The sequence below is a fragment of the Thioclava pacifica DSM 10166 genome (assembly GCF_000714535.1).
In the GTDB taxonomy this organism is placed as follows: domain Bacteria; phylum Pseudomonadota; class Alphaproteobacteria; order Rhodobacterales; family Rhodobacteraceae; genus Thioclava; species Thioclava pacifica.
The window spans coordinates 1-56,707 of record NZ_AUND01000039.1 but is presented as its reverse complement, the minus strand read 5'-3'; the positions used below and the strand labels follow the sequence as shown (position 1 = coordinate 56,707).

Annotated in this window: 51 protein-coding genes and 3 tRNA genes (1 of these 54 cut by a window edge); 25 read left to right on the top strand and 29 right to left on the bottom strand. The window is 65.2% G+C overall.

All coding sequences use genetic code 11. The features are described 5' to 3' along the window. From TP2_RS15200 to TP2_RS15190, 3 genes are all read right to left on the bottom strand, one after another. Nucleotides 1-747, bottom strand: partial view of an urease accessory protein UreD gene (locus TP2_RS15200; RefSeq protein WP_051692742.1) — the 5' portion only. Its footprint begins 78 nt before the window's first position; the window shows 747 of its 825 coding nt (coding positions 1-747); its start codon is at nt 745-747; its stop codon lies off the left edge, out of view. Between the two features lie 139 nt (nt 748-886). Further along, nucleotides 887-1,348, bottom strand: coding sequence for an Lrp/AsnC family transcriptional regulator (locus TP2_RS15195; RefSeq protein ID WP_038079276.1), 462 nt, complete (start codon nt 1,346-1,348; stop codon nt 887-889). Next, the gene (locus TP2_RS15190) at nt 1,345-1,803 is read right to left on the bottom strand and encodes an Lrp/AsnC family transcriptional regulator (RefSeq protein WP_038079275.1); all 459 of its coding nucleotides are present in this window, start codon (nt 1,801-1,803) and stop codon (nt 1,345-1,347) included. The genes TP2_RS15195 and TP2_RS15190 overlap by 4 nt, the downstream gene beginning before the upstream one ends. A 29-nt stretch (nt 1,804-1,832) precedes the next feature. Here TP2_RS15190 and ilvC point away from each other — a divergent pair, with 29 nt between their 5' ends. Beyond that, entirely contained in the window at nt 1,833-2,951 is a 1,119-nt protein-coding gene (gene ilvC, locus TP2_RS15185; protein WP_338065284.1) for a ketol-acid reductoisomerase, read from the top strand. Nucleotides 2,952-3,032: 81 nt separating this feature from the next. Beyond that, nucleotides 3,033-3,422, top strand: a complete 390-nt coding sequence (locus tag TP2_RS15180) for a hypothetical protein (protein WP_038079273.1) — start codon at nt 3,033-3,035, stop codon at nt 3,420-3,422. 44 nt (nt 3,423-3,466) lie between these two features. Here TP2_RS15180 and glmM read toward each other — a convergent pair whose 3' ends face one another. From glmM to TP2_RS15140, 8 genes are all read right to left on the bottom strand, one after another. Next, complete coding sequence (gene glmM, locus TP2_RS15175; RefSeq protein WP_038079271.1) at nt 3,467-4,810, bottom strand: phosphoglucosamine mutase; 1,344 nt, start codon at nt 4,808-4,810, stop codon at nt 3,467-3,469. After that, nucleotides 4,807-5,826 carry a dihydropteroate synthase gene (folP, locus tag TP2_RS15170; protein WP_038079270.1) on the bottom strand — a complete coding sequence of 340 codons (1,020 nt, stop codon included), beginning with the start codon at nt 5,824-5,826 and terminating at the stop codon, nt 4,807-4,809. Before folP ends, glmM begins: the two co-directional genes overlap by 4 nt. A gap of 40 nt (nt 5,827-5,866) precedes the next feature. Further along, nucleotides 5,867-6,787, bottom strand: coding sequence for a dihydroneopterin aldolase (locus TP2_RS15165; protein WP_038079498.1), 921 nt, complete (start codon nt 6,785-6,787; stop codon nt 5,867-5,869). A 117-nt stretch (nt 6,788-6,904) separates the two neighbouring features. After that, complete coding sequence (locus TP2_RS15160) at nt 6,905-7,594, bottom strand: cell wall hydrolase (protein ID WP_038079269.1); 690 nt, start codon at nt 7,592-7,594, stop codon at nt 6,905-6,907. A 254-nt stretch (nt 7,595-7,848) separates the two neighbouring features. Beyond that, nucleotides 7,849-10,389 carry a putative PEP-binding protein gene (locus TP2_RS15155; protein ID WP_038079268.1) on the bottom strand — a complete coding sequence of 847 codons (2,541 nt, stop codon included), beginning with the start codon at nt 10,387-10,389 and terminating at the stop codon, nt 7,849-7,851. Nucleotides 10,390-10,553: 164 nt separating this feature from the next. Further along, on the bottom strand, nt 10,554-12,770 hold the full coding sequence (gene glyS / locus TP2_RS15150) for a glycine--tRNA ligase subunit beta (protein WP_038079266.1): 2,217 nt from the start codon (nt 12,768-12,770) through the stop codon (nt 10,554-10,556). 1 nt (nt 12,771) lies between these two features. Continuing rightward, nucleotides 12,772-13,248, bottom strand: a complete 477-nt coding sequence (locus TP2_RS15145; RefSeq protein ID WP_038079265.1) for a DUF6446 family protein — start codon at nt 13,246-13,248, stop codon at nt 12,772-12,774. Beyond that, nucleotides 13,245-14,183: a glycine--tRNA ligase subunit alpha gene (locus tag TP2_RS15140; RefSeq protein WP_038079264.1), complete on the bottom strand. Its 939-nt coding sequence runs from the start codon at nt 14,181-14,183 to the stop codon at nt 13,245-13,247. The genes TP2_RS15145 and TP2_RS15140 overlap by 4 nt, the downstream gene beginning before the upstream one ends. Before the next feature lie 202 nt (nt 14,184-14,385). Between TP2_RS15140 and TP2_RS15135 the strand changes: the two genes are divergently transcribed. Then, the gene (locus tag TP2_RS15135) at nt 14,386-16,167 is read left to right on the top strand and encodes a trypsin-like peptidase domain-containing protein (RefSeq protein WP_038079263.1); all 1,782 of its coding nucleotides are present in this window, start codon (nt 14,386-14,388) and stop codon (nt 16,165-16,167) included. Here TP2_RS15135 and TP2_RS15130 read toward each other — a convergent pair whose 3' ends face one another. Continuing rightward, nucleotides 16,168-17,616, bottom strand: a complete 1,449-nt coding sequence (locus TP2_RS15130) for a TrkH family potassium uptake protein (RefSeq protein WP_038079261.1) — start codon at nt 17,614-17,616, stop codon at nt 16,168-16,170. Between the two features lie 174 nt (nt 17,617-17,790). Between TP2_RS15130 and pyc the strand changes: the two genes are divergently transcribed. Next, entirely contained in the window at nt 17,791-21,222 is a 3,432-nt protein-coding gene (pyc, locus tag TP2_RS15125; protein WP_038079260.1) for a pyruvate carboxylase, read from the top strand. A gap of 88 nt (nt 21,223-21,310) precedes the next feature. Here the strand turns inward: pyc and TP2_RS15120 are convergent. Continuing rightward, nucleotides 21,311-21,400: transfer RNA gene (locus TP2_RS15120), tRNA-Ser, on the bottom strand. A 206-nt stretch (nt 21,401-21,606) separates the two neighbouring features. On the opposite strand from TP2_RS15120, the gene TP2_RS15115 reads away from it, so the two are divergent. From TP2_RS15115 to TP2_RS15085, 7 genes are all read left to right on the top strand, one after another. Continuing rightward, nucleotides 21,607-22,620 (top strand): SPOR domain-containing protein, encoded by a 1,014-nt coding sequence (locus tag TP2_RS15115; protein WP_038079259.1) that lies wholly within the window; start codon nt 21,607-21,609, stop codon nt 22,618-22,620. Between the two features lie 16 nt (nt 22,621-22,636). Beyond that, the gene (locus TP2_RS15110) at nt 22,637-23,812 is read left to right on the top strand and encodes a D-alanyl-D-alanine carboxypeptidase family protein (RefSeq protein ID WP_038079258.1); all 1,176 of its coding nucleotides are present in this window, start codon (nt 22,637-22,639) and stop codon (nt 23,810-23,812) included. 7 nt (nt 23,813-23,819) lie between these two features. Beyond that, complete coding sequence (gene tmk / locus TP2_RS15105) at nt 23,820-24,434, top strand: dTMP kinase (RefSeq protein ID WP_038079257.1); 615 nt, start codon at nt 23,820-23,822, stop codon at nt 24,432-24,434. Nucleotides 24,435-24,520: 86 nt separating this feature from the next. Beyond that, nucleotides 24,521-25,645, top strand: a complete 1,125-nt coding sequence (locus TP2_RS15100) for a DNA polymerase III subunit delta' (RefSeq protein WP_038079256.1) — start codon at nt 24,521-24,523, stop codon at nt 25,643-25,645. A gap of 22 nt (nt 25,646-25,667) precedes the next feature. Continuing rightward, the gene (locus TP2_RS15095) at nt 25,668-26,486 is read left to right on the top strand and encodes a TatD family hydrolase (RefSeq protein WP_038079254.1); all 819 of its coding nucleotides are present in this window, start codon (nt 25,668-25,670) and stop codon (nt 26,484-26,486) included. Further along, the gene (locus TP2_RS15090; protein WP_038079252.1) at nt 26,483-27,289 is read left to right on the top strand and encodes an MBL fold metallo-hydrolase; all 807 of its coding nucleotides are present in this window, start codon (nt 26,483-26,485) and stop codon (nt 27,287-27,289) included. Before TP2_RS15095 ends, TP2_RS15090 begins: the two co-directional genes overlap by 4 nt. Further along, nucleotides 27,286-28,233: an AEC family transporter gene (locus TP2_RS15085; RefSeq protein WP_038079250.1), complete on the top strand. Its 948-nt coding sequence runs from the start codon at nt 27,286-27,288 to the stop codon at nt 28,231-28,233. The genes TP2_RS15090 and TP2_RS15085 overlap by 4 nt, the downstream gene beginning before the upstream one ends. A 59-nt stretch (nt 28,234-28,292) precedes the next feature. On the opposite strand, the gene TP2_RS15080 is transcribed toward TP2_RS15085, so the two are convergent. Further along, entirely contained in the window at nt 28,293-29,423 is a 1,131-nt protein-coding gene (locus TP2_RS15080; protein ID WP_038079246.1) for an S-(hydroxymethyl)glutathione dehydrogenase/class III alcohol dehydrogenase, read from the bottom strand. Nucleotides 29,424-29,496: 73 nt separating this feature from the next. Here TP2_RS15080 and TP2_RS15075 point away from each other — a divergent pair, with 73 nt between their 5' ends. The 4 genes from TP2_RS15075 (at nt 29,497) to TP2_RS15060 (ending at nt 32,470) form a co-directional block, all read left to right on the top strand. Continuing rightward, on the top strand, nt 29,497-29,847 hold the full coding sequence (locus TP2_RS15075) for an I78 family peptidase inhibitor (RefSeq protein ID WP_038079245.1): 351 nt from the start codon (nt 29,497-29,499) through the stop codon (nt 29,845-29,847). Nucleotides 29,848-29,855: 8 nt separating this feature from the next. Beyond that, nucleotides 29,856-30,131 (top strand): I78 family peptidase inhibitor, encoded by a 276-nt coding sequence (locus TP2_RS15070; protein ID WP_169739547.1) that lies wholly within the window; start codon nt 29,856-29,858, stop codon nt 30,129-30,131. 272 nt (nt 30,132-30,403) lie between these two features. Then, the gene (locus tag TP2_RS15065) at nt 30,404-30,751 is read left to right on the top strand and encodes a DUF2794 domain-containing protein (protein ID WP_038079497.1); all 348 of its coding nucleotides are present in this window, start codon (nt 30,404-30,406) and stop codon (nt 30,749-30,751) included. A gap of 123 nt (nt 30,752-30,874) precedes the next feature. Beyond that, on the top strand, nt 30,875-32,470 hold the full coding sequence (locus TP2_RS15060; protein WP_038079243.1) for a DUF4139 domain-containing protein: 1,596 nt from the start codon (nt 30,875-30,877) through the stop codon (nt 32,468-32,470). Between the two features lie 6 nt (nt 32,471-32,476). Here the strand turns inward: TP2_RS15060 and TP2_RS18105 are convergent, their stop codons facing one another. Then, the gene (locus tag TP2_RS18105) at nt 32,477-32,992 is read right to left on the bottom strand and encodes a ribbon-helix-helix domain-containing protein (RefSeq protein ID WP_157617147.1); all 516 of its coding nucleotides are present in this window, start codon (nt 32,990-32,992) and stop codon (nt 32,477-32,479) included. A 70-nt stretch (nt 32,993-33,062) separates the two neighbouring features. Further along, nucleotides 33,063-33,713, bottom strand: a complete 651-nt coding sequence (locus TP2_RS15050; RefSeq protein ID WP_038079242.1) for a carbonic anhydrase — start codon at nt 33,711-33,713, stop codon at nt 33,063-33,065. 164 nt (nt 33,714-33,877) lie between these two features. Between TP2_RS15050 and TP2_RS15045 the strand changes: the two genes are divergently transcribed. The 3 genes from TP2_RS15045 to TP2_RS15035 all read left to right on the top strand — a co-directional run bounded on the left by TP2_RS15045 (nt 33,878) and on the right by TP2_RS15035 (nt 36,574). Beyond that, nucleotides 33,878-34,258 (top strand): hypothetical protein, encoded by a 381-nt coding sequence (locus TP2_RS15045; protein ID WP_038079241.1) that lies wholly within the window; start codon nt 33,878-33,880, stop codon nt 34,256-34,258. A gap of 76 nt (nt 34,259-34,334) precedes the next feature. Next, nucleotides 34,335-35,747 carry a leucyl aminopeptidase family protein gene (locus tag TP2_RS15040; RefSeq protein ID WP_051692703.1) on the top strand — a complete coding sequence of 471 codons (1,413 nt, stop codon included), beginning with the start codon at nt 34,335-34,337 and terminating at the stop codon, nt 35,745-35,747. Beyond that, complete coding sequence (locus tag TP2_RS15035) at nt 35,744-36,574, top strand: C40 family peptidase (protein ID WP_038079239.1); 831 nt, start codon at nt 35,744-35,746, stop codon at nt 36,572-36,574. Before TP2_RS15040 ends, TP2_RS15035 begins: the two co-directional genes overlap by 4 nt. Nucleotides 36,575-36,802: 228 nt before the next feature. On the opposite strand, the gene TP2_RS15030 is transcribed toward TP2_RS15035, so the two are convergent. From TP2_RS15030 to TP2_RS15020, 3 genes are all read right to left on the bottom strand, one after another. Continuing rightward, nucleotides 36,803-37,825 (bottom strand): aspartate-semialdehyde dehydrogenase, encoded by a 1,023-nt coding sequence (locus TP2_RS15030; protein ID WP_038079237.1) that lies wholly within the window; start codon nt 37,823-37,825, stop codon nt 36,803-36,805. A 75-nt stretch (nt 37,826-37,900) separates the two neighbouring features. Then, nucleotides 37,901-38,515, bottom strand: coding sequence for a glycosyltransferase family 29 protein (locus tag TP2_RS15025; RefSeq protein ID WP_038079235.1), 615 nt, complete (start codon nt 38,513-38,515; stop codon nt 37,901-37,903). Nucleotides 38,516-38,524: 9 nt separating this feature from the next. Further along, nucleotides 38,525-39,715 (bottom strand): MFS transporter, encoded by a 1,191-nt coding sequence (locus TP2_RS15020; RefSeq protein ID WP_038079233.1) that lies wholly within the window; start codon nt 39,713-39,715, stop codon nt 38,525-38,527. 164 nt (nt 39,716-39,879) lie between these two features. Here TP2_RS15020 and TP2_RS15015 point away from each other — a divergent pair, with 164 nt between their 5' ends. Together TP2_RS15015 and TP2_RS15010 are read left to right on the top strand one after the other, a co-directional pair. After that, nucleotides 39,880-40,221, top strand: a complete 342-nt coding sequence (locus tag TP2_RS15015; protein WP_038079231.1) for a winged helix-turn-helix domain-containing protein — start codon at nt 39,880-39,882, stop codon at nt 40,219-40,221. A 126-nt stretch (nt 40,222-40,347) separates the two neighbouring features. Beyond that, entirely contained in the window at nt 40,348-40,812 is a 465-nt protein-coding gene (locus TP2_RS15010) for a hypothetical protein (protein ID WP_038079228.1), read from the top strand. Nucleotides 40,813-40,969: 157 nt separating this feature from the next. Here the strand turns inward: TP2_RS15010 and TP2_RS15005 are convergent, their stop codons facing one another. The 6 genes from TP2_RS15005 to TP2_RS14980 all read right to left on the bottom strand — a co-directional run bounded on the left by TP2_RS15005 (nt 40,970) and on the right by TP2_RS14980 (nt 47,222). Beyond that, complete coding sequence (locus TP2_RS15005; protein ID WP_038079225.1) at nt 40,970-41,434, bottom strand: Hsp20 family protein; 465 nt, start codon at nt 41,432-41,434, stop codon at nt 40,970-40,972. A 158-nt stretch (nt 41,435-41,592) separates the two neighbouring features. Next, nucleotides 41,593-42,465 carry a trypsin-like serine peptidase gene (locus TP2_RS15000; RefSeq protein WP_038079224.1) on the bottom strand — a complete coding sequence of 291 codons (873 nt, stop codon included), beginning with the start codon at nt 42,463-42,465 and terminating at the stop codon, nt 41,593-41,595. A 10-nt stretch (nt 42,466-42,475) separates the two neighbouring features. Next, nucleotides 42,476-43,261 (bottom strand): trypsin-like serine peptidase, encoded by a 786-nt coding sequence (locus tag TP2_RS14995; RefSeq protein WP_038079223.1) that lies wholly within the window; start codon nt 43,259-43,261, stop codon nt 42,476-42,478. A gap of 69 nt (nt 43,262-43,330) precedes the next feature. Then, nucleotides 43,331-44,608: a glycolate oxidase subunit GlcF gene (glcF, locus tag TP2_RS14990; protein ID WP_038079222.1), complete on the bottom strand. Its 1,278-nt coding sequence runs from the start codon at nt 44,606-44,608 to the stop codon at nt 43,331-43,333. Nucleotide 44,609: 1 nt separating this feature from the next. Then, a complete protein-coding gene (locus TP2_RS14985; protein WP_038079220.1) occupies nt 44,610-45,689 on the bottom strand; it encodes an FAD-binding protein in 1,080 nt (359 codons plus the stop codon). A 99-nt stretch (nt 45,690-45,788) separates the two neighbouring features. Then, nucleotides 45,789-47,222, bottom strand: coding sequence for an FAD-linked oxidase C-terminal domain-containing protein (locus TP2_RS14980; protein WP_038079218.1), 1,434 nt, complete (start codon nt 47,220-47,222; stop codon nt 45,789-45,791). 82 nt (nt 47,223-47,304) lie between these two features. On the opposite strand from TP2_RS14980, the gene TP2_RS14975 reads away from it, so the two are divergent. The 5 genes from TP2_RS14975 to TP2_RS14955 all read left to right on the top strand — a co-directional run bounded on the left by TP2_RS14975 (nt 47,305) and on the right by TP2_RS14955 (nt 51,082). After that, nucleotides 47,305-48,006 (top strand): DUF599 domain-containing protein, encoded by a 702-nt coding sequence (locus TP2_RS14975; protein WP_038079216.1) that lies wholly within the window; start codon nt 47,305-47,307, stop codon nt 48,004-48,006. Between the two features lie 39 nt (nt 48,007-48,045). Then, the gene (gene recJ / locus TP2_RS14970) at nt 48,046-49,788 is read left to right on the top strand and encodes a single-stranded-DNA-specific exonuclease RecJ (protein WP_038079214.1); all 1,743 of its coding nucleotides are present in this window, start codon (nt 48,046-48,048) and stop codon (nt 49,786-49,788) included. Between the two features lie 170 nt (nt 49,789-49,958). Beyond that, nucleotides 49,959-50,033, top strand: a tRNA-Glu gene (locus TP2_RS14965). A 26-nt stretch (nt 50,034-50,059) separates the two neighbouring features. Then, nucleotides 50,060-50,134: transfer RNA gene (locus TP2_RS14960), tRNA-Glu, on the top strand. Between the two features lie 240 nt (nt 50,135-50,374). After that, on the top strand, nt 50,375-51,082 hold the full coding sequence (locus tag TP2_RS14955) for a dimethylsulfonioproprionate lyase family protein (RefSeq protein ID WP_051692700.1): 708 nt from the start codon (nt 50,375-50,377) through the stop codon (nt 51,080-51,082). Between the two features lie 22 nt (nt 51,083-51,104). Here the strand turns inward: TP2_RS14955 and TP2_RS14950 are convergent, their stop codons facing one another. The 4 genes from TP2_RS14950 to TP2_RS18705 all read right to left on the bottom strand — a co-directional run. Then, nucleotides 51,105-52,598: an HlyD family type I secretion periplasmic adaptor subunit gene (locus TP2_RS14950; protein ID WP_051692698.1), complete on the bottom strand. Its 1,494-nt coding sequence runs from the start codon at nt 52,596-52,598 to the stop codon at nt 51,105-51,107. Further along, the gene (locus TP2_RS14945) at nt 52,591-54,297 is read right to left on the bottom strand and encodes a type I secretion system permease/ATPase (protein ID WP_051692696.1); all 1,707 of its coding nucleotides are present in this window, start codon (nt 54,295-54,297) and stop codon (nt 52,591-52,593) included. The genes TP2_RS14950 and TP2_RS14945 overlap by 8 nt, the downstream gene beginning before the upstream one ends. A gap of 22 nt (nt 54,298-54,319) precedes the next feature. After that, nucleotides 54,320-55,108, bottom strand: coding sequence for a SapC family protein (locus TP2_RS14940; protein WP_038079210.1), 789 nt, complete (start codon nt 55,106-55,108; stop codon nt 54,320-54,322). Nucleotides 55,109-55,245: 137 nt separating this feature from the next. Then, nucleotides 55,246-56,707: DUF7507 domain-containing protein (locus TP2_RS18705; RefSeq protein ID WP_038079208.1), on the bottom strand; the 1,462-nt coding region annotated here is incomplete at its 5' end.

Genomic DNA, 56,707 nt, shown 5'->3' with positions numbered 1-56,707 from the left:
CCAGCCCTCCCGCGCCAGCAATCGGATCACGCATTTCCCGTCGAAGCCGGAGGCGGCGCCCTCGACGCCAGGCTCGTTCAGCACGGAGCGGACCGGCTCGACCGCATCCTCGGCGCCGGGCGCACAAAGGACGAGCGTCGCGAAGGCCCGCGCCTCGCCCAGAATCGCGCCGCGCGCGCCTTTCGCGAGAATGTCGGAGTTGAGCAGGAACGGCTCGAAGAAGATCGGCTGCCCGGCCCGTTCGATCCGGCGCATGTCGAAGAAGTCCAGCTCGCGCACCCGCTCGCCCATCGCGATCCGGCCCAGCACGACCGCTTCAAGCATCAGGCAGGAGGCGTCGGCGGCCAGCTCGATCGTGGTTTCGCGGGCGAGTTTCGAATGATCGAAAAGGATGGTTTCCTGCGGCAGCCAATCGAGGTGGCAGCCCGCGCCGACGCGATGGCGCACCGTGACTTCAGCCCGCGCATCCTCGGCGCGATAGGCGCGCTCGGCGGCCTGCGTCGTCGCGACAAGCCGTGCGCCATTGGCCAGATCGGTTTCGTAGGAGAGCCGGTCGCCAGAGGTCAAGCCACCGGATGTATTGAGAAAAACAACCTCCGCCGCACCGGGAACACGCGGCAGGATCGCCTTGGCGGACCCGCTTTGGCGCAGCCCGACCAACCGCGCGCCGTCAAAGCCCGCCCGCGCGGCTCCGCGCGAACGCTGCATCTTCGGCGCAGCCTTGGTCTGGATAGTGGCGTCGAGCATCGGTCCCTCCATCCCGATCCAAAACCTCTCCGTCAGGGCGGTCCATGCCTTCCGACCCCGACACGCCGTCGGATCCGGGCGCCACAGGCCACGCGCCCATTTGGCGCGCATAACGCTCAAATTTTCAACAGCAAATAAATCAGCCCAGCGGACCGGGACGACGCTCTTCGCTGAGCAGGACGTTCGCCTCGACCTGCCCCACGCCGGGCAAGGTCATGATCCGGCGGCGCAAAACCCGCTCGAAGTCAGCCAGATCGCGGGCGGTGACGCGCAGGCGATAGTCGAAGAGGCCGAGCACGTGCTGCACCACCTGCACCTCGGGAATCGCGGTCACGGCACGTTCGAAATCTTCGAGGCTGACCCGGCCTTTCGCGGCGAGTTTCACGCCGAGAAAGACGGTCACACCGAAGCCGAGCGCCTCGGTATCCACGACGACGCGGCGCCCGGCGATCACGCCCGCCTCTTCGAGCCGGCGAATCCGGCGCCATGTCGCAGGCTGCGACAGCTCGAGCTTGCGACCGAGCGCGCCCGCGCTTTGCGTCGAATCGCGGCTGAGCGCGCGCAGGATACGGCGGTCGAGGTCGTCGAGATCGAGGCTCATACCGGCAGTTCCGCGCTGGATTTGATGGTCGAGATCAGCATCAGCGCGTCGAGCTCCGAGATATGCGGCAGCGTCAGGATGCGGTTGCGATAGATCTCCTGGTAATGCGCCATATCGCGGGCGATGACCTGAAGACGCATGTCGGTAGAGCCCAAGAAGCTTTGAATTTCGATGACTTCCGGGACATCGCGAGCGGCGGCGATGAACTCGTCGAAGGCGCGCGGGTTGGTCTTGTCGAGAGTGAAGCGCAAGCTCACCTCGACCTCCCATCCCAGCGCATGCCAGTCGATCACCGCCTGCTCGCCCCGGATCACGCCGCCCTCGCGCAACCGCTCAATCCGCCGCCAGCAGGTGGCCGAGGTCACGCCCGCGCGCTCCGCCAGCTCGGCCGTGGGCAGACCCGGCTCGGCCATCATCTGGCGCAGGATCCGGCGGTCGGTATCATCGAGATGCATGAATTATCCGGTATTTTGATTTATTGAGAATGATTTTTATGATGAAGACAGAAACTTATCAACTTCTGAAACCAATCACGCGCAGATCCCCCTATTCTCGCCTCCAGACAAGAAGGAGGAACGCCATGCGCGTGTATTATGATCGCGATTGCGATGTGAACCTGATCAAGGACAAGAAAGTCGCCATTCTGGGCTACGGCTCGCAGGGCCACGCCCACGCGCTGAACCTGCGCGACTCGGGTGCGAAGAACGTTGTCGTCGCCCTGCGCGATGGCTCGCCCTCGAAAGCAAAAGCCGAAGGCGAAGGCCTGCAGGTGATGGGTATTGCCGAAGCGGCGGCCTGGTGTGACGTGATCATGTTCACCATGCCCGACGAACTTCAGGCCGAGACCTACAAGAAGTACGTCCACGACAACCTGAAAGACGGCTCGGCGATCGCGTTTGCCCACGGCCTGAACGTGCATTTCGGCCTGATCGAGCCGAAGCCCGGCATCGACGTGATCATGATGGCGCCGAAAGGCCCGGGCCACACCGTGCGTGGCGAATACACCAAGGGCGGCGGCGTGCCCTGCCTCTTCGCGGTCCACAATGACGCGACCGGCAAGGCCCAGGACATCGCGCTGAGCTATTGCTCGGCCATCGGTGGCGGCCGCTCGGGCATCATCGAAACCAACTTCCGCCAGGAATGCGAAACCGACCTCTTCGGCGAGCAGGCCGTGCTCTGCGGCGGCCTCGTCGAGCTGATCCGCATGGGCTTCGAAACCCTCGTGGAAGCCGGTTACGAGCCGGAAATGGCCTATTTCGAGTGCCTCCACGAAGTGAAGCTGATCGTCGACCTGATCTATGAGGGCGGCATCGCGAACATGAACTACTCGATCTCGAACACCGCCGAATATGGCGAGTATGTCTCGGGCCCGCGCATCCTCCCCTACGAGGAAACCAAGAAGCGCATGAAGGACGTCCTCACCGACATCCAGACCGGCAAGTTCGTGCGTGACTTCATGCAGGAAAACGCCGTCGGCCAGCCCTTCTTCAAGGCGACCCGTCGCATCAACGACGAGCACGAAATCGAGCAGGTCGGCGAGAAGCTGCGCGCCATGATGCCCTGGATCTCCAAGGGCAAGATGGTCGACAAGTCGCGCAACTGATCTGCGACCAGATGCATCACGGGGGGCGCCTTGCGGGGCGCCCCTTTTCTTGTCACTCTCCCGCGAAGGATCGGAGGCCCCATGCACGACATGCCGCAAAGCGAGTTCGACGCGATTCAGGCGGAGCGCGCGAAATTCTTCACCCCGCGCTGGTTCGGTGACCTCTTCGCGGGTCGGCTGGCCCCGGGCGATACGTTCTGGGTCGGCAATTACGGGCCCGCGATGGTGGTGGTGCCGGCGCTGGTGCTGATCGCGCTCTTTACCGCCATGGCCTCGCCCGGCCATCTCGGCCCGCTATTCGGCGGCACGGCAATTCTTGCCGGGATCTACCGGATCGCCGTGTTGGTTGGCCTGTTTCGCAGCGTGGCGCGCACCGCTGGCCCGAAAGGTTGGCGGATCGTCGGGTTGCTCTGGACGGTGTTCGAGGCCGTGATCCTGATCTGGCTGGGGCTGCGCCTCATCGGCGGCTAATCGCGCGACAAGCAAGGCAAGCGATGAAGGGGGCGGCGCGCCCCTTACGCGGTGGCAGCCTCGACCGCAGCGACGATCCCGTCGACAGCCTCGAGCAGAAGCGCCTCGTCCTCGCATTCCGCCATCACACGGATCAGCGGCTCGGTGCCCGATTTCCGGATCAGCAAACGCCCTTGCCCGGCAAGCTTTGCCTCGGTTGCAGCTATCAGATTTTCAACATTTTGGTCACTGAGAGGCTCTTGCCCAGACTGATACCTTACGTTTTTCAACATTTGCGGCACAGTTTCGAATTGGCGCACCAATTCGGAGGCACGGCTTCCGGTCTCCACCATCGCGGCGAGGAATTGCAGACCCGCCATCAGCCCATCACCGGTCGTGGCGTAATCGGTCATCACGATATGGCCCGATTGCTCGCCGCCGAGGTTGAAGCCCCCCGCGCGCATCCGCTCGACCACGTAGCGGTCGCCGACGGCGGTGCGCTCGAGCCGCAGCCCCTCGGCTTGCAGGAAACGTTCGAGGCCGAGATTGGACATCACGGTCGCAACCAACGCGCCACCTGCGAGCTGCCCTGACTCCGCCCAGCGTTTCGCGAAGAGCGCCATGATCTGATCGCCGTCGGCGACATGGCCGGTCTCGTCGATGATCATCACCCGGTCCGCATCGCCATCGAGCGAGATCCCGAGATCTGCGCCATGAGCGACCACGGCTTCGGCACAGGTCTGGGTATGGGTCGAGCCGCAATTGAGGTTGATGTTACGCCCGTCCGGCGAGACGCCGACCGGGATCACGTCGAAGCCCAGTTCCCACAGCACATCGGGGGCTGCGCGATAGGCCGCGCCATTCGCGCAATCGACCACGACTTTCAGATCGGGCTTGTGCAGCTTCGGGAAGGTGGTCTTGGCATATTCGACATAGCGGCCCAGACCATCGTCGATCCGCTTGGCCCGGCCGATATTCTCGGGCTTGGCAAGGCGGATCTCGGTGTCCAGCAGCGCCTCGATCTCGGCCTCGGCCTCATCCGACAGCTTGAACCCGTCGGGGCCGAAGAACTTGATGCCGTTATCCTTGGCCGGGTTGTGGCTGGCCGAGATCATGATGCCCAGATCCGCGCGCATCGAGCGGGTCAGGTAGCCCACCGCAGGCGTCGGCACCGGGCCGAGCAGCAGCACGTTCATGCCTGTCGAGGTCAGGCCAGCCGTCAGCGCGTTCTCGAACATGTAGCCCGAGAGGCGCGTATCCTTGCCGATCACCACGCGGTGGCCGCGCGAGTCGTCCTGGCGGAAATAGCGACCGGCGGCGGCGCCCAGACGCAGCGCCATCTCGGCGGTCATATTGCCGGAGTTGGCCTCGCCGCGCACGCCATCGGTGCCGAAAAGCTTTCTGCTCATTCCTCGAACCCTCTCGTGATCGCGTCCCAGAGCCGGATGCCTTGGGCGATCTCGGCGACGTCGTGGACACGGTGAATCTGAACGCCCTGATCGAGCCCCGCCAGCGTCACGGCAAGCGTGCCGGGCATGCGGGAATCGGTGTCTTCCGCGCCGCCCACCGTGCCGATGAAGCGCTTGCGCGAGACACCCAGCAGAAGCGGGCAGCCGAGCCCGTGAAAGAGGCTCAGGCCGCGGATCAGGGCAAGGTTGTGCTGAACGGTTTTGCCGAAACCGATGCCGGGATCGGCGATGATCGCCTCGCGCGCGATGCCGTAATCCTCGGCCAGCGCGATGCGGTCCTCGAGGTAGTCATAGACGTCGAGCAGGACATCCGTGTAGCGCGGGTCGTCCTGCATAGTCTCGGGCAGGCCTTGCGCGTGCATCAGACAGATCGGCGCGCCGGAGATTTGGGCGACCTCGACCATTGCCGGATCGAACTCCATCGCGGAGACATCGTTGAGCATTGCGGCCCCGGCTTCGAGCGCCTGATCGGCCACCAGCGACTTGCGGGTGTCGATCGAGATCGGCGCGTCGAAATCGGAATCGCGCAGCGCGGCGATCACGGGGGCGGTGCGGGCAATCTCTTCGTCCTCGTCGACCTCCGTCGCGCCGGGCCGCGTCGACTCGCCGCCGATATCGAGAATGTCGGCGCCCATCTGGCGCAGGGCGAAGGCGCGCTCGATCGCGGCCTCTTCGACGTCGAAGCGCCCACCATCGGAGAAGCTGTCAGGCGTGACGTTGAGAATGCCCATGATGCGCGGCGCGTCCATGGTGAGCCCGGCGAGCGGGGCACGCGGGCTGCACAGCCGTTCGACCATCTCTTCGGGCAGATGTGCTGCGGGCACGATCTCGGGTTCGGCATCGCGGCGGATGAGTTCGACCTCGTCGAACCAGCACCAGCCCCCCGCAAGCGTCAGCGCGGTTTCGGGGCGGGCGGCATCGGTCCGCAAAAGCGGGCGGTAATAGATCTTCTCCATGCGCCCCATTCACCCGATTGTGCCGGGCTTTTCAAGACGCTCAGAGCGGATGCGTCTCGATCGGCACGCGGCTTCCTGCCGGGGCTGAAACATCCCCGTGAAGTTCCAGCCGTGTCGCGGCCATCTGCTCGGCCAGCCACAGCGCCAGCGCCACCGCGTTGCGTGCAGGGCTTTTCGGCCCGTCGGTGGCGTCGAGCACGATCTTGGAGGGCGCCCAGACGACCATCTGACCGTTGCGCATCGCCCAATCGATCTCGGTCCGGGTGGCGACGACGACGCAGCGATTGTCGCGCGCGGCGAGCCGCCAGGCGTTCTGCTCGATCGCCAGCAGGTCGATACGGCGCTGAGTGGGGTTCTGGCCGCTCTCGGGGATCGCACCATCGGGCAGGCCCACGGCGAGGATCACCGGATGGCCTGCGCCTTGCAGCGCATCGAGCCGGGCCGAGAGATCAGGCGCGTCGATAGCCGCGTTCGAGAGGTAAGCCACGACCGGGTGGAGACTTTCTTCCTTGCCGCTCGCATCGACGTTTTTCACCGGCACGGAGGCGCGCGAGCGCACGATTTCCACGCCAAGCGCGCCGGGGCCGCGATCGAGCTTCTCGATACGGACGAAAACGCGCATCGCCTGGGGTGCGGCGAGGATGCGTTCGGCCACCTTGGCGGCGAGCGTTTCGAGGAGGTTCACGCGCTCCTCAGCCAGCTCGGCCGCGATCGCCTCGGTGATCCGGTCATAGCTGAGGATCCGGTCGACATCGTCCTCCAGCGGCTCGGTGACCGGACGGACCTCGACGACCACGTTGAATTGCAGGCGCTGGGTGTGGCCGCGCTCTTGCTGGAAGGCGCCAATATCGGCCTCGACGATATGGTCGCGCAAGCTGATCCGGTCGCGCGGATCGGCAGGCGCGGAGGCCTCGGCCCGCGCTTCGGGATGCGAGAAAGCCAGCGAAATGTCGGAACTCATGCGCGCCTCGGGATTTGTGCGATCATGTCGAGCATAGAAAAAGGGCGGACCGAAGCCCACCCTCAAGCGTCATTTCATCGCCCGGTCGCGACGACCGCCCGATCAGTTCTCGCCCGCTCAGTTCTCGGCGGTACGGATCGGATCGGCGTAGAAGATGTGATGGCCGATCGCGGCGGTCTTGTCGAAGCGACGCGACCAACTCGGATAGACCGCGCGGGTGTGGAAATAGGTCGCCCCTTCGGTGAGCGAACGCGGCGCACCGTCGATCATCGCGCGCGCGACTTTCGCCACTTCGGCGTAGGCGGCCGGGTTGCGGACCCGGTCAGGCTTGCCGTCGCAATACCAGCTGAACTGGCACCCACGACGGTTCGACTGATGCACCACCCCGCAGATCGAACCCGGGAAGCGGGGATCATCGACACGGTTGAGGATAACCTCGGCCACAGCCTGCTGACCTTTCACGCTCTCGCCGCGGGCCTCGAAGTAGAGAGCCTGCGACAGGCATTGGAACTGGTCGCCGCCGTTGGCAGCGGGCTGTTTGGACAGCCACTCGGCCGAGAGGACCGGCGGCAGGTTCTTTTGACTCGCAACGTTCTTGGACCGGGCGGGTGCCATGGTAAGCGCGGTCACCCGACGCTTGTCGATCGCGCTCATCGCGGAGCGCTCCTGCCACAGAACCGACATCAGACCCTGTTCGGCGACCTCTCCGGGGTCGTTCGACTGGCTTACCGTTACTTCGGCACGCAAGCCTCCGGCCAGGGCCAGGAGGACGATCGCGCCCCCCGTCCAGCTTTTCAGCACTGACATGGTTTTCTTCCGATAAGGACAATCGCCGCGCCCCCCCATTGAGCCGCGACCGCGCTCCCTTACCCGACGGGAGCCAATCTGTCCAGAAAATGCCACAAGATCGCGCAACCTCGATTAAAGTTGCGGCGGAATCCTGCTCAAATGCACGGAAGTTCGCGTGCTATATCCCTCTCGAATCGGATACCGCGCGCAGACGCGATTTGCCAACGGTATTTGGGAAAAATGCGCGATTTCTCGCCGGAGTGAACTTACCTTTACGGCACCGAGCGCCCGCGCGGAGCGAGAAGTGCGAAATGTGCCGCCGCAAGACGCGCCACGGGCACCCGGAAGGGCGAACAGGAGACATAATCGAAGCCCGCGGCCCGGCAAAAGGCGATTGATTCGGGGTTTCCGCCATGCTCGCCGCAGACCGAGATCGTGATATCGGGGCGTGCGCCCCGTCCACGCCCGGCGCCGATCAGCAAAAGTTCCCCCACCCCTTCGACATCGAGGATGTGGAACGGGTCTTCGCTATAGACCTGCTGATTCACGTAGGTGGACATGAAACGGCCCGCATCGTCGCGCGAGAGCCCGTAGGTCATCTGCGTGAGGTCGTTCGTACCGAAGGACAGGAAGGCCGCGTGCTCGGCGATCTCGCCCGCGCGCAGCGCCGCGCGGGGCGTCTCGACCATCACCCCGAGGCGATAGGTGAAATCCTGCTTGGTCTCGGTGCGTACGGCCGCAGCCACCGCGTCGATCCGGGTCTTCACGATCTCGACCTCGCGCGAGGCCGAGACGAGCGGGATCATGATCTCGGGCACCACTTCAGCGCCGCGGCGGATCGCCTCGACGGTCGCCTCGAAGATCGCGCGCGCCTGCATGTCATAGATTTCGGGCACGGTGACGCCCAGGCGCACGCCGCGCATCCCCAGCATGGGGTTGTATTCGGACAGCGCCTCGACCCGGCGCGTCACTTCGGAAAGCGGCCGGTCGAGCGCCTCGGCCAGCTCGCGCATCCCCTCGCGGTCATGCGGCAGGAATTCGTGCAGCGGCGGGTCGAAGAGACGGATGCAGACCGGTTCGCCCTTCATCAACTCAAACAGCATCAGGAAGTCGGTGCGCTGCATCGGCAGCAGCCGGTCGAGCGCGGTGCGCCGGTCCTCGGGGCTGTCCGCGAAGATCATCTCGCGCATCACCGTCAGGCGATCCTCGTCGAAGAACATGTGCTCGGTGCGCGCAAGCCCGATCCCGTCGGCTTCGAACATCAGGGCCGTGCGCGCGTCATCGGGCGTGTCGGCATTGGCGCGCACGCCGATATCGCGCACCAGATCGGCCCAGTGCAGCAGCGTGCGGAACCCGTCATCAAGCGCCGGTTCGAGCATCTCGGCCGCGCCGACCAGCACCTCGCCATTGGTGCCATCGAGGGTGATCGTGTCGCCCTCACGGAAGATCCGGCCCTTGGGGCCGCGGAAATGGCGCTCCCGACCGTTGATTTCGATCTCCGCGCCCACGATGCAGGGCAGGCCGAGCCCGCGTGCGATCACCGCGGCGTGGCTGGTCATGCCACCACGCTCGGTCAGAACGGCCACCGCGGCGTGCATGCCCCGAATGTCCTCGGGCGAGGTTTCGCGGCGCACGAGGATGCAGGGCTCGTCGCGCGCGGCCGAAGCCTGAGCTGCAGCCGCCGAGAAGACGATCTTGCCGGTGGCCGCCCCGGGAGAGGCGGCGATCCCGCGCGCCAGCACGTCGCGCGGCGCGCGCGGGTCGACCTGATAGTGCAGAAGTTCGGTGATGGCGCGCGGTTCGACCCGCAGGAGCGCATCCTCGCGCGAGATCACCTCATCCTGCGCCAGCGCCACCGCAATGCGCACGGCGGCGCGCGACGAGCGTGGCACACGCACGGCGTCGATCACATGCACCTCGCCGCTTTCGATGGTGAACTCGATCTGCATTTCCTCGCGCAGCTTCATCCGACAGCGCGCACCGAATTCCTTCAGCGTATCAAAGACTTGCCCATCCACCTCCTCAAGCGAGGCTCCACGCGGATCGCGCGTCAGGTAGAGCGTTTCGACCGCGTCCTTGCGGCCTTGGCTCTGGCCGCGGAAGCGTCCGGTGATCTGCGGCCCACCGGTTACGCCATCGACAAACTGGATCGTTCCCGAGCCCGACAGCCCCGGCCCGATCCCGAGGGCCATTTCCTGCACGAGAAGCCCGAGCACCGCATCGGGCGGCGCGCCCTTGGCCTGACGCAGCAGACGCGCGGTCGTGCCCTCCCAGGCGCGCGCCATCGAGCGCAGCACCTCGGCCAGTTGCCGCGCCCCCGATTGCGGGAACCTCTCGTCGGTCTCTTCCTCGTAGGCATCAAGTGCGGCTTCGAGCGATCCCGGTCCCGGCTCCTGCTGGAACATGTCCGGGTCGAGGCGCGCGACATGGATCGAATAGAGTTGCACGAAGCGCAGATAGAGCGCGTCAGCGGCTTCCGATCCATGCGTGTTCGAGAGCACCGCATGCATATCGTCATTCATGCCCACGTTGAGCACGGTGCCCGGCCCGCCCCATTCGGGTTTTTCGGGGCTGGGACGCACGGAGACGAGCATCTCGGGGCCGAAGATTTCGGCCAGCGCCTGGGCGTTGAAGACCTGCCCGGCGGCGATCGCGCGCACCGTATCGGCAGGCAAGGCGACGGTCTTGGGCACTGGCAGCTCCAGCCGGATCAGCCGCTGGAGGCATTTCGCGCGCCATCCATGACGCGCCTTATCCACCTCAGCGGTGGGCGTCAGGGTCACAAAATCAGCAATTTCAACGGGTTTCTGCATTGCAGCGCGCCTTCTCCACCGTGGCAGAATAGGCTGATTCCTCGCCCCCGCAAGTGTGTCATTTCGCCAATTAACCCCGCGTCACCGCCGCGCGACGTCCCGGCCCCGGGACAATCGGGGCCGGTGGATGCCTCCGGCGGGGATATTTCAAGCAGTTGGAAGGATCAGCCCTCGATCTTGGTGAGATCGGCCACATCGAGGCAGATTTGGCGGATGCGCGAGAGCAGGTTGAGGCGGTTGCGGCGGATCACCTCGGCCTCGGCATTGATCTGCACGGCCTCGAAGAAGGCGTCGATCGGGGCGCGCAGGCTCGCCATCGCGGACATGGCGGCGGCGAAGTCTTCCGCTGCCATTGCTGGGGCAATTTTCGCTTCGGCGGCGTCGAGGGCGGCGAAGAGGGCTTTTTCCTCCTCGGTCTCGGCGAATTTCACGTCCGCACCGAAACTGTATTCGACCCCGTCCTTTTCCTCGGCTTGGGTGAGGATGTTGTTCGCGCGCTTGAAGCCCTGGATCAAGTTCTCGCCATCGTCGGTTTTCAGCGTCTCGCTCAGCGCCTCGGCGCGTTTGACGACGAGGGTGAGATCGTCCGAGCCCGGCATGGCGAGCACGGCGTCGATCACGTCATGGCGGATGCCCGCGTCACGCAGGTGGACCTTGAGGCGGTCGTGGAAGAAGGAGAGGAGGTCGGCGACCGTAACATCAATTTGGGCCCAGTGAATATCAAAGTCTTCATAGTATGAGCCGTCTTCGTTTTCGCCCTCACCGGTCTTAGTCAAGAACTGGGTGAGCCTCAGGGGCTGCGGTTTCTCGACGATCCCGTTGCCGGACGGATATGAACGAGTGGCAAACAATTCGCGCTCGAACCAAGGGGCGATGAAGCGTTCGAGGCCCATTCGCACGTCGTTTTCACGAACCAACCGGATCACCCCCAGCGCCGCCCTCCGCAGCGCAAACGGGTCCTTGCTCCCCGTGGGCTTCTCGTCGATCGCCCAGAAGCCGGTCAGCGTGTCGATCTTGTCGGCGAGCGCGACGGCGACCGAGACGGGCTCGGAGGGCACATCATCGGAGGGCCCCAGCGGCGCGTAGTGGTCGCGGCAGGCATCGGCGACGGCGTCGGTCAACCCTGCCTTTTGCGCGTAGTAGCGGCCCATCACGCCTTGCAGTTCGGGGAATTCATAGACCATTTCCGAGCGCAGGTCGGATTTGGCGACGCGGGCGGCTTCGGCGGCGAGATCAGGCGAGGCACCGACCAGCGGCGCGATTTCGCGCGCCAGCGCCTCGATGCGGCGGATGCGGTCGCCTTGGCTCCCGAGCTTGTTGTGGAAGGTCACCGCGTCGAGCCCCGCGCCCATGCCTTCAAGCCCGTGGGCGGCCACGGTGCGCAGGTCGTTCTCCCAGAAGAACTTGGCGTCGGACAGACGCGCCGAGAGCACCTTCTGGTTGCCCGCGAGGATGGTCGCGCCGTGATCGGCGGTCTCGCGGTTGGCGACGGTCACGAAGCCCTCGATCCGGCCGGTCTTGGGGTTCTTCACCGAGAAGAATTTCTGATGCTCTTTCATCGAGGTCTGCAGCACCTCGGGCGGCAGCTCGAGGAATTGAGCGTCAATCTCGCCCATCAGCGTGACGGGCCATTCGACGAGCCCCGCGACCTCGGCCAGAAGGCCCTTGTCCGGCACCACTTCCCAGCCCTTGGCGAAGGCCATCTGCTCGGCATCGTGCCAGATCGCGGCTTCGCGCTCGGCCGGGTCGAGCATGACCTTGGCGGCTTTGAGCTGCTTGGTATAGCTCTCGAACCCGCCGACCTGGATCGTGTCGGGGGCCATGAAACGGTGGCCGCGCGTGGTGTCGCCCGCGGTGATGCCGTCGATGTCGAGCGGGACCACGGTGGCGCCTGCCTCGTCGGAGAGGATCGCGAGGATCGAATGCAGCGGGCGGACCCAGCGCAGCGAGCCCGCGCCCCAGCGCATCGACTTCGGCCAGGGGAAATTGCGGATCGTTTTCTCCAGCACCTCGGCCACGATCTCGGTGGCGGGGCGGCCGGGCTTTTCGATCACCGCGAAATAGACCTGGCCCTTCTTGTCGTCGCGCGCCTCCAGCTGGTCCATCGTCAGCCCGGTCGAGCGCAGGAAGCCCTCGATCGCCTTTTCGGGCGCGTCGGTGCGCGGGCCCTTGCGCTCTTCGCGCAGGGTGGGCGAGTTCGCGGTCAGCCCCTCGATGGTCAGCGTCAGGCGGCGCGGGGTCGAGAACGCCCCGGCGGAGGCATAGGTCAGCCCCGCCTCGACCACGCCATCGGTGATGAGTTTCTGCAGATCGGCGCGCGCCTTGGGCTGCATCCGCGCCGGGATCTCTTCGGAGAACAGTTCAATCAGAAGATCGGGCATCTCACTTCTCCGCTTCGTCATTCAATTGGTGCCAGACAAAGGCCCGGCCATCAGGATAGAGCGCCACGACGCGATCGACGCCGGGGCGGATATTATGCTGCGACAGGAAGGCGACCGCACGGCCGGACTCGAGGTCGGCGCCAATGGTTTTCGCATCGAAGCAATCGAACCATTTCGGGCCGATCAGCGGCGTGGCCTTGTCATACACTTCGTAGGTCTCGGTCGCGGTGGCGATCGAGAGATCGGTCTTGAAACAGGCGCGGTAGCGCAAAGGCGAGCTGTCCGCGTCGATCCCCTTGAAGCCCTCGGCCTGCAGCGGGTCGAGCGTGGTGCCGTCGAGTTCGACCAGCGAGATCTTCGCCGCCTGAGAGCCGGGCGCGATCTCGTCGTAATAGCCATATTCCTGCGAATAATAGACCACCGCGCCGAAGATGAGCGCGATCACCACGATGCCGCCTCCGATGAGCTTGCCATTCACGCGACGGCCTCGCTCTCAACGGCCCCGCCCGCCTCGGTCTGCACGAAGGCATCGGCGCATTTCTTCGCCAGCGCGCGGACGCGGCCGATATAGGCCTGACGCTCGGTGACCGAGATCACGCCGCGCGCGTCGAGCAGATTGAAGAGGTGGCTGGCCTTGATGCACTGGTCATAGGCCGGATGCGCCATGATGATCTTGCGGCCCGCATCGTCGGTCTCGGGCGAGGCAAGGATGCGTTCGCATTCGGCCTCGGCATCCTCGAAATGCTTGAGCAGCATGTCGGTATCGGCAATGTCGAAGTTCCAGCGCGAATATTCCTGCTCGGTCTGGCGGAACACGTCGCCATATTTCAGCGCGATCGGGGCGGAAGGGTCGTTATAGGGCATGTCCATGACGTGATCGATGCCCAGCACATACATCGCCAGACGCTCGAGCCCGTAGGTCAGCTCGCCCGAGACCGGCTTGCAGTCATGGCCGCCGACCTGCTGGAAATAGGTGAACTGCGAGACTTCCATGCCGTCGCACCAGACCTCCCAGCCCAAGCCCCAGGCGCCCAGCGTCGGGCTTTCCCAGTCGTCTTCCACGAAGCGGATGTCGTGCAGCTCGGTGTCGATCCCGATCGCGCGGAGCGAGCCGAGATAGAGCTCCTGCAGGTCCGGCGGGCTCGGTTTGATGAGCACCTGATACTGGTAGTAGTGCTGGAGGCGGTTCGGGTTCTCGCCGTAGCGGCCATCGGTCGGGCGGCGCGAGGGCTGGACATAGGCCGCCGCCCAGGGCTTGTCGCCCAGCGCGCGTAGCGTGGTCGCCGGGTGGAACGTGCCCGCGCCGACCTCCATGTCATAGGGCTGCAGCACCGCGCAGCCTTTCGAGGCCCAGTAGCTCATCAGTCGCAGGATGATTTCCTGAAACGACTTGGGGGCATCCGCTTTGGCCATGTCTCGCACCTTCGTTGAAAAGCGCCTCCTCTCTAGGCAAGGGGCGCGGGGGCGTCAACGCCTCGAAGGGCCATGCGAGGGGGCTTGTGCGGTCTTCTCCGCAAGGCGGAGGAAAACCTGACCGCAAAAGCGGCGATTAAGGGGTGACGCGAGGCGTGGTTTCGGTAAGGTCGCCGCAAAAGTGGTTATTACGGGGTGAGCAATGCGGGCTATTTCGCGCACAGTTTCGATCGTTGTTGGGGCCAGCCTGACCGGCATGGTCTGGACGGGAAGCGCCTGGGCGGAGGCCTGGGTACAGATCGAGGCGAAGAACTCGCTGGCTCAGGCCGAGGCACGGGCGCGCGACTGGGCCGGGATGTTCCCCAAAGTCTCGGGCTTCCGGCTGGCCTCCGGCTGGTACGCGATCGCGCTCGGCCCCTTCCCCGACGAACAGACCGCCGATGACCGCAGGCTCCTGCTGCGTGGCGAGGGACTGATCCCGCGCGACAGTTTCATCTCCGATGGCGGAACTTACGGCCAACAGTTCTGGCCGGTGGGCGCGGGTCTGGGTGTCACGCCGCAGACCGTGGCGCCGCCTGCCCCCGAGGCGCAGCCCGAAGACCCCGTAGCGTCCACCGCACCCGAGACACAGGCCGAGGCCACCCCCGCCCCTGCTCCGGTCGAGACGCTGGCCGAGAGCCGCCGACTGGAGGCCGCCCTCACCCGCGACGAACGCCGCGACATTCAGGCTGCGCTGGAATGGACGGGCCATTATCAAGGCGCGCTCGATGGGCTTTTCGGGCGCGGCACGCGAGCGTCGATTGCCGATTGGCAACTCAAGAATGGCTATGAGCCGACCGGGGTTCTGTCCTCGGCGCAGCAAGAGGCGCTTCTGGATCGGGTGGCCAGCGAGCGCGCGGCCCTCGGGCTGGAAAAAATCACCGAGACCGAGGCCGGGATCGAGATCGACATGCCCCTCGGCCTGGTGCAATTCGCGCGCTACAACGCGCCTTTCGTGAATTACGCACCCAAGGATGGCAGCGGGGTGCAGGTTCTGCTGATCTCGCAGCCCGGCGACGCGGCGCGGCTGCGGGGGCTCTACGACGCGATGCAGACGCTCGAGATCGTGCCGCTGAGCGGCGAGCGCAAACTGGGCGCCAGCAGCTTCACCATCGAAGGCAGGAACGGCAAGATCCACTCCTACACGCAGGCCGAGCTGTCGAAGGGGCTGATCAAGGGCTTCACATTGGTCTGGCCGGCCGCCGACGATCAGCGCATGGCGCGCGTCCTCGACGCGATGAAAAAGAGTTTCACCCCCGTGGGCACGTCCGCGCTCGATTCAACGCTTGGCCAGCCGATGTCGGTGACCCGCGCGGCCCTGATGGCCGGGATCGAGAAACGCGCGCCGGTCTTCTCGCGCTCGGGCTTCTTCATCGATGCGGAGGGCCATGTGCTGACCGCCGCCGAAGGGCTTGCGCAATGCGGGCGGATCACCATCGAGGACCACCCGGCGGAGCTGAGCTTCGACGCGGGCAAGGCGGGCTATGCGGTGCTGACGCCGAAAGACACGCTCGCGCCGAAATCGGTCGCGAAATTCCGCACCGATGCACCTTTCACCGGCACACAGATTGCGGTTGCGGGCTTCTCCTATCCCGAAGCCCTGCCCGCGCCGGTTCTGAATTTCGGCACGCTCTCCGCGCTCAAGGGGCTGGAAGGCGAGACCACGCAGGCCCGCATCGAGGCCAAGACCCGCGCGGGCGATGTGGGCGGCCCGGTGCTCGACGGCTCGGGTGCGGTGGTCGGGATGCTGCTGCCGGTTGCCGATGATCCGCAGCGCGTGCTGCCCGACGGGCTCAAGGTGGCACTTCAGGCCTCTGCCATGGCGCCGGGGCTTTCCGCACAGGGCTTTGCGCCCGAAGCCTCGGATTTCTCGGGCCAGCGTGCGGCCGAGGATCTGCAAACGCTCGCTGACGGGATGGTGGTGCAGATTTCCTGCTGGAAGTGATCAGCTGCGCCAGAAGCGCGGCAGGATCAGAACGAGCACGCTCATCAGTTCGAGCCGGCCGACGCACATCGCGATGCTCATCAGCCACTTCGCGGTTTCGGGGAAATCCGCGACCGAGCCGTTGCCGGTGATCTCGGGACCCCAGGCGGGGCCGATATTGGCGATCGAGGTCCAGGCGGCGGTCATCGCTGTTTCGGTCTCGAGCCCGGTGAAGGTCAGCCCGATGATCAGCACGCCATAGCTGAGGATGAAGAGCGTGAAGAAGGCCATGACCGAGTTCACGACGCTGTCCTCGACGGGCCGCCCGTCATAATGCACCTTCAGCAGACGGTGCGGCGAGTAGAGCCGCTGGATTTGCGCCTTGATCGCCTCGAGCAGGATCAGGTAGCGAAACACCTTGACCGAACAGGCCGTCGAGGAGGTGCAGCCCCCGATCAGCCCCGAGATGATCAGGACGGTAAAGGCCAGATGGCCCCATTTCGTGATGTCCTCGGAGGCATAGCCCGTGCCGGTGAAGGTCGAGACAACGTTGAATGTGACCTCGCGCAGGGTCGGCCAGAAATCGGCCTCGTGGCGAACCATTCGATAGATCACGATGATCGCGATCGCATAGCCCATCCAGCGAATGAAGGCGCGCACCTGCGGGTCGCGCCAGAGCGGAACCACATCCCCGCGCAGAACCTGCACGAAACGGATGAAGGGCATCGCCGCCAGCGCCATGAAGATCGAGGCCGCGTATTCCGGCGCGCCCTTATAGGTGGCGAAGCTCGCGTCGTAATTCGAGAAACCGCCCGTCGACATGGTGGTCAGCGCATGCATCACCGCGTCGAACCCGGTCATGCCGAGGGCCATGTAAACGAGCACGCAGGCGATGGTCAGCCCGACATAGATCCGGATCAGCGCCGAGGAGATGTCCATCGCGCGCGGCAGGATCTTGCCCAGCGTGTCGAACCCTTCCGAGCGGAAGAACTGCATGCCCCCAACCTTCATCACCGGCAGGAAGATCATCGCGACGATGATGATCCCGAGCCCGCCCAGCCATTGCAGCAAGCCACGCCAGAGGTTCACCCCCGGCGGCAGGTCGTCCAGTTTCGGAATGGCGGTGGTGCCGGTGGTGGTCAGGCCCGACATCGCTTCGAAATAGGCATCCGTCAGGTTCAGATGCGGCGCTCCAAGCATCAACGGGATCGCCCCGAAAAACGGCAGCGTGATCCAGACCGCGGTGGTCAGGACGAAGCTTTGCTGGATCGAAAGGGTTCGCTTGAGCGCATCGCGCGAGGCCAGCGCGAGCAGCGCGCCCGCCGTCATCGTCAGCACCGCGCTCTCGACGAAGACGAGCCAATGCCCTGCCCCATAGCCCAGATCGACCGCCGCCGGGATCAGCATCATCAGCCCCAGCACGGATGTCAGCATTCCGATGATATATCCAACCGGGCGCAGATCGATCATGCGCCCCACCTTGCCCAGAGCGCGGGGCTAGTCAATCCCGCACGCGGCTGGAACCGGGTTTGCAAACTCACAGTCATTGGTCAGTAAATTTGCCCAAGTTTGCAGGTTGGCACTTGCGCTGCGGCGCGGCAACGCTACCGTAACGGCCACTCTGAGCGAACTGGGGAGATAGGCATGTTCAACAAGATCCTCGTGGCAAACCGTGGCGAGATCGCCATCCGGGTGATGCGCGCGGCCAACGAGCTGGGCAAGAAGACGGTCGCCGTCTATGCCGAAGAGGACAAGTTGGGCCTGCATCGATTCAAGGCCGACGAAGCGTATCGGATCGGCGAAGGTCTGAGCCCGGTCGGCGCTTACCTGAGCATCGAAGAGATCATCCGTGTCGCCAAGGAATCGGGCGCGGATGCGATCCATCCGGGCTACGGCTTGCTGTCGGAAAACCCCGATTTCGTAGAGGCTTGCGCGAATGCCGGGATCACCTTCATCGGCCCCAAGGCGGAAACCATGCGCGCGCTCGGCGACAAGGCCTCGGCGCGCAAGGTCGCGATCAAGGCGGGCGTGCCGGTCATCCCCGCGACAGAAGTGCTGGGCGAGGATTTCGACGCGATCAAGGCCGAGGCGGCCGAGATCGGCTACCCGCTGATGCTGAAAGCCAGCTGGGGCGGCGGCGGGCGCGGGATGCGCCCGATCCTTGGGCCCGATGAGCTGGTCGAGAAGGTTCGCGAGGGCCGCCGCGAGGCCGAAGCCGCTTTCGGCAATGGCGAGGGTTATCTGGAAAAGATGATCACCCGTGCGCGTCACGTGGAAGTGCAGCTTCTGGGCGACACCCATGGCGGGCTCTATCACCTCTATGAGCGCGACTGCACCGTGCAGCGCCGCAACCAGAAGGTCGTCGAACGCGCCCCTGCCCCTTACCTGAGCGAAGAACAACGCGCCGAGGTCTGCGACCTGGCGCTGAAGATCGGTCAGGCGGTCGGCTATCAGAACGCGGGCACGGTCGAGTTCCTGATGGATATGGACTCGGACAAGTTCTACTTCATCGAGGTCAACCCGCGCGTGCAGGTCGAGCATACCGTGACCGAGGAGGTCACCGGCATCGACATCGTGCAGGCCCAGATCAAGATCGCCGAGGGGGCAACGCTCGCCGAGGCCACCCGCGCCAAGTCGCAAGACGAGATCACCCTCTCGGGCCACGCACTGCAATGCCGCGTCACGACCGAGGATCCGCAGAACAACTTCATCCCCGATTACGGTCGTCTGACCGCTTACCGCTCCGCGACCGGCAACGGCATCCGTCTCGACGGCGGCACGGCCTATGCGGGCGGCGTGATCACCCGCTACTACGACTCGCTGCTGGTGAAGGTCACCGCCTGGGCGCAGGACCCCGATCAGGCAATCCGCCGGATGGACCGCGCCCTGCGCGAATTCCGCATCCGCGGGGTCAGCACGAATATCGACTTCGTCATCAACCTGCTCAAGCACCCGACCTTCCTCGACATGAGCTACACGACGAAGTTCATCGACACCACGCCCGAGCTCTTCGACTTCAAGCAGCGCCGCGACCGGGGCACCAAGATCCTGACCTATATCGCGGATATCACCGTGAACGGTCACCCCGAGACCGCGGGCCGCGCCAAGCCCCTTGCCGAAGCGAAACCGCCGCGCGTGCCCGCCCATGACGGGCCGGTGAAACCGGGCACCCGCGACCTGCTGGAGAAGGAAGGCGCGAAGGCCGTGGCCGACTGGATGACCGCGCAGAAGAAGCTCCTGCTGACCGACACCACGATGCGCGACGGACATCAGTCGCTGCTGGCCACCCGGATGCGCTCGATCGACATGATCAAGGCCGCGCCCGCCTATGCAAGCAATCTGGGCGACCTGTTCTCGGTCGAGTGCTGGGGCGGGGCGACGTTCGACGTGGCCTATCGCTTCTTGCAGGAATGCCCCTGGCAGCGCCTGCGCGACATCCGCGCGGCAATGCCCAACATCCTGACCCAGATGCTGCTGCGCGCCTCCAACGGCGTGGGCTACACCAACTACCCCGACAACGTGGTGCAGTTCTTCGTGCGTCAGGCGGCCGAGACCGGCGTCGACGTGTTCCGCGTCTTCGACAGCCTCAACTGGGTCGAGAACATGCGCGTCGCGATGGATGCGGTGATCGAGAGCGGCAAGATCTGCGAGGGCACGATCTGCTACACCGGCGACATCCTCGACCCCGACCGCGCCAAGTATGACCTGAAATACTATATCGGCATGGCCAAGCAGCTCGAGGCCGCGGGCGCGCATGTGCTGGGCCTCAAGGACATGGCGGGGCTCCTGAAGCCGGCCGCCGCGCGCCAGCTGATCGCGGCGCTCAAGGACGAGGTCGGCATCCCGATCCATTTCCACACCCACGATACCTCGGGCATCGCGGGCGCCACGATCCTCGCCGCGGCGGATGCAGGCGTCGATGCGGTGGATGCGGCGATGGACGCCTTCTCGGGCGGCACCTCGCAGCCCTGTCTCGGCTCGATCGTCGAGGCGCTGGCCCATACCGATCGCGATACCGGCCTCGACATCCACGCGATCCGCAGGATGTCGAACTATTGGGAGGCCGTGCGCCACCAATATGCGGCCTTCGAGAGCGGTCTCGAGGCCCCGGCCTCCGAGGTCTACCTGCACGAGATGCCCGGTGGCCAGTTCACCAACCTCAAGGCGCAGGCGCGCTCTCTGGGGCTGGAGGAGCGCTGGCACGAGGTGGCGCAGGCCTATGCAGATGCGAACCAGATCTTCGGCGATATCGTGAAGGTCACGCCCAGCTCGAAGGTCGTGGGCGACATGGCGCTGATGATGGTGGCACAGGGGATTTCCAAGGCCGATGTGCTTGACCCGGCCAAGGATGTCTCTTTCCCGGATTCGGTGATCGATATGATGCGTGGCAATCTCGGCCAACCGCCCGGCGGCTGGCCCGAGAAGATCGTGGCGAAGGTGCTAAAGGGCGAGACGCCCTCGACCGAGCGCCCTGGCAAGCATCTGCCCCCCGTCGATCTGGAGAAGACGCGCAAGGACCTCGCCGAGCAGCTCGGGATGGAAATCGACGACGAGGATCTCGCGGGCTACCTGATGTATCCCAAGGTCTTCACCGATTACGCCACCCGCCACGAGACCTACGGCCCCGTGCGCACCCTGCCGACCCCGGTCTTTTTCTACGGCATGGAGCCGCAGGACGAGATTTCGGCCGAGATCGACCCCGGCAAGACGCTGGAGATTCGCTATCTGACCTTCGGCGAGACCGACGATCAGGGCGAGGTGAAGGTCTATTTCGAGCTCAACGGCCAGCCGCGCGCGGTGCGTGTGCCCAACCGTGCGGTGAAGGCCACGACGGCGGCCAAGCCGAAGGCCGAAGCCGGCAACCCGAACCATATCGGCGCGCCTATGCCCGGTTCGGTCGCCTCGATCGCGGTCTCGGCCGGGCAGAAGGTGAAGCCGGGCGATATGCTCCTGACCATCGAAGCGATGAAGATGGAGACCGGCATCCATGCCGATCGCGAGGCCGTGGTGAAAGCCGTCCATGTCACGCCGGGCGCCCAGATCGACGCTAAGGATCTGCTGATCGAACTGGAATAAGACCCGCTCACAGACGCTCTGAAACGCGCGCCCGGCCCCGCCCGGCGCGCGTTTTCATGTCTGGCAACGCAAAGGCGGGCGAGGCAAGTGGCGGAGGAGGTGGGATTCGAACCCACGGTGGAGTTTCCCCCACGTCGGTTTTCAAGACCGGTGCATTAAACCACTCTGCCACTCCTCCGACGCGATCCGATTAGACCGCTTCACGCGATTCTGAAAGTGTTTCGCGCCGATTTCCGCGCGCGAGTCTCGGGCCTGCTTTTCATGGGCTGCGCAAATCGCTAGGATCGCGCGAGACTGCGCCTTATCCGGCGCATGGATGGCCTGCCAGGGCGGGTCAGGCGGGCATCAAGAAGCGGGACAACCGCGCGAAGAGGGGGCATCGACATGACAGGGCAGGACGGGAAATCGGGCAAGCGTATGGCCGGGCTCGCGCTGATGCTGGGGGCGGGATTTGCGCTCGCCGGCTGTCAGGAAAGCGGCGGCGGCCTCGGCTTTCTAAAGGCCAAGCCGGAGGGAGAAGCCGCTGCAGCCGATGGCGAAGCGGCCCCGCAGACCGAACAGAAAATGGTCGAGCGCGATATCGAGGCGCCTCAGGTCTTCTCGACCGACGAGAAGGGCCTTTGGGACGGTCGTCCCTCGCTCGGTGGCGTCTGGGTCGCGCATCCCAATGTGAAAGATCCCGAGCGGGTAATCATCCGCAACCCCGCCAACGGCAAATTCGTCATCGGCGCGCTCTTCAAGCGCGAGACCGACAATCCGGGACCGAAGCTCCAGGTGAGCTCGGACGCCGCCGAGGCGCTCGGTATGCTCGCCGGTGCGCCGACCGAACTTTCGGTCGTGGCGCTGCGTCGCGAGACGGTGCCGGTCGAACAGCCCAAGCCGCTTGTCGACAAACCGGTCATCGCCAAGCCCGAAACGGTCGAGCAGAAATCGCTCGACGAGGTGAAAGCGACCGCTGCGGCAGGCATCGCGAAAGCTGAAACGAAGCCCAAGCCGCCTGCGAAACCCACCAAGACCACCACCGCGCCCGCGAAACCGGCCGAGTCGGTAAAAACGCCCACGCCCGCCAAGCCCGCGATCGGGGCCGCGCCCGCCCCGGCTCCGGCCCCCGCGCCGCCGGTCGTCGCAACCGAACCTGCCGCGCCGAAGACCCCCAAGGCTCCAGCAGGCAAGATGTATATCCAGATCGGGATCTTCTCGGTCGAGGAAAATGCAAAACGCGCCGTGGAGCAGATGTCCAAGGCCGGTGTGATCGCGCAGATCAACAAGGAATCGAGCCACGACAAGACCTTCTGGCGCGTCGTCGCCGGGCCTGCGCCCACGAAAACCGACCTCAAGGCGCTTGAGAAAACCATTCACGAGCTTGGCTATCCCGACGCCTACCCCGTGACGAAATAGGACCGCTGCGAAAGACATGACCTTCTTCCGACTGATCGCCGCCACGCTGATCGCGAGCCTGACCGCCCTGCCCGCATTCGCCTTTGACACCAAAGCGCGGGCTGCCTGGGTCTATGACCTGACGACGCAAACGGTGCTGCTGGCCAAGAACGCGGATATCCCGATCCCGCCCGCCTCGATGTCGAAACTGATGACGCTCGACCTGCTGTTCGAGGCGCTCGAGGATGGGCGCGTCACGATGGACACGACCTTCCCGGTCTCGGCGCATGCGCAGTCGATGGGCGGTTCGACGATGTTTCTCAACACGACCGACCGCCCGACCGTGCGCGACCTGATCCAGGGCATCATCATCAATTCGGGCAACGATGCCTGTGTCGTGGTGGCCGAGGGTCTGGCAGGCTCCGAGCCTGCCTTCGCCGATTTGATGACCGAGCGCGCGCATCAGCTTGGGATGGAGAACTCGATGTTCGCCAACTCAAACGGCTGGCCCGACCCCGGCCAGCGCATGTCGGTCCATGATCTGGGCATCATCGCGAGCCGGATCATCACCCATTTCCCGCAATATTATCACTTCTTCAGCGAGACGCATTTCAACTACAAGGATCGCGCCCCGGCCAATGCGGAGAACCGCAACCCTCTGCTGGAGATCAAAGCCGCCGACTGGAAGGCGGACGGGATGAAGACCGGCCACACGCAGGAAGCGGGCTACGGTCTGGTGGGCTCGGCCGTGATGGGCGACCGGCGCATTGTCTTCGTGCTCGCGGGCATGCCGTCTGAGCAGGCGCGCCGTCAGGAAGGCGAGGCAGTCGCGAACTGGGCCTTCCGTCAATTCGTGATGAAGGACGTGGCGAAAGCGGGCACTCAGCTCGCCGAAGCGCCGGTCTGGCTGGGCAACAAGCCTTCGGTGGGCCTCGCCCCCGAGACGGATCTCTCGCTTCTGATCCCCGCCGGGGCCAAGGACAAAGTGACGGCCGAGGCGGTCTTTGACGGCCCGGTCGCGGCCCCGATCAAGCAAGGCCAGCAGATCGGCAAGCTCGTGATTACCGTTCCCGGACTCGATGCGCCGACCGAGGTGCCGCTGGTGGCGACCGAAGACGTGAAGAAAGGCGGCTTCGTGGTGCGCGTGAAAGCGGCGCTGGCGCGGCTTTCGGGCAAGGCCTTCGACGCGGCGATGGAACGCGTCAACAGTTAACCCGCGCATGTTCATCAGCTTCGAAGGCATCGACGGATCAGGGAAATCCACGCAGGCGCGGATGCTGGCAGAGGCGTTGCGCGCGTCTGGCCGCGAGGTGGTGCTGACGCGTGAACCGGGCGGGTCACCGGGGGCCGAGGAAATTCGTCGCCTCGTGCTCGAAGGCGATCCTGACCGCTGGTCGGCGGAAACCGAGATCCTTCTCTTTACCGCAGCCCGCCGGGATCATCTGGAGCGCGTGATCGCGCCCTCGCTTGCTGCGGGCAAGGTGGTGATCTGCGACCGCTTTGCGGATTCGACACGGATGTATCAGGGGCTCTCGCGCGGTGATCTGCGCGGAGTCGTGGATCAGCTGCATGTCCTTATGATCGGCCGCGAGCCGGATCTGACGGTGCTGATCGACATTGACCCTTCGGTGGGACTTGCGCGCGCCAAGGGACGGCAGGGGACCGAGGAACGGTTCGAGGATTTCGGCGTCGGGTTGCAAGAGAAGATGCGCGCGGGGTTCCTGTCGCTTGCCGAGGAATTCGCAGACCGCTTCCGGGTGATAGATGGCGCACGGGAGCCCGAGGCCATAGCGGCGGATGTGCTGGATGTCGTTCAGGCGGAATTGCCGAACTGAGGGACGCGCCCGCGCCAAGATGGAATTGCCTCCGACGCGCCAAAACCCCGCTGGAAACCACCCGCACCGCCCACTAGAGTGCCGCCATGAGCCTCGCCGACCTGCCCGATCCAACCCTTGCCCCCGGCGCGCGCCATCCGCGTGACACGGTGCGGCTGGTCGGCCAGACGCGGGCGGAAGAGGATTTCCTCGACGCCTTCAACATGGGGCGGCTGCATCACGGCTGGCTGCTGACCGGACCGCGTGGCGTGGGCAAGGCGACGCTCGCCTGGCGGATCACGCGCTTCCTGCTGACCCAGCCCGAGGATGACGGGCCGGGCCTGTTCGGAGAGCCGGAGAAACCGACCAGCCTCGAACCCGACCCGCACCACCCCGCGCTCAGCCGCATTCATGCCGGATCGGAGCCGGGCATCTTCGTTCTGAAGCGCGGCCCCAACGCCACCGAATCCGCGCTCTCGCAAGACATCCGCGTCGACGAGGTACGCAAGCTGAAATCCTTCCTGCACCTCTCGGCGGCCGAGGGCGGGCGACGGGTGGTGATCGTCGATGCGGCCGATGAGATGAATATACAGGCGGCCAATGCGCTGCTGAAACTGCTCGAAGAGCCGCCCGCGCGCGTGACCTTCCTGCTGATCGCGCACCAGCCCGCGCGGCTCTTGCCGACGATCCGCTCGCGGTGCCGCGAATTGCGGCTCGGCACGCTGGGGCCCACGCAGATGGAAACCGCGATCGCCGCCGCCGAGGAGGATGGCGAGCCTCCCGAGCTTGACCACCTCGCGCTGGCGGCATTGTCCGGCGGCTCGGTCGGGGCGGCGATCCGGCTGATCAACCAGGACGGTCTGACGACCTATGCCAAGCTGGTAAGCCTGATGGCCTCGCTGCCCCGGCTTGACCGGCTCGGCGCGCTGGCGCTCGCCGAAAGCTGCACCGGCAAGGCCAATGAGAACCGTTACGAGCTGGTGCTGAACCTGATTGACCTGTTCCTGTCGCGCGCGGCCCGCGCGGGCGTGATGGGCCCGCCTTCCCCCGAGGCCGCCCCCGGCGAGGCCGAGCTGCTCGCACGGCTTTCGCCCGATGAACAGGCAGCGATGAAATGGGCGACGCTTCATGATGCGATGGGCGCGCGGGCACGCCATGGCCGGGCGGTCAACCTTGACCCTGCCGCGCTCGTGATGGATATCGTTCTGGAGATCACAGCCGCGGCGTCCTGAACCCGCGCGAAAGGAGCCAGATTTGACCCTCCCGCCCGAGATCACAGACAGCCATTGCCATCTCGACTTCCCCGATTTCGACGGCGAGCGCGACGCGATCGTGGCCCGCGCGAATGCGGCGGGCGTGACGCGGATGGTGACGATCTGTACGCGGCTGAAAAACGAGCCTTCCGTGCGCGCGATCGCCGAAGCGCATAAGGGCGTGTTCTACGCGGCCGGCACTCACCCGATGAGCGTGGCCGAGGAGCCGATGGCAACCGTCGAAGATCTGGTGGCGCTGGCCAAGCATCCGAAATTCGTCGGTATCGGCGAAACCGGGCTCGACTATCACTACACCGCCGAAAGCGCCGAGGCGCAGAAAGTCTCGCTACGGCTCCATATCGAGGCCGCGCAGAAAACCGGGCTTCCGCTGATCATCCACTCGCGCGATGCCGACGCGGATATGGAGGCGATCCTGACCGAGGGCATGAAGGCCAAACCCTATGGCTGCGTCATGCATTGCTATTCCTCGGGCCCGCGTCTGGCGCAGGCCTCGATTGATCTGGGCTTTTACCTCTCGATGTCGGGCATCGCGACCTTCCCGAAATCGCAAGAAGTCCGCGACATCTTCGCCGCAGCCCCGCTTGATCGGATTCTGGTGGAGACCGACAGCCCCTATCTCGCGCCCCCGCCCCATCGCGGCAAGCGCAACGAGCCCGCCTATACCGCCCACACGGCGAAAGTCGGCGCGGAGGTGTTCGGGCTGAGCTACGAAGACTTTGCCGCTGCGACCCAGGCCAATTTCGACCGCCTGTTCTGGAAAGCCGCCGAGCATGGCGAACGGGGGAGCCTCGCCGCATGAACCGGATGCGCTTCACCATCCTCGGCTGTGGCTCCTCGGGGGGTGTGCCGCGGATCGGCAATCACTGGGGCGAATGCGATCCGGCCAATCCGAAGAACCGTCGGTTGCGCTGTTCGATGCTGGTCGAGCGGGTGAGCCCCGCGGGCACGACCCGCGTGCTGATCGACACCACCCCTGACATGCGCCAGCAACTGCTGAACGCGGGCGTGGGCGAACTCGACGCCGTGGTCTTCACCCATAGCCATGCCGATCATGTCCACGGGCTCGATGACCTGCGCCAGATCGTCTTCAACATGCGCGCGCGCCTGCCGGTCTGGGCCGATGCCGATACCGAAGCGGCCCTGCTCGACCGCTTCGCCTATGCCTTCGTGCAGCCCGCCGACAGCAATTACAAACCGATCTGCGAGCTGAACGCGATCCGCCGCGAAACTCCGTTCGAGATCACCGGCGCGGGCGGGCCGATCCGCTTTCAGCCCTTCGAGGTCGAGCATGGCAATATCGACGCGCTCGGCTTTCGCATTGGCGGGCTGGCCTATCTGCCGGATGTCTCGGCGATCCCCGAGCCCGCTTGGGCGCATCTGGAGGGGCTCGATTGCTGGGTGCTCGACGCGCTGCGCCGGACGCCGCATCCGACCCATGCCCATCTCGCACGCGCGCTGGAATGGATCGAGCGCGCGCGGCCCGCAAGCGCGGTGCTGACCAACATGCATATTGATCTCGACCATGATGCCGTGGCCGCCGAGACGCCCGACCACGTGCGCCCGGCCCATGACGGGATGGTGCTGGACTTCGCCCTCGAATGAGCGCGCTGATCGACGTCATCCTGCCGGTCTTCCTCGTGATCGGTTTCGGCTATGTCGTGGCGTGGCGGGGGCTGTTTTCGGAAAGCGCGGTCGACGGGCTGATGCGGTTCGCGCAGAATTTCGCGGTGCCGGTTCTGCTAGCGCGCTCAATCGCCAATCTCGACCTGTCGCAAAGCTATAACTGGCCGATGATGGCGGCCTTTTACGCGGGCGCGCTGATCTCTTTCGCAATCGGGATCACCGGAGCGCGGATGCTTGGCCGCACCGGTCCCGAGAGCGTCGCGATCGGCTTTGCCTGCCTGTTCTCGAACTCGCTTCTCCTGGGCGTGCCGATCACCGAGCGCGCCTATGGCGAGGCGGCGCTTTCTGGCAATTTCGCGATCATCTCGGTCCATTCGCCGTTTCTCTACACGATCGGCATTCTCGCAATGGAGATGGTTCGCTCGTCGGGCACCGGCACCAGCCTTGGCCGCGTCGGTCTCAACGCGCTGGTGGGCGTGCTGCGTACACCGCTGGTGATCGGTATCCTCTCGGGCTTTGCGATCAAGATCGTGACCAGCCTGACCGGATTGCCCCTGCCCCATCCGATCCAGGTCTCGATGGACATGATGTCCCGCGCGGCCCTGCCGGCGGCTTTGTTCGGGCTGGGCGGCGTTCTCTATCGCTACCGCCCCGAGGGCGATGCGAAGGCGATCGCGATGATCACGGGCCTGTCGCTGCTGCTGCACCCGGCGATCACCTATGGGCTGGCGCATTATGCCTTCAAGGTGGACGCGAGCGCGCTGCGTTCTGCGGTGCTGACCGCCTCGATGGCGCCGGGGGTGAACGCCTATCTCTTCGCCAATATCTACGGCGTGGCGCGGCGGGTGGCGGCCTCGGCGGTGCTGATCGCCACGGCGCTCTCGATCCTCACGATCTGGGGCTGGCTCGCGATCCTGCCTTGACCCCGCAACGCGAAACGCCCGACCGCGAGGCCGGGCGTTCGCAGGAATGTCAGGGCGGATCAGTAGATCACGACCGAGCGGATCGACTCCCCCGAATGCATCAGATCGAAGGCCTTGTTGATATCTTCGAGCGGCATGGTGTGGGTGATCATCGGGTCGATCTCGATCTTGTCGTTCATGTACCACTCGACGAATTTCGGCACATCCGTGCGGCCCTTCGCACCACCGAAAGCCGTACCTTTCCAGGTGCGCCCGGTGACGAGCTGGAACGGACGCGTGCCGATCTCGGCCCCCGAGGGAGCGACGCCGATGATCACCGACACGCCCCAGCCGCGATGCGAGCATTCCAGCGCGTCGCGCATCACCTGCACATTGCCTGTGGCATCGAAGGAATAGTCCACGCCGCCGATCTGGTCGCGCTCGGTCTTGGTCAGGTTGATGATCTGCTGCACCACCGGCACGTCCGATTTCGACGGGTTCACGAAATGGGTCATGCCGAATTTGCGCGCCATTTCCTCTTTGCCGTCATTCAGATCCACGCCGATGATCATGTCCGCACCTGCCATGCGCAGGCCCTGGATCACGTTCAGGCCAATCCCGCCAAGGCCGAACACGGCGGCGGTTGAGCCGATCTCGACCCCCGCGGTGTTGATCACCGCGCCGATGCCGGTGGTCACGCCACAGCCGATATAGCAGATCTTGTCGAAGGGAGCGTCCTCGCGGACTTTCGCCAGCGCGATCTCGGGCATCACCGTGTGGTTGGCGAAGGTCGAGCAGCCCATGTAGTGATAGATCGGCGTGCCATCGAGCATCTTGAAGCGCGTGGTGCCGTCCGGCATCAGGCCCTGGCCTTGCGTGTTGCGGATCGCGGTGCACAGGTTGGTCTTGCCCGACAGGCAGGAAGGACATTCGCGGCACTCGGGCGTATAAAGCGGGATGACGTGATCGCCGGGTTTGAGCGTGGTGACGCCCTCGCCCACCTCGAGTACCACGCCCGCGCCCTCATGGCCGAGAATCGCCGGGAAGATGCCTTCGGGATCGGCACCCGAGCGGGTGAATTCGTCGGTGTGGCAAATCCCGGTGGCCTTGATCTCGACGAGCACCTCGCCCGCTTTCGGGCCTTCCAGCTCCACCTCCATGATTTCGAGCGGTTTTCCGGCCTCCAAAGCGACTGCGGCACGGGTTCTCATGGGCGTTTCCTCCTTGTATAGAATTGACAGGAGCCTGCGCCATCGGCGCGGCGTTTGCAATCAAGGGTGCGACATGTTGAGACCGTTTTCCGCTATTGCCGCCGTTCTGGTGCTGGCAGCCTGCAACCCCGATACCGCCCTCGAGGACACGCCCGATCAGGCCATGCCCTCGCCTGCACCACATATGACCCCGTCGGTCACGGTCAATGCAGGTGGTCTGGAAGAGCGTGAGCCCGACACCTGCGGTGCGGTGAACTATATCTCTGTGCTCGGTCAGCCCGCTTCGCAGATCCAGACGCTGACCATCACCCGCCCCTATCGCATCGTCGAGTGGCGCGGCGTCGAGGACCAGATCTACAACCCGCAGCGTGTGGTATTCCGCCTCGATGGCGCGGGGAATATTTACAATATCGATTGCGGCTGAGGATGCGTGTGGCGCTTTTCCTCTGTGCGGGACTTCTCGCGCTGACGGCGTGCAAGTCCGAAGACAGCTCGGCTTCGGAGGACGCGGGCGATCCCGGTATGTGCCCGCCACCCGCGATTGCCGCCCTCGTCGGACGCGACGTGGCGGCGCTCGACGCGATCTATTTCGAAGGCGCACTACGGGTGATCCGCCCCAGTGAGGCGGTGACGATGGATTACAACGCCCAGCGGGTGAATGTCCTTCTCGACGATCAGGATGTCATCACCGAGGTGAAGTGCTACTGAGGCCCGGCCTCGCCGGAAAGAAAAAGCCCTCGTCCCGGAAATTGGGCGAGGGCTTTTTGCTGCCAGTGCGGAAAGCTCCCCGACGGTGCGAACTGGGTGGGGGCTGTTGACCACACCGCCGGGTTTTTTAGCGTTTTCCGCTGAGACCGTTATCGCCTCGAATATCGGCAGGAAGTCGCGCGGACTGGGACAATTTCGGGATCTTTTTGCGGCAGAAATGCGGCGCGCCCGCCGAGGCTTGATTTGCGCCGCGCGCGATGTACCATTTCTGCATGACGGTTCAGACGCCGACCCCCTTCCCGAATGCATCCGGCCAGCCTCAGCAGGTCGCCTTCGACCGCGCCGAGCTTTCGGTGATCCTGTCGCTCTACGGGCGCGCCGTCGCAGCGGGGGAATGGCGTGATTACGGGATGAGCTTTCTGCGCGAAGTCGCGATCTTCTCGATCTTCCGCCGCACCGCCGAAGTGCCCGTCTTCCGTATCGAGAAACGCCCCGCCCTGCGCAGCAAACAGGGCCAATACGCGGTGATCGGCCAGCAGGGCCAGATCCTGCGCCGCGGGCATGATCTGCGCACCGTTCTGCGCGTGCTTGAACGCAAGCTGATCCGCTCGGTCGACTGATCCGGGCTGCGGGGAAAATGAAAGCCCCTTTCCCTCGCGACTTCCCGCCAGTGCAGTCCCACCTCACTTGCATCCCGTGCCCGCGCGCCGCAGGCTCGGGGCATTCAGTTCTGGGAGGACCCGATGCGCATTTCTCTGACCGCGGCCCTGATGATGGCGACCGCCCTGCCCGTTTTCGCCGACACGATCGAAGCCCCTGCAAAGATCACCGCCGTCACGCTGTTCCCACGCGGCGCGCAAGTCGAGCGGCAGGTCACGCTTGCGGCGCCGGAGGGCACGCATGAGCTTTACGTGCCGGGCCTGCCCGCGGGGACAGACATCCAGAGCCTGCGCATCTCGGGGGACGGCGTCCGCGTGGGCGCGGTCAGCCTGATCTCGGGGCGCATGCCCGCGCTTGACCCGACAGGCTCGTCGCAGGTGCAAGCCGCGCGCGCCGCGCTGAAGGCCGCGCAGGAAGCGCTTGCCATGCAAGAAGACGGGCTCGCGGCAATCCGCGCCAAGGCGCAGGCCGCGCGCGATCAGATCGCCTTTCTGAAGGGTGCGCAGCCCCAGGTCAGCGATCCCGCGCAATTGCAGGCGCTGGCCGAGATGGTCGGCACCCAGATCCTCGCCGCGAGCGAGGCCGCGATTGCCGCAGAGGCCGAGGCGCGCAAGGCCGAAGCCGCACTGGAGCCAGCGCAGGAGGCGGTCAAACAGGCACAGGCCGCGCTTGATGCGCTCCTGAATCCAGCCGAGGATCACGAGGTTCTGCGTGCGAGCGTACAGGGCTCGGGCACGCTCACGATCACCACTTTTACCGGCGATGCAGGCTGGCAGCCCTCTTACGATCTGCGCCTCGATCGCGCGGCCGGCGCCGTGCAGATGGAGCGTTTCGTTTCGGTCCATCAGGCCAGCGGCGAGGATTGGCGCGGGGTGGACCTGACACTTTCGACCGCACGCCCCGGCGGACAATCCGAACCCGGCGAAGTCTATCCCCGCCTCGCCCGCATTGGCGATCCGATCGTCATCTCCCCCGCACCCAAGACCTTCGCGCGCGCTTCCGACGCCGCGCCCGAACCGGCCGCCGAGGCCATGCTGAGTGATCGCGCCGAGATGGAGATGCAGGGAGAGACGGTGACCTATCACTACCCCGCAGCCGTGGATATTCGCGATGGGGTCGATGACCTGCGGCTGAGCCTCGACGAGAAGACCCTGCCGATGGAGGTGCTCGTCGAGGCTGCGCCTCTATCCGACGAGACCGCCTATCGCATCGCTGAAGGGACCAACGCGACCGGAGAAATCCTGCTGCCCGGCAATGCCACGCTTTTCGCTGATGGGGCGGTGGTCGGACAGGCCTGGCTCCCGATGGTGGCTGCGGGCGAAGATATGATGCTTGGGTTCGGGCCGATCGAAGGCATACGGGTCAGCCGCCGCATGCCCGACACAATGGAAGGCGATCGCGGGATTCTGACGAAATCGAACGAGCGCCGCGAGGTGGTGGAAATCGAGGTGAAGAACCTCACCGGTCAGGACTGGCCTATGCGCGTGATCGACCGTGTGCCCTATTCGGAACAGGAAGACCTCAAGATCACCACGACTGTCGAGCCCCCCGCGAGCAAGAGTGATTACGATCACAAGCGCGGCGTGCTGGCCTGGCGGTTCGACCTGCCGGCGGGGGCCGAGAAGATGCTGCGCACCGAGACAACGCTGCGCTGGCCCATTGACAAGACCCTGCGCTGAGCAGGCTCAGGCGGCATCGCGTGCCGCTTTTGCGAGATAGGCCCGCAACGCTGGCGAGACCGGGGTTGCGGGTCTTTTCATGACACCTGTTCGTTGCGCGTCCGGCGGCGCAAGTGGATCGGAATGGGTGGTCCTGCCCGGAAAAGGCGCGCGATAGCGCAGCACGAGTTCCGCCGGGCTCGTTCCCAGCTCATCAAGCGGCATCAGAAATCGGTTCGCGGGCCAGTCATGCAAGCTGATCGCCCCGCGCGTCCCCGCGCGCAACACGAAACCGGCCCGCCGCAACCGCTTTTGCAGGTCGAGCCAGTCGGAGGCGCGATCAAGCGCTTCGTGGACCGCGACCATCTCGGGCAGCATCGTCGGGGCCGCCTCGCCCACCTCTTCGGGTTCGGGTGCCAGCCCTCGCCGCAGCGCCTGGCGTGCCATCTCCGCCGGGGACAGGCCCAGAGCATGGGCCTCCCTCCCGATCTGGTCGATCAGATCGAGCGGAAGGCGCAGGGAGACAAGTCGATGCTGTTTCATGGGCCGAGCATCGCCCATCAGGCTTAATGCCCGGTGAACGCGATCCCGGCCCGTTCAGTACGGGTGCGTTTCAGATCACTTCGAAGCGATCGGTCTCCGCATCATACTGCTCGAGCGTGCCTTCGCCGATGTCGTGGCGCAGCCCGTGCAGCGTCATGCGATCGGCGTCGAGCGCCTCGCGCACGAAGGGGAAGGTCATCAGGTTCTCCAGGCTGATTTTCACCGCCTCGCGCTCCATTGCCAGAACCTGTTCCTCGGCGGGCAGCTCGGTCACGCGCTCATAGCCCGGGCGCAACAGGTTCAGCCAGGTGCCGACGAACGAGCTCTTTTCTTCCAGCTCCGGCGCATGGCCCGAGCACATCGCATGGCAGCCCGCGACACCGCCGCAATTCGAATGCCCGAGCACGATCAGATGCGCGACCTTGAGGCTGGTCACCGCGTATTCGACCGCGGCCGAAGTGCCGTGGTGATCGCCATCGGGGGTGAATTCCGGCACGAGATTCGCGATGTTGCGGTGAATGAAGAACTCGCCCTGATCGGCGCCGAACATCGAGGAGACATGCACGCGCGAGTCGCAGCAGGCGATGATCATCGAGCGCGGGCGCTGCCCTTCATCGGCAAGACGACGATACCAGGCACGGTTCTCGGCATAGGAGGTGGCGTGCCACCCTTGATAACGGCCCACCAGATAGCTCGGCAGCGGCTTCACATGTTCTCTCATCGTCCGTTAGGTCTCCGTTTCATGTTCCCGCAGCGTCACATAGCGCGCGTGAGATGCGTTTTCGAGACATTTCGAGAAGATTTCCTGCATCGCTCAACCGAATCTTGAGACCTCGGCTCGAAAGTGACCGTCGGTGAGAGTGGTCAGATGGAAGGGGTGCGGGGATGGCACAGGTTTCACGATTGCGCTGCGACGAGGCGATGGCGCTCGATCCGGCGCGGCTGGTCGTGCTCTATGCAGAGCTCGGGCAGGACGCGGCAGAGCGGGTGATATCAGCCGCGATGGAAGATCTTGCGGGTCACCTCAACATGCTCGAGGACGCCGCGACGATCGGTCATCGCACGCGGTTGCGCCGGACGATTGCCGAGATTTGCGTGCTGGCCGAACAGGTCGGGCTGACCTCGATGGTGAGGGTCGCACGCCACCTCGCGCAATGCGTCGAACAAGATGATCCGATCGCGCAATCGGCGGTAATGGCGCGGCTTGGCCGGATCGCGGAGCGGTCCCTGACCGAGGTCTGGGATCTGGGCGATCTCAGCTCGTAACCGGGCCGGTCTGATCAGGTCTTGCGGGTGCGCGCGGGGGCGCTAGGCTTGGGCGCGAACAGCCCAAGGAGCCGCGATGCCCGCCGAATTTTCTTTCCTCGCCGATCGCCCCGCGATGCGCTTCGCCCAAAGGGATGAGGCATCGCGCCCGCTCATTCCCGTCGCACCAGACGGGCTGGACGCGGCGCTGGCCGAACTTCCGCCAGCGCAGGCGGCCTTCGTGAAGGCGCAAGGGTTCAACGCAGGGGTGGGTCAGGTGGCCTTGCTGCCGGGCGCAGACGGCGTCGAAGGCGCGCTTCTTGGCCTTGGAGCGCCCGCCAAGCAGGCCCGAGACCGCTTTGGCCTCGCCCGTGCGGCGGGGGCTCTGCCCGAAGGCGCGTGGAAATTGACCGGGGCCTGGCCCGCAGAGATGGCCGAAGAGGCCGCGCTCGGCTGGCTGCTCGCGGGCTATCGGTTCGGTCGCTATGCGGAGAGCGCACCGCCGAAAGCCCGGCTCGTCTGTCCCGAGGGGCTCGATGCGGCGCGGCTGGAGGCGATCGCCGAGGGCGAGGCCTTCACCCGCGATCTGATCAACACGCCTGCCTCCGACATGGGGCCGGACGAGCTGGAGACGGCTGCGCGCCTTCTGGCCGAGCGGCACAGTGCGACGATCAAGGTCGTCAAAGGCGCGGACCTGCTCGCGCAGAACTTTCCGATGATCCACGCAGTCGGCCGCGCCTCGCCGCGCGCTCCGCGATTGATCGAACTGAACTGGGGCGGCGAGGGACCGGCGCTGACGCTGGTGGGCAAGGGCGTCTGTTTCGACACAGGCGGGCTGAACCTCAAGCCCGGTGCCTCGATGGGCTTGATGAAGAAGGATATGGGCGGCTCGGCCACGGTGCTGGGGCTTGCGCATATGATCATGGCGACCGGGGCGGCGCTGCGGCTGCGTGTGCTGATCCCAGCGGTGGAAAACTCCGTCGGCGGCGACAGTTTCCGCCCCGGTGACATCCTTACCAGCCGCAAGGGGCTGACGGTCGAGATCAACAACACCGATGCCGAGGGGCGGCTGGTGCTGGCCGACGCGCTGGCCTATGCCGACGAGACCCCGGCCGATCTGATGATCTGCATGGCGACGCTGACGGGGGCGGCGCGGGTGGCGCTGGGGCCCGATGTGCCGCCCTTCTATACCGACGATGACGGTGTCGCCGAGGCACTGGCGAAAGCGTCCCGAACGGTGGCCGACCCGCTCTGGCGGATGCCGTTCTGGGAGCCCTATGAGGCGAAGATCGAGCCCGGCATCGCCGATCTCGACAACGCACCCTCAGGCGGCATGGCGGGCTCGATCACCGCGGCGCTGTTCCTGCGCCGCTTCGTGACCGAGACCCAACGCTTTGTCCATTTCGACATCTATGGCTGGCAACCCGCCGCCGCCCCTGCCCGTCCCAAAGGCGGGGTCGGCCAAGGTGCGCGGGCGATCTTCGCAGCCCTCCCGGAGGTGTTGACATGAGCGACCGCCGCCGTCTGCCCTTCTCCGGCGAAGTCGCTCTGGAGGTCCTGCGCGGACAGCTCGAGGCCGCCCGTTTCACCAATGGCGCGCCCGCGCGAGTGATCGCACCGGTGACTGATCTGCGCCCCGAGCCGGGCGGTTTGCGCGACCGGCAGATCCTGTTTGGCGCCGAGGTCACGATGATCGACCGGCGCGGCGATTTTACCTTCGTGCAGGCGGAATGGGACGGCTATTGCGGCTGGGTCGCGGATGCGGCGCTCGGCGCGCCGGTGGGCGCAACCCATGTGGTCAGCGCGCCTGCCACGCATCTCTACCGCGAGGCCTCGATCAAGCGCGGCGAGGTGATGGCGCTTTCGATGGGCGCGCGGCTGGCGGTCACGGGCGAAGAGGGCATGTTCGCCGTGACACCCGAGGGCTATGTGCCGCGCCAGCATCTGCGCCCGCTCGATACGCCAGAAAGCGACCCCGTCGCGGTGGCCGAGCGGCTTCTGGGCACGCCCTACCTTTGGGGTGGCAATAGCCGCGCGGGGATCGACTGCTCGGGGCTGGTGCAGATGGGCTATGCGCTCTGCGGGCAATCCGTGCCGGGCGACAGCGACATGCAATGGGCTGAGCTGGGCGAGGGTCTGCCCGAAGGCGCCCCCCTTCAGCGCGGCGATCTGCTGTTCTGGAAAGGGCACATCGCGCTGGTCTGTGATCCCGAGACGATGCTCCATGCGAACGGCCACACGATGAGCGTGGCCTATGAGGGGATCGAGGCGGGCAAGGCGCGGATCGCGGCGGCGGATGACGGGGCGTATCTCGGGGTGAAGCGGGTGATGCGGTAGGCTCTTCTGGCACGGGGCGACCAGCCCCGGGCCGCGCCCGACCCTCCCCCCGGGAGGGCGCATTGTCGATGTCGGCGTGGGTTCAAGCGACCTGCGGGCTTTCGAGATAAAGCGCCAAGCCACCGGCGGTTCAAAGCGCCCACCCAAAGCTCGGGCGCGTCCCTCGCGCTCAAACGAAAAACGCCCGGCCGATCCGACCGGGCGCCTTCCAAATCTCAAGGCCGAAACTCAGCCCTTCTTCAGGCAGCGTTTGCCCAGCGTCTCGGCGATCTGCACCGCGTTGAGCGCCGCGCCCTTGCGCAGGTTGTCGGACACGCACCACAGGTTGATGCCGTTCTCGATCGTCGAGTCCTGGCGGATCCGCGAGATATAGGTCGCGAAATCGCCCACGCATTCGATCGGGGTGATGTAGCCACCCGGCTCGCGCTTATCCACGACCATGATGCCCGGCGCCTCGCGCAGGATGTCGCGCGCTTCGTCCTCGTCGAGGAATTCCTCGAACTCGATATTGATCGCTTCCGAGTGGCCCACGAAGACCGGCACGCGCACGCAGGTCGCGGTCAGCTTGATCGACGGATCGACGATCTTCTTGGTCTCGGCGACCATCTTCCACTCTTCCTTGGTCGAGCCGTCGTCGAGGAAGACGTCGATATGCGGGATCACGTTGAACGCGATCTGCTTGGGATAGACCTTCGGCTCCACTTCCTGACCCGGCACATACATGCCCTTGGTCTGGTCCCACAGCTCGTCGATCGCTTCCTTGCCCGAGCCGGAGACCGACTGGTAGGTCGAGACCACGACGCGCTTGATCTTGGCGCGGTCATGCAGCGGCTTGAGTGCCACGACCATTTGCGCGGTCGAGCAGTTCGGGTTCGCGATGATGTTCTTGTTCTTGTAGTTGTCGACCGCCTCGGGGTTCACCTCCGGCACGACCAGCGGGATCTCCGGGTCGTAGCGGTAGAGCGACGAGTTATCGATCACCACACAGCCCTGAGCGGCCGCGATCGGGGCGTATTTCTTCGTGGCATCCGAGCCGATCGCAAACAGCGCGATGTCGTAGCCCGAGAAATCGAACCCGTCGATATCCTTGGTCTTCAGGGTTTTATCGCCAAAGCTGACCTCGGTGCCCAGCGACCGGCGCGACGCGAGCGGCACCAGTTCATCAACCGGGAACTGGCGCTCGGCCAGGATGTTCAGCATTTCGCGGCCCACATTACCCGTGGCGCCCGCAACGACGACTTTATAGCCCATAAGGACCTCCTTGCTCCTCAAAGAACGCGGCTTCCTACCGCTTTGCTCACAGAAATGAAAGGGATTCGACGCAGATCAGTTCCGAATGATGCGCGGATCACGTTCCGTCAACTTCGCGACCATCCCGGCCTCGGCGGCGAAGTCATGAGGGACCTTGTCGGCCGTGCGCCGCCCCGAGAGCGAGAGCGAGGCGAAGAAGTCGAAACCGTAGAGGTCGAGCCGCGCGAGATCTGACCCCGCGAGCATGTCGATCAGCATCGCGCCGGTGGTGGGTTGCGCGCCAAGCTGCGTCTTCAGCGCCTCGTATTCGCCCAGCGGATGCAGGTAGAAGCCGGGGCTGGAGGCGGTCTCCCAATCGAGCCGCTTGCGCTTGTGGCTCATCCAGAGAATGCGGCCCGGATTGATGCGGGTGCGCTCGGCCTGCGGCAGCGAGGTCGCGAGCGCCAGCCAGTCGGTGCGCGTGCCATGACTGGCCGCCGAGGGCATCGGCGCGCGGTTGATCCGGATCACCACGTCATGCGCGTCGATCTCGGCCCCCGCCTGCCCCTCGGCCAAAGCGCGCGCATTGCCCACCAGCGCGACCGACTTGCCCGACAATTCGCCCAGCAGTGCCTCTTGCGAGACCGAGAGCGCGGTCAGCGGCGCCTCGCGGCGCAGAGTGCGATTGATGAGAAATCCGAGCCGGGTCATGGAGCGGTTCTAGCTCAACCCATCTCCGGTGTCGCGGGCGAAAACGTAGAAGACCAGCCCGATCACCACCGGCGCGAGGAAGAAGGCGAACAGCAGCCCATAGGCGACCGGGGCGGTATGGCCCGCCGAGGCCGCATCGAAGACGGGGCGCGAGGCGAACTGCATCGCCGCCACCCCCATGATCGAGAACATGTTGTGCAGCGTCACGCCCCGCCCGGTCAGATGCGGCGGGTAGAAGGTGCGGCCATGCGCCATGATCACCGGGAAAGAGGCACCGAAGAAGCCGATCGCGGCCAGAAGCGCGGTCGCCATCCACAGCGATTGCCCCGGCATCAGCCACAGCCCCGTCAGCGCCAGCGCCAGCACCGCATTGCCGTAAAGCGCCACCCGCTTGTGGCTGCCGAAGATCTTGTCGGCCGGACCATAGGCGAAATTGCCCGCGATCATCGCGAGCCCCATCACCAGCGTCACCTTGCCGATCAGATGCGCGTCCGCACCGAAGACATCCGCCAGATAGGGCCCCGCCCAGACGCCGCGGATCCCCGCGGCGGCGGTGTAATTGGCGACCGTCAGCGGCAGCAGCACCCAGAAGCCCGGCAGGCGCAGCACGTCGAGCGCGGTGCCCCGGCGGCCGGCAGGTTGCTCGACCCGCTCGGGGTCGCGCGCGAAGATCAGGATGAGGGCGGCGACCACCAGCGTGATCGCGGCCAGAGCCCAGAGCGAGGGCCGCCAGCCGAAAGCCTCGATCGCGGCAGCCAGAGGCGCGGCGCCTGCGAGGTTGCCAAGGCTCCCCGCCCCGATCATCGACGCCGCGAGCGTGCCGAAAAGCGCCGGCGCAAAGGCCCGCGCGAAGATGAAATAGCTGCCCACCAGCACCGGCGCGCAGCCCGCCCCGATCAGGATCATCGCCAGATGAATACCCATCGGCCCCTGCGCCATCGCGAAGACGGCCGCGCCCCCGCCGCCGCCAAGGCCCAGCAGCACGCCGACCGTCCGGCGCGGCCCGATCCGGTCCAGCGCCTCGCCAATCGGGATCTGGACCAGCGCGAAGGCCCCATACCAGAGCCCCAGCGACACCGCGAGATCGCCCGCCGTCACCCCAATCTCGTGGTTCAGAACGGGGGTCAGCACCGCGAGGCAGGTGCGGTAGAACTGGCTGAGAAGATAGGCCCCCACGAGGCAGGCGATCGAGACGTACATGAAGGCTCCGGAATAGCGCGCGCCAAGCTGGCCGAAGCGCGCGCCGAGTTCAAGGGGAGAGAGCCGGTTGCAACACGGCCGCGTGACCCGGCGGCCCCTTGAACTCCCAGGAAGTTAGGATCAGACTCTGCTTCGGGGACGCGCAAGGGTGAAGGAGTGCCAAGATGGAACTGACCCGGCTGATGCTGCGCCTCTATTTCGGAGACGCGATGCTGGGCCCGGGCAAGGTCCGGCTGCTCGAAGAGATCGCCCGCGAGGGGTCGATCTCGGCGGCTGGTCGCGCGATGGGAATGAGCTACAAGCGCGCCTGGTCCCTCGTCGAGGTGATGAACGCGAATTTCCGCGCCCCGCTGGTGGAGAGCTCGCGCGGGGGCGCGAAGGGCGGGGGCGCATCGCTCACCCCCGAGGGCGAAGCGGTTCTGGCCGCCTATCGCCGTCTCGAGCAAAAGGCCGTCGCGGCAGGGGCGGAAGAGATCAAGCGGATCGGCGACATGATCGCCCCCTGATGGGCGGCCACTGAGCCACCGACGCGCGCCCTGTCGCCCACGCGGATTGCGCGAAATCAATGGATCTGCGGGAAAATCGGCCATCTTGGGGGCTGCCAGACGGCTTCGCCCGCGAAGGAGAGCCCCATGACCAGCCTGTCTTCCCCGCTTCGCCGCCCGATCGCAGCCCTCGTGCTCGGCTTGTTCGCTGCCGCTTGCACACCGACCGGCCCCGCCACCTCCGAGACGCTCGCGGCCCGGATCGACACGCTGCGCGCCTATGATCTCGTCAGCGTGGACGGCGCAGGCCCCGCGCGGGCTCTGCGCTTTTATATCGGCGACAATTCCCGCTTCGCGATCTGCGGCCATTGCCTCTGCGGCACCGGCATCATGGTCTTCCCCTATCCGAAACTCGGTATCCGCCCGACCTCGGCCTCGCCGACCCTGTCCTGCGACTGGGACTCGCAGCCTTTCAAGGCGGATGGAGAGCTGGTGGGGATGTTCTTCGACATGACAGAGGCGCAGGTCGATGGGGCGCAAGTTACGTTCAGCGGCAGCGGCGATCACGTCATGGTCTTCACGCGCGGCGGGACGGATCTGAGCCCGCCGTGAGCTAGTTAACCCGTTCTAAGTTCTGACTTTGGCGCAGGGCGCGACCAGCGGCCCGGGCCGCGCCCGACCCTCCCCCCGGGAGGGCGCTACCCTTTGCGGCACAAACAAAAAGCGCGGGGGAATTCCCCCGCGCCCGTCTCGTAAACCGTGATGCGCCTCAGGCGTCGACGGTCTCGACCTGCTTGGTCTCGGCCTTGCTCGGTCCGGCGATCTCGATCCGGCGGGGTTTGAGCGCCTCGGGAACTTCGCGCACGAGATCGAGGTGGAGCATGCCATCCTCATGCGTGGCGCCCGTCACCTTCACATGATCGGCCAGCGCGAAGCGGCGCTCGAAGGCGCGGGTCGCGATGCCACGATGGAGGTAGGTGCGGTCGGTCGTATCCTCAGACTTGCGCCCGGTCACGATGAGCGCGCCGTCTTTCAACTCGACGGCCAGCTCGTCCGAGCAGAACCCGGCGACAGCGATCGAGATGCGATAGGCATTCTCGTCGGTCTTCTCGATATTGTAGGGCGGATAGGTCGGCTGCGCGAGGTCTGTGGACAGCGCGCGGTCCATCAGGTCAGCCACACGGTCGAACCCGACGGTGGCACGGTAAAGGGGCGAAAGATCAAAGCTTCGCATGGTGTCATCCTCTCTTGAGCGATGTCTATGGTCACCCGCCCCTGTTGCGGGGCCGGGCAGTTCAGGTGCCGGAACCCTGATCAGGCATCCCGACACTGACAAATTTGGGTGTGGAAAATCCGCGTTTCAAGAGGGGCGCGCAAGCGCGGGCCAGCCGTTCAGGGGCGCAGGAATTTCGCGCCGCTGGCGCTGCCGCCCGACAACACGCGCGGGGCGCTGCCCGGCTGACCGACGCTGCGGATGCGTGGCGCGGGAGCCTGCGCCTGCGCGCTCTCCCCTTCGATCACGCCGCGCCCCGAGCGCAGCGCCGATTTGAGCGTCGCGACGATGGCGGGCAGTTCCATCCCGTAGGCTTTCACTTCGCCATCCTTGCGCGAGCCCGCGGAAACAAGCGAGACGACACGTGCCCGCTCCCCCGCGGCCACGCCCGAGCGATCGAAGACCGGCGCACCCGAAGAGCCGTGGTTCACGTCGCAATCGAAGCCCACGAGCCCTTCGCCGCGACCGAAAACCGTGCAGCTCTTTTGCCACGACAGCATATCCGAGCGCCCGCGCGCATAGGAGACGACCGAGACCTGTGTACCTTTTGGCCCGATCGTGCCGACCCGGAAGGGAGCTGCGATCGAGCTGGGGATCGGGCGTGCAAGTTGCAGCAGCGCCACGTCATGGCGCACCGTATCGGCCGAGATCGGTTCGAAAGGCGCGTAATCGGGATCGGCCACCATCCGCGCGACGGGCTGGGCGGCGATCTCCATGTCGCCGGTCTGACCGGCGAGGAAACGGATTTCCGAGGGCGGGCGCGCGGCCTTGCGCGCGCGGTCGAAGATGCAGTGACCGGCGGTCAGAACCAGATCTGGCGCGATGAGAACGCCGGTGCAGAAACCGCCCTCACCGATGGCGACCTTGCCCACAGCCTCCCAGCCGAAGAGATCAGCGCGTTGCGACAACCGATCGAGCGAACCTTCGGCCTGCGCCGCCGAGCCCAGAAGCCCGATAGAAAGAACACCCGCGATGAGGCTCGTGATCCGCATCCTCGTCTCCTCAGTTCGGCCGCACGAATTTTGCCCCGCCCGCGCGGATCTCCTGCGCGCCGCGCGGCGTGTCACGCGCCTCGATCTCCTGACGCAGATCGGCCACCCCGGCCACGAGAGAGCCGATCGAAACCGGCTCCTTGCCCAGTTCCGCCTTGGCCGAAACGATCGAGACGATGCGCGGCGTGCCATCAGCAAAGCTGAAGACCGGCGCCCCCGACGCCCCGTAATCGACCGAGCAGCTCATGATGACGGTGGCGTTTTCACGCGCGATCACCGCGCAGGCCTTTTGCAACGAGGGAGCTTCGGAACGTCCCTTGGCATAGGAGAGCACCCCCACCTGCTCGCCGCTATAGGGGGCTGCGTCGGAAAGCGCGAAGGGCCGAAGCTGCGGAAGCCGGATCGGCTGGGCGAGCTTGACCAGCGCAAGATCGAAAGAGGAACGTTTCATCCCCTGCGGCCCACCATAACGATATGAGGGATGCGCCATCGCGCGCGAGACCTTGCGATAGGCCTCGGCCCGGCCATTGCGCCAGCCCGCGCGAAACTCCATGTCGCGCGCATCGATCATCGCGCCCGTGCGCCGGTCGAACAGGCAATGCGCAGCCGTAAGCACAAGATCTGCGGCAATCAGCGTACCCGTGCAGAAGCTGCCCTGCCCCAGATCGAGTCGTCCGACTGCTTCCCAGCCGCGCGTCTGATCGCCGGTCTCCAACTGCGTAAGCGGCGCGCCGACATCTTCGGCCAGCGCCGGCAGGGCGAAAAGCAGCGAAATCAGCAAGGCAAGCGCGCGCATCAGAGCTCCGAACGAAAAGGGGCGTCACGGTTTTCGTAACGCCCCGATGCGGCCAGATTGTGGCGTCGTTCAGCTTTGTGCAAGAGCGGGCGGCTTCGGCCCGCCCGTGGCCCAGTCCAGAAGCTCGACCGTGTGGACGACCGGAACCTCGGTCCCACCGCCAATCTGCACCATGCAGCCGATATTGCCCGCCGCGATCACTTCGGGTTGCTTGGCCTCGAGCGTCGCCACCTTGCGCCGCTTCAGTTCCTCCGAGATCTCGGGCTGCAGCAGGTTGTAAGTCCCGGCAGAGCCGCAGCACAGATGGCTGTCGGCGGGCTCGACCACCTCGAAACCAGCCCGTTTCAAAAGATCCTTCGGCGCGGATTTCACCTGCTGGCCATGCTGTAGCGAACAGGCCGCGTGATAGGCGACCCGCATCCCGCCCTTGCCTTCGGGCAGTCCGATCTTCACGAGGAATTCCGAGATATCGCAGGCCAGCCCCGCAACTTTCGCGGCCTCCTCGGCCAGCGGATCGTTGCGGAACATGTGCCCGTAATCCTTCACCGTCGTGCCGCAGCCCGAGGTGTTGATGATGACGGCATCCAGATCGCCCTCGCCCAAGTAAGCGCGAATGTTGCGCGCTGCCTGCGAATGGCTCTCCTCCTCGCGGCCCATATGGTGCGAAAGCGCCCCGCAGCAGCCCAGATCTCTCGGGATCACGACCTCGCACCCAAGCCGCCGCAAGAGCCGGATCGTGGCATCGTTGATATCGGTATTGAGCGCCCGCTGCGCGCAGCCGATCTGCAGCGCAACACGGTATTTCTTCTCTCCGATCGGCGCGAAAACCTGCGGATCGTCATTGCGGCTGACCGGCGGGATGGTCTTGGGCGCCATCGACACCATCGCGCGCAACCGCTTGTCGGGTAGCAGCCCCGCGAAGGGTTTGGCGAGCTTCGCGCCCCCCATCGCCAGACGGAACCGGCCCGGATAGGGCACGATCTTCGCCAGCGTCCAACGCAGCAGCCGGTCCACCAGCGGCCGCTTGTAGGTCTTCTCGACATGGGCGCGCGCATGGTCGATCAGATGCATGTAATGCACCCCCGAGGGGCAGGTCGTCATGCAGGCCAGACAGCTCAGGCAGCGGTCGATATGCTTGACGGTCTTCTCATCCGCCGGACGCCCGCTCTCGAGCATATCCTTGATCAGGTAGATCCGACCGCGCGGGCTGTCGAGCTCGTCGCCCAGCACCTGATATGACGGACAGGTCGCCGTGCAAAACCCGCAATGCACGCAGGCGCGCAGGATCTCATTGGCGCGCGCGATGCCGGGATCTTTCAGCTGTTCGGGCGTGAAATTCGTCTGCATGTCAGCCCATCCTTCCCGGGTTCAGAATGCCGCGCGGGTCGAACTGCGCCCGAAGCGCCGTCGTGAGCGTGGCGATCGGCGCGGGTTCGGGCTCGAAGGTGACGCCCGCCGATCCGCGCATGCAGGTCGCATGGCCCGAATAGGGCGCGGCCAGCGCGCGCGCCTCGCTGCCTTCCGGCAAGAGCGCCCAGATCAGCCCGCCGCCCCAATCCAGCAGCACCTCGCCACCCAGACGTGCCACGATCTCCGAGGCCTCCGAGGGCTTGACCGAGAAGCGCCACAGATCGCCCGGCTTGTCGATGAAGGGCTCCAGATCGCGCAGGCTGGCCCAGATCGCGGCCGAGCCCTCTTCCTCGACCCGCACCGGGCCGAATTGCTCCAAAAGCTTGCGCAGCTCACCCGCACGATAGCTGACCGATTCCGACAGACCCTCGACCCGCACCACCGCGCCGACGCCCGGCACCCAGCCCGCGCCAGACACATCGAAGGGCGAGCCCAGCGCCGCCGCCAGCGCCACCGGCGCGGCCCCTGCCGGAAGGTCGATCACCACTGTCGCCTGCGCAGGGGCTGCGGGCAGCAGCTTGAAGGCCACCTCGCTCATCACGCCCAGCGTGCCCCAGCTCCCGGCCATCAGCTTGACCAGATCGTAACCGGTCACGTTCTTCATCACCCGGCCACCATTCTTCACGACCTGACCGCGCCCGTCGACGAACCGCACCCCGATCAGGCTGTCGCGACAGGCCCCGGCCTGCACCCGGCGCGGGCCAGAGACATTGGCGGCAACCACACCGCCCACCGTGCTTACGCCCTCGACACCCAGAACCGGCCCCCAATTCGCGGGCTCGAAGGGCAGACGCTGGCCCTCGGCAGCAATCGCCGCCTCGACCTCGGCCAGAGACGTCCCCGCCCCCACGACCAGCGTCAGCGCGCCCGGCTCGTAAAGCGTGATGCCGGAAATCCCGACCTCCAAAGGCTCGCCCAGGCAGCGCCCCACCGGCCGCGTGCCCCCTCCGCGCACGGCCAGCGCGCCACCCGCATCGCGGACGGCCTCGGCCAGCTGCGCCTCGCTCTCAACTCTCATGAAGCCTCACTTTTCCAACTGCTTCAAATATCCCGGGGGTGAATGCGCGTAGGCGCAGAGGGGGCAGCGCCCCCTGCCCGGCTCTTAGCTCGCGCCCCGTCAGGTCACACGGCGGCTCGCACTTGCGCCCAGCGGAAACACCTTCGCCGGGTTCAAAAGCCATTTCGGATCGAACACGTCCTTCACCCGCATCTGCGCTTCCAGATCGGCGGGCTCGAACTGCACATCCATCAGGTCGCGCTTCTCGATCCCCACGCCATGCTCGCCGGTCAGACAGCCACCCGCCTCGACGCAGAGCTTGAGGATTTCGGCCCCCAGCTTTTCGCACAGTTCCTGATCGCCCGGCTTGTTCGCGTTATAGAGGATCAGCGGGTGCATATTGCCGTCGCCCGCATGGAAGACGTTCGCCACATCGAGCCCGTAGTCCTTTGACAGCTCGCCGATCCGGCGCAGCACGAAAGGCAGCTCCGAGACCGGGATCGTGCCATCGAGGCACATGTAATCGTTGATCTGCCCCATCGCGCCGAAGGCCGATTTGCGGCCGAGCCAGATCCGCGCGGCCTCGTCGGCCGATTGCGCCTCGCGGAACTCGACCGGTTCGTGACGGCCCGCGATCTGGCGGATCATGCCGATCTGCTCGTCGATCTCTGCCGCAGAGCCCTCGCATTCGACGATCAGCAGCGCCTCGCAATCGGGATAGCCCGCATGGCAGAAGGCCTCGGTCGCGACGATGCAGGGGCGGTCCATGAACTCGATCGCGACCGGCAGGATACCCGCCTTGATGATATCGGCGACACAGGCTCCCGCGACCTCGTTCGAGTTGAAGCCGATCAGCACGGGCCGCGCGCCTTCGGGCTTGGGCAGGATCTTCAGCGTGGCCTCGGTCACCACGCCCAGCTGCCCCTCCGAGCCGCAGATCAGACCAAGCAGATCAAGCCCGCCCGCGTCCAGATACGGCCCGCCGATCTCGACCACCTCGCCCTCCATCGTGACGAGCGTCACGCCAAGCAGGTTATTCGTCGTCACGCCATATTTCAGGCAATGCGCGCCGCCCGAGTTCATCGCGATATTGCCCGAGATCGCACAGGCGAGCTGCGAGGAGGGGTCAGGCGCGTAGAACCAGCCGTCGCTTTCGACCGCACCGGTGACGGAAAGGTTCGTGCGCCCCGCCTCGACCCGGATGAAGCGGTTCGCGTAATCGGTCTCGAGCACGGAATTCATCCGCGCGAGCCCCAGCACCACCGAATCCGCCTGCGGCATCGAGCCCCCCGCAAGCGAGGTGCCCGCGCCGCGCGGCACCACCGGCACGCCCATCTCGTGGCAGGCCTTCAGGGCTGCCGCGACTTCGGCCGTCGAGCGCGGCAGCACCACGCCCAGCGGCTGGCAGCGATAGGCCGAGAGCGCATCGCATTCATAGGCGCGCGTCTCGTTCGGATCGTCGATCACCGCATCGGCGGGCAGCACCTCGCGCAGACGCGCGATGATCTGCGGCTTGCGCGCCAGCAGATCGTCATTCGGCTTCGGCATTTCCATGATGAATCCCTCCCGGTTGGTCAGAAAATATAACCAATAAGCCCCGGTGACAAGGCAAGCTGCATCACGCTAACTGATCAGCATGACCGAGTCCCTGCAAATCGGCCCGCTCGGGCCTCTCGACCTTGCCGCATTGGTGCTTCTGGTGGCCTGCTGGATGGTGATCGGCTGGATAACCGAGCATTCGAGCCCGTCGCGTCCGTCGATGGGCAAGCTGATGGCCGGTTACCGACGCGAATGGATGCGCCAACTGGTGACGCGCCAGCCGCGCATCTTCGATTCGGCCATGGTGGACGGGCTGCGGCAATCGACGACCTTCTTCGCTTCGACCTCGCTGCTGGCCATCGGCGCGGGGCTTGCGCTGATCGCCAACCCGCAGCCGCTGGCAAATATCGCGAGCGACTTCGCCCTCGATCACGGGCCGGACCTGCTGTGGGAGGCGCGCATCCTGACCGCCGTGCTCTTCGGCGCGAACGCGTTTCTGAAATTCGTCTGGTCGCACCGGCTCTTTTCCTATGCCGCGATCGCAATGGCTGCCGTGCCCAATGACCCTCAGGATCCGCTCGCCTATCCGCGTGCGGCGCAGGCGGCACAGATCAACATCAACGCGGCCAAAAGCTTCAATCGCGGGCTGCGCTCGGTCTATTTCGCGCTGGCGACGCTGGCCTGGCTGCTAGGGCCTTACGCGCTGATCGGAGCCGTGGTCTTCACCACGGGCATGCTATGGCGGCGCGAATTTGCCTCGGACTCGCGTCAGGCCTTGCTAGAAAATCGCCCCGACTAGATGCTGGAAGGCCGGATCGGATTTGGCTAAACCCGGCTCATGAGCAGTTTTCTTTCCGTCGATGAATCCCTGACCGGTCGGCGCTGGATCGGGCCCTCTGCCGAGGCCGACCGACTTGCCGAGGCGATGGCGCAGCAGACCCGCCTGCCACTGCCGCTTGCGCGGATTCTCGTGGCGCGCGGCGTAGCCCCCGAAGAGGCCGAGGGCTTCCTTGAACCGACCCTGCGCGAGCTGCTGCCCGATCCGCGGTCCTTGCGCGACATGGAGGCGGCAGCGACCCGCTTCCTACAGGCGGTGAAATCGGGCGAGAAGATCGCGGTGTTCGCCGATTACGACGTGGATGGCGGCTCTTCGGCGGCGCTGCTGATCCATTGGCTGCGCGCGATGGGGCGCGAGGCCACGCTTTATATTCCCGACCGGATCGACGAGGGCTACGGGCCCAACGTGCCCGCGATGCAGGCCCTTGGCGCCGAGCACCCGCTGATCGTCTGCGTCGATTGCGGCACGCTGAGCTTTGAGCCCGTGGCCGCCGCCAAGCCCGCCGATGTCGTCATCCTCGATCACCACCTGGGCGGCGAGACCCTGCCGCCCGCGCTGGCCGTGGTGAACCCGAACCGGCAGGACGAAACCGGCGAGTTGGGGCACCTTTGTGCAGCCTCGGTCGTGTTCCTGATGCTGGTCGAGGCGAACCGGCAGCTGCGTGAAGAAGGCGTGCAGGGGCCGCCGCTTATGGCGCTCTTGGATCTCGTGGCGCTGGCGACCGTGGCCGATGTCGCGCCGCTGATCGGCTGCAACCGGGCGCTGGTGCGACAGGGGCTCAAGATCATGGCGCGGCGCGAACGGCCGGGCCTCGTGGCGCTGTCGGATGTGGCGCGGCTCGACCGGGCGCCTGCCGCCTATCACCTGGGCTTCGTGCTCGGCCCGCGGATCAATGCGGGTGGACGGATTGGCGCGGCGGATCTTGGCGCGCGGCTATTGGCGACCGACGATCCGAACGAGGCGCAATCCATTGCGGAACGGCTCGATGCGCTCAACACCGAGCGTCGTGACGTCGAAAACGCCGTGCGCGAGGCCGCACTTAGCCAAGCCGAAGAGCGTGGGGTCGAGGCGCCGCTCGTCTGGGCTGCCGGACCGGGCTGGCATCCGGGCGTGGTGGGGATCGTCGCCGCGCGGCTGAAGGAGGCGACGAACCGCCCCTCGGTCGTGATCGGGCTGGAGGACGGGATCGGCAAGGGCTCGGCCCGCTCGGTCTCAGGCGTCGATATCGGCGCGGCGATCCAACGCGTTGCTGCGGAAGGACTGCTGTTGAAAGGCGGCGGGCACAAGATGGCCGCCGGCCTGACCGTCGAGGAAGACAAGCTGGAGGCCGCAATGGCGCGCCTGTCCGAGCTGCTGGCCAAACAGGGCGCAGGCGAGATGGGCCCGCGTGATCTGCGCCTCGACGGGCTCCTGATGCCCGGCGCCGCAAGCCCGCAGCTGATCGAGGATCTCGACCGCGCCGGTCCCTTCGGCCAGGGCGCCCCCGCCCCGCGCTTTGCCTTCGCGAGCATGGAGATCACCGGCGCACGCCGCATCGGAGAAAGCCACCTGCGCTTCAATTTCGGCGACGGGATGGGCACGCGGCTCGAGGCGGTTTGCTTTGGCGCCTTCGACGGCCCGCTCGGTCCCGTACTGAGCCAGCCCGGCGCGGGACGCTTCCATCTTGCGGGGCGGCTCGAGATCAATTCCTGGGGCGGGCGCAACAAGGTTCAGCTGCGCCTCGAAGATGCCGCGCGCGCCTGAGACGGAGCTGTGAGCTGCGCGCCGAAGCCAATGTTTTTCAACGCCTTCCGGACCGGCATCGCGGGTGAAGAAAAACTTTCCGCAAATCCGTAAAAACCCTCTTGCGAGTCACGGTTCTCTGGCCTAAACACCGCTCCACCTCACGCAGGTATGGCCGGAAGGCTTCGTGTGGCCCGTTCGTCTATCGGTTAGGACGCCAGGTTTTCAACCTGGAAAGAGGGGTTCGATTCCCCTACGGGCTGCCACTTCCCATCCTGCAAGAGCGACGCGTGGCCCGTTCGTCTATCGGTTAGGACGCCAGGTTTTCAACCTGGAAAGAGGGGTTCGATTCCCCTACGGGCTGCCATCGTCTTTCCCCCTGAAAACACCCTAAAATCAGCTCCTTACGTCTTCGCAGCGCGTGTATGAGACGCAGAACATCTCTACGCGTGAAGCTCTCTCGTTTTCGGGTTGCCGTTCTTTCCTCATGTCGATTTCCGGCGCCGATACGACGCTCTCTTGATCTGGCGCCGCGCGCTGGCACACTAGGCTCGGCAAAGCTCCGCTATGCCACCGCAACCCAGCCCCTGCCCGTTGGATCCCGCCGATGACCTTGCCCCTCTCCGAGACCACTCCCGAGAACCAGCCACGCCTGTGCGATGCCCCGGACTGGCTGTATCTGCTGCGCGAGTTCGACACGCTCTACCGGCACGGCTCGGCCGGTGGCAGCCGGCTGATCCGCTCGCATCGCAAACGGGTCCGCGACACGCTCTCGCAGCTCATCGACGCCAATCCCGAGATCACGCCCCGCCCACCCGAGGCGAAACCCGTCACCGCGCATCTGCCGCGCGCGCTCGATCTTGGCGAAAGGGGCGCGGTTGCAGGGCTTGCGCGCGCTCTGGGGCGCGTAGCCCCGGCGCTGACCTGGGAATACGGCTATGAGAAAGTGCCCAAGGCGCTCGCGCGCAAATATGCCTATTGCGAGGTTCTCGGCCCTCGCGGCCCGGTGCGCTCGGAGCGGCTGATCCTCGGCTTCGTCCTCTTCGCACCGAAGACGACCTATCCGCAGCACAGCCATAGCGAGATCGAAGAGAGCTATATCTCCGTCTCAGGCCCCTGGTCGGAAAACGATACGGCCGTGCATGCGCCGGGATCGCTGATCCTCAACCGCCCCGATCACGAACACCGTATCACCACCGCCGATATCGACCCCTGCCTGCTCGCCTATGCCTGGGTCGGCCCGGAAGAACGGCTGACCGCGCCGGGCATGAAGCTCAGCTCGACCCGCAAGGCCCGCGTGGCGCAGGGGATCTGAGGGTCGAGCGGACCGGCAGCGATCAGCTCTCGCGGAAGCTGCCGCGCAGGCTGTCGGCGAAGGGACGCAGCATGTAATCGAAGAGCGAGCGTTCCCCCGTCAGAAGCATCACATCGGCAGGCATGCCCGAGATGATCTCGATATTCTCACCGAGGGCTTCCACATCCGTCTCGTCGACCGAGACCTTCACGAGGAAATAAGGCTCGCCCGTGCGGTCATCGACAAGACGGTCAGCAGCCACGACATCCACGCGCCCGAAGAGCTGCGGCAGGTTGCGTTGCGTGTAGGCGGTCAGCAGAACCCGCGCAGACATGCCCGGATAAACCGTCTCGATATCCGAGGGTCGCACGCGAGCGTCGATGACAAGGCGGCTGTCATCGGGGACGATATCCAGGATCTCCCCACCGGCGCCAAGCACGCCCCCCTGTTCTGTCGTCACCCGCAAGTTGAGCACGCGGCCCGCGATCGGCGCGAGCACGACCGTGCGCTGCAAGGCATCAAGCCGCTCGGGCAGGTTCGAGCGCAGCGTCGCGAGCTCACTGCGGATCTGCGCAAGCTCCGTACTCACCGCTTCGGAATTCTGCTGGCGCGTTGCCACGAGCTGCAATTCGGTCTCGCCGATCTGCTGTTCGAGCCGCGCCACCGAGGCGCGATTGAGCGCGCGATTGGACTGGAGATCCGCCATCGAACGCTTGAGCGCCAGAAGCTGCGGCAGACGGTTGAGCCCCTTGTCGAAGAGCGTGCTGGTCACGTCGAGCTCTTCCTGAAGCAGGTCGATCTGGTCGCCCTGGGCCGCGATAACCTCGGTCAGGCCGCCGATCTCGACCCTGAGTTGGTCGATGCGCTTCGCCAGGATCCGTTCGCGCGATTTCTGGGTCTCGCGACGATCGAGAAAGAGCCGGCGCTGTGCCTCGACGGCGACTTCGGGCGACGCCGCGAGATCCGCCATCTCGTCGAGCGGAAACGTGACCTCTTCGGCCTGCGTGAGCTCGGCACGCAGGCGCGCCTCCGTCGCGAGCAGGTAGAGCATGCGCTCCCGCAGCTCTTCCAGACGCGCCTGTGCGCGCACCGCATCAAGGGTCAGCAGAACATCCCCCGCCTCGACATGATCGCCCTCATGCACATGGATGCGCTGAATGATCCCGCCTTCGAGATGCTGCACCGTCTTGCGCCGGCCATCAGGGTTGATAACGCCCGTCGCCATCGCGGCGCCCGAGAGCGGCACGTAATAGGCCCAGCCTCCGAAGATCCCGAAGAAGACAATTGCCACGGCCAGACCGATCCCGCGCGGGCCGCGTGTGAGCGCCGCGAGCGAGGTCGAAGGTGTGAACTCCGCGCGTCTGCCCGCCAGCAGAAAGGAAATGAACCAGACCGCAAGCAGCGCGAGGATTGCCGCGCCCCCGATCATCAGGATTGTCTCGGTCGAGAGCTTGTCCTGCGCCAGCCGCGCCCAGACCTCGCCCTGCCCCGAAGGATTCGCCGGGCCCGTCGCCACGGTCTCCGCCACGTCAGCCATTTGCTCCCACCGCTTTCTGAGCCGTCCCCACGGTCCCGGTCTTCATCATCGACGACAGAACTTCGTCGCGCGTGCCCATCTGCACGAGCACGCCATCCTTGAGCACCGCCACCATGTCCGCGTAGCGCAGCAGCGCAGGCGTGTGCGATACGAAGATCACCGTGCGTTCCTCTGCCTTGAGATCCTTGAGCATCGAGGCGAGGGCGAGATCCCCATTGCCGTCCAGGTTACTGTCGGGCTCATCGAGCGCGATCACGGAGGGGTTGCCGTAAAGCGCCCGCGCCATACCGATGCGCTGTTTCTGCCCGCCCGAGAGCAGATCGGAGAACGGGCCCGTCTCGGTCTCATACCCTTCGGGCAGCCCAAGGATCATCTCATGCGCGCCGACCCGTTGGGCGGCGGCAAGGACGGCCTCGTCATCGATCTCGCCAAGCCGGGCGATATTCTCTGCGATCGTGCCGGAGAAGAGCCGGATCGCTTGCGGCAGGTAGCCGATATAGCGGCCGCGCCGGTCGCTATCCCATTCCGCGAGATCCGCACCATCGAGCCGCACCGTCCCGAAAGTCGGCTGCCACGCGCCCACAAGGCAGCGGCACAGGCTCGACTTGCCCGAGCCCGAAGGCCCGATGATCGCGAGCGTCTTGCCCGCAGGTACGCGCATCGAGATGTTCTTCAGGATCGGTTCGCCGGTCGTCGGGGCGTGGTAGCGCAATGCGCTGACCTCAAGCTCGCCACTCGGGCGCGGCAGTTCCAGCCGCTCTCCACGCTCCGGCACGGCCGCGAAAAGCTGTTCGAGATTCCGCCGCGCGGCTCGGTAGGAGCCGTAGCTGCGCCAAGCCGAGAGCGCCCGCTCGACCGGGGCCAGAGCCCGCGACAGAATGATCGAAGCCGCGATCATCCCGCCCGCCGTCAGTTCGGCTTGCAGCACCAGATAGGCGCCCGTGCCGAGGATCACGATCTGGATGATCATCCGCAGGGTCTTCGACGCCGAGAGCAGGAAAGCGGCGAGGTTCTGCGCGCCCTCCCCTTCTGCATCGAGCTTCTGCATCGATGCCTTCCAGCGTTCGGTGGTCTTGCCGACCATCCCCAGCGCTTCAAGCGTATCGGCGTGTTCGATGAAGACCGAAGCGTCCGACCGATTGCGCCGCATGCGGCTCGACATTTCGGCCAGCGGACGGCGGGTCAGAATGTCGTTGATCACGGCCAGCGCGAAAAGCAGGAGCGCCGCCCCGATCGCAATCCCGCCAAGGACCGGATGCATGAACCAGATCACCGCGATAAAGACCGGTGTCCAGGGGGCGTCGAGAAAAGCCAGCAGGGCTTCGCCCGAGATGAAGGACCGCACATCGGCGAGATCCGAGACATCCGCCACCGACTTGCCCTCTTTGAGACGCTGGCTCAGCGCGCGCGACATTACCTCGCCCGACAGCTCGCGCTCGAACCAGACACCGATCCGCGAGAGCACCTGCCGACGCGACAGCTCGAGCAGCCCGAAGGCAACCAGCGCCGCGGCGGCGATCACGCTGAGCCAGGTCAGCGTATCGACGGACCCGCTCGAGAGCACGCGATCGAAGATCTGCATCATGTAGATGGAACTTGTCAGCAGCAGCAGGTTTCCGAGGAAACTGAGCCACAGCAACGACCACATCTGCCCACGCACTGATTTCAGCACGACCCCAAGGGCGGTAGCCTTTTTCATTTATGTGCCCCCTGAGCCCGACCTATTGCACCGAAGCCGACATCGCCTGCGCGATCGACACGACCGATTTCTGTCGTTCGAGCGGCTCGGCCTTCTTGCTCTGGCTCATCCTTTCACCGAGATTTTCGAAATTGCGCATCGACGCCCAGTGGAGGTGGATCGCCTCAAGCGCGCCGTTGCGCTCGAACTCCGCCAGTTTCGCATCATCAAGCGCGTGCAACTTCTTGCGCGACACGACAGACAACCCCTTGAGAATGCGCCGGCTCTTGTCAGGCAGCGTGATTGTCCCGGTGGTCTCTTCCAGCAGATCGAGCTCGGCAAGCAAACGGCAGAATTTCTGCGTGGTGACGGTATGTTCGTAATGCTGGCGCGTGAACTCCATCACCGCCTTCAGGAACTCGCTGGCCTGACCATCCTCGTCGAACAAGGCGAGTCCATCGCCACTCTCATGCACGCTCTCCGCCTCGGGCAGAACCGACAGCACGATCTTGTCGCTGTCGCGGATATGCGTGTTGAAGAAGGGGAGCTGGCGGAAATGCGCAGGAATGTAGTGCCCGGTCCAGCGCCCCTTGCGATCGACGAAAAGATTCGTTCCTTCCTTCAGCGCAAACAGCGCAACCGGCGAGGCGCCGGCCTCGGCGGGCGCGAAGAGGATCGGATATTCCGCCGCCACCGCAGAGAACTCGGCGATCGTCACCGGTGCGCTGGCCTGATCGGCGAAGAGTTTGCAGCCGGTTTCCGGGCTGTAGCGCAAAGACGTATGGCGCTGCGAGTTGAGAACCTCGCCGCCCTTGAAAATCGATTGAACCATGTGATTGCCCTTTCCTTTTCATCATTTCCTGTATCGGGAGGGGGCAGGCGCGGCTCTCGGGGCATCGAGCCGCGCCCAGATCGGAACGTCACGCATGAATGGATGTCCCGATCCTCCCAGCGCCTGCGTGGGGGGGGTCAGGCGACTTCCATAGCGTGGTACATGTCATCATCGGACTGGTAGAAATCGACCACGTCGAACTTGTCGCCCTTGCCAAGCATCGCCGTTCCAGTCGCGTCGGCCACATCCCCTGCGTCATGCGATCCGTCGGCATAGAGTTCGACAGTATAGGCTTCCTGCTTACCCTTGTGGGTATAGGCAGAGTACCACCAACCGTCCGCATCCACCGTGGCACTGTCAACGAGCTTGCCTTTCGAGTCGTAGATTTCGATCAGCGCGCCCGCGACCCCCTCGCCGGGCTCATAGACCCCGGCCTCGGTTCCGCTTTCGTCCGACCAGACATAGCCACCGAAGCCCGACTGCTTGAACTGCTTGAAGACGTTGTCGTTCATCACCGAGTCGGTGAAGTCGAGATCGCTCGTCGAACCACCATCCGTCAGGCTCGCATCGAAGTCATAGCTCGTGTTGTTAAGGATATCGCCCAATTCATAGCCATCAGGTCCGGTGCCGTTGACCGCATCCCCATCCTTGTATTCCCAACCCGAGCTGCCCTTCGTCTCGTAATCGAGGTGGATATTGACATAGGTGAGCCCGGTGAGATCCGAGTCGCCGAAGTTGATGATCGCCTCCATCGTCCCATCGGCATTGTACTGGAAATCGATCGTGTATTGATCGCGCGGGATTTCGTCACCCGGAACCAGGCACATGTTGCCCGCCGCGTCGAACTCGACCGAGACGCTGTCATAGACATGCACCGCGTTCTCGAAATTCGGATCTCCGCTTTGCAGCGCGAACCCGTCCGGGATCTCGAGGGTAAGGATGTTGTCCTGACCATCCCCGTTGGTGAATTCCTCGTCGTAATCGAAGACCACGTTGTAGAAGAACTGCCCGGGATTGGTCGAGTTCTGCGTGTAGGTACCGTCTTTGTCAGGCGAGAAGTTTGCGTTGAAGACCTCGCCGAAGTCACACAGCATCGAATTGGTGACCATGCCGTTGGGCAGAACCTGGAACCCGCTCGTATCGGAATCCGAGACCTCCTGATCGTAGATCGCGGTCAGAGCGGTCACCGTTGCCTCGTTGGTATAGGTGATCAGATCCTCGGGGACTTCCAGCAGGAAGCTCGATTCGAACACCCATTCCTCGCCGACATCGAGAAGCCCGTTCTCGTTGACATCGCCGATATTGAACCCGCCAAGTCCCAGCACATCGATGATCCCGCCATCCGCGGTCCCGAAATCGGGATCGAGCGGGCCGTGATCATCAAGGATCGAGACACTATCGAGCGTGACGTTGCCGGTGTTGGAGACATAGTATTTCCAGCCGACATAGTCGCCTGCCGTTACACCGGTAAGCCCGTCGCCTTCGGTCCCTTCATGTGTCGTCACCTTGGAAATGGAAATCGAGGGATCTTGCGGCAGCGTCACCGTCTCGTCGTCGGTCGCCTCGTCGCTCTCGTCGCTATCGGCCGTCGCGGTGTTG

Coding starts and splice junctions, on each gene's coding strand:
- TP2_RS15195 (WP_038079276.1), bottom strand. CDS start 1,348: ATGAGCCTCGATCTCGACGACCTCGACCGCCGTATCCTGCGCGCGCTC.
- TP2_RS15190 (WP_038079275.1), bottom strand. CDS start 1,803: ATGCATCTCGATGATACCGACCGCCGGATCCTGCGCCAGATGATGGCC.
- ilvC (WP_338065284.1), top strand. CDS start 1,833: ATGATTTTTATGATGAAGACAGAAACTTATCAACTTCTGAAACCAATC.
- TP2_RS15180 (WP_038079273.1), top strand. CDS start 3,033: ATGCACGACATGCCGCAAAGCGAGTTCGACGCGATTCAGGCGGAGCGC.
- glmM (WP_038079271.1), bottom strand. CDS start 4,810: ATGAGCAGAAAGCTTTTCGGCACCGATGGCGTGCGCGGCGAGGCCAAC.
- folP (WP_038079270.1), bottom strand. CDS start 5,826: ATGGAGAAGATCTATTACCGCCCGCTTTTGCGGACCGATGCCGCCCGC.
- TP2_RS15165 (WP_038079498.1), bottom strand. CDS start 6,787: ATGAGTTCCGACATTTCGCTGGCTTTCTCGCATCCCGAAGCGCGGGCC.
- TP2_RS15160 (WP_038079269.1), bottom strand. CDS start 7,594: ATGTCAGTGCTGAAAAGCTGGACGGGGGGCGCGATCGTCCTCCTGGCC.
- TP2_RS15155 (WP_038079268.1), bottom strand. CDS start 10,389: ATGCAGAAACCCGTTGAAATTGCTGATTTTGTGACCCTGACGCCCACC.
- glyS (WP_038079266.1), bottom strand. CDS start 12,770: ATGCCCGATCTTCTGATTGAACTGTTCTCCGAAGAGATCCCGGCGCGG.
- TP2_RS15140 (WP_038079264.1), bottom strand. CDS start 14,183: ATGGCCAAAGCGGATGCCCCCAAGTCGTTTCAGGAAATCATCCTGCGA.
- TP2_RS15135 (WP_038079263.1), top strand. CDS start 14,386: ATGCGGGCTATTTCGCGCACAGTTTCGATCGTTGTTGGGGCCAGCCTG.
- TP2_RS15130 (WP_038079261.1), bottom strand. CDS start 17,616: ATGATCGATCTGCGCCCGGTTGGATATATCATCGGAATGCTGACATCC.
- pyc (WP_038079260.1), top strand. CDS start 17,791: ATGTTCAACAAGATCCTCGTGGCAAACCGTGGCGAGATCGCCATCCGG.
- TP2_RS15115 (WP_038079259.1), top strand. CDS start 21,607: ATGACAGGGCAGGACGGGAAATCGGGCAAGCGTATGGCCGGGCTCGCG.
- TP2_RS15110 (WP_038079258.1), top strand. CDS start 22,637: ATGACCTTCTTCCGACTGATCGCCGCCACGCTGATCGCGAGCCTGACC.
- tmk (WP_038079257.1), top strand. CDS start 23,820: ATGTTCATCAGCTTCGAAGGCATCGACGGATCAGGGAAATCCACGCAG.
- TP2_RS15100 (WP_038079256.1), top strand. CDS start 24,521: ATGAGCCTCGCCGACCTGCCCGATCCAACCCTTGCCCCCGGCGCGCGC.
- TP2_RS15090 (WP_038079252.1), top strand. CDS start 26,483: ATGAACCGGATGCGCTTCACCATCCTCGGCTGTGGCTCCTCGGGGGGT.
- TP2_RS15085 (WP_038079250.1), top strand. CDS start 27,286: ATGAGCGCGCTGATCGACGTCATCCTGCCGGTCTTCCTCGTGATCGGT.
- TP2_RS15080 (WP_038079246.1), bottom strand. CDS start 29,423: ATGAGAACCCGTGCCGCAGTCGCTTTGGAGGCCGGAAAACCGCTCGAA.
- TP2_RS15075 (WP_038079245.1), top strand. CDS start 29,497: ATGTTGAGACCGTTTTCCGCTATTGCCGCCGTTCTGGTGCTGGCAGCC.
- TP2_RS15065 (WP_038079497.1), top strand. CDS start 30,404: ATGACGGTTCAGACGCCGACCCCCTTCCCGAATGCATCCGGCCAGCCT.
- TP2_RS15060 (WP_038079243.1), top strand. CDS start 30,875: ATGCGCATTTCTCTGACCGCGGCCCTGATGATGGCGACCGCCCTGCCC.
- TP2_RS18105 (WP_157617147.1), bottom strand. CDS start 32,992: ATGAAACAGCATCGACTTGTCTCCCTGCGCCTTCCGCTCGATCTGATC.
- TP2_RS15050 (WP_038079242.1), bottom strand. CDS start 33,713: ATGAGAGAACATGTGAAGCCGCTGCCGAGCTATCTGGTGGGCCGTTAT.
- TP2_RS15045 (WP_038079241.1), top strand. CDS start 33,878: ATGGCACAGGTTTCACGATTGCGCTGCGACGAGGCGATGGCGCTCGAT.
- TP2_RS15040 (WP_051692703.1), top strand. CDS start 34,335: ATGCCCGCCGAATTTTCTTTCCTCGCCGATCGCCCCGCGATGCGCTTC.
- TP2_RS15035 (WP_038079239.1), top strand. CDS start 35,744: ATGAGCGACCGCCGCCGTCTGCCCTTCTCCGGCGAAGTCGCTCTGGAG.
- TP2_RS15030 (WP_038079237.1), bottom strand. CDS start 37,825: ATGGGCTATAAAGTCGTCGTTGCGGGCGCCACGGGTAATGTGGGCCGC.
- TP2_RS15025 (WP_038079235.1), bottom strand. CDS start 38,515: ATGACCCGGCTCGGATTTCTCATCAATCGCACTCTGCGCCGCGAGGCG.
- TP2_RS15020 (WP_038079233.1), bottom strand. CDS start 39,715: ATGTACGTCTCGATCGCCTGCCTCGTGGGGGCCTATCTTCTCAGCCAG.
- TP2_RS15015 (WP_038079231.1), top strand. CDS start 39,880: ATGGAACTGACCCGGCTGATGCTGCGCCTCTATTTCGGAGACGCGATG.
- TP2_RS15010 (WP_038079228.1), top strand. CDS start 40,348: ATGACCAGCCTGTCTTCCCCGCTTCGCCGCCCGATCGCAGCCCTCGTG.
- TP2_RS15005 (WP_038079225.1), bottom strand. CDS start 41,434: ATGCGAAGCTTTGATCTTTCGCCCCTTTACCGTGCCACCGTCGGGTTC.
- TP2_RS15000 (WP_038079224.1), bottom strand. CDS start 42,465: ATGCGGATCACGAGCCTCATCGCGGGTGTTCTTTCTATCGGGCTTCTG.
- TP2_RS14995 (WP_038079223.1), bottom strand. CDS start 43,261: ATGCGCGCGCTTGCCTTGCTGATTTCGCTGCTTTTCGCCCTGCCGGCG.
- glcF (WP_038079222.1), bottom strand. CDS start 44,608: ATGCAGACGAATTTCACGCCCGAACAGCTGAAAGATCCCGGCATCGCG.
- TP2_RS14985 (WP_038079220.1), bottom strand. CDS start 45,689: ATGAGAGTTGAGAGCGAGGCGCAGCTGGCCGAGGCCGTCCGCGATGCG.
- TP2_RS14980 (WP_038079218.1), bottom strand. CDS start 47,222: ATGGAAATGCCGAAGCCGAATGACGATCTGCTGGCGCGCAAGCCGCAG.
- TP2_RS14975 (WP_038079216.1), top strand. CDS start 47,305: ATGACCGAGTCCCTGCAAATCGGCCCGCTCGGGCCTCTCGACCTTGCC.
- recJ (WP_038079214.1), top strand. CDS start 48,046: ATGAGCAGTTTTCTTTCCGTCGATGAATCCCTGACCGGTCGGCGCTGG.
- TP2_RS14955 (WP_051692700.1), top strand. CDS start 50,375: ATGACCTTGCCCCTCTCCGAGACCACTCCCGAGAACCAGCCACGCCTG.
- TP2_RS14950 (WP_051692698.1), bottom strand. CDS start 52,598: ATGGCTGACGTGGCGGAGACCGTGGCGACGGGCCCGGCGAATCCTTCG.
- TP2_RS14945 (WP_051692696.1), bottom strand. CDS start 54,297: ATGAAAAAGGCTACCGCCCTTGGGGTCGTGCTGAAATCAGTGCGTGGG.
- TP2_RS14940 (WP_038079210.1), bottom strand. CDS start 55,108: ATGGTTCAATCGATTTTCAAGGGCGGCGAGGTTCTCAACTCGCAGCGC.